This window comes from Aromatoleum petrolei, assembly GCF_017894385.1.
Lineage (GTDB): Bacteria > Pseudomonadota > Gammaproteobacteria > Burkholderiales > Rhodocyclaceae > Aromatoleum > Aromatoleum petrolei.
The window spans coordinates 3,852,501-3,910,171 of sequence record NZ_CP059560.1 but is presented as its reverse complement, the minus strand read 5'-3'; the positions used below and the strand labels follow the sequence as shown (position 1 = coordinate 3,910,171).

Sequence of the window (57,671 nt, the reverse complement as noted above, 5' to 3'; positions counted from 1 at the left end):
CATCGTCAACATGGGCGCCGCCGGCACTCCGCTGACGACCGGCGACAAGGCCCTGCTCTGTATCGATGTGTGGGAACACGCCTATTACATCGACTACCGCAACCGTCGCCCGGACTTCGTCGCGACTTTCCTGAACAGCCTCGCCAACTGGGACTTCGCCGCGAAGAACTTCGCCGCCTGACCCGGATCGGCTTGACCGGCCTGCACAGGGCCGGCTGCATGGCCTCCTCCCGTTCAACGGGCGGAGGCCATGTCGTTTGTGACTATACATTTCAGTTTTTCTTCGTTCAGGTAATCAGCGCAAGTCGGTAGATTTTCTCCATCGAATTCAATTCACCGGAGAAAGCCACCATGAAATCCACTCTCTTGCGCCGCAGCCTGATTGCCTTCGCCCTGAGCGCGGGGATCGCAGGCGCCGCATACGGGCAAACAACCCTGCTCAACGTCTCGTACGACCCGACCCGCGAGCTGTACCAGGCGTTCAACCCCGAATTCGCGAAGTACTGGAAGGCGAAAACCGGCCAGGACGTGACGATCAAGCAGTCGCATGGCGGCGCCGGCAAGCAGGCGCGCGCGGTGATAGACGGGCTGGAGGCGGACGTGGTGACCCTGGCGCTGGCCTACGACATCGATGCGATCGCGGCGAAGACGGGCAAGATCCCGGCGGACTGGCAGAAGCGGCTCGCGCACAACAGTTCGCCCTACACCTCGACCATCGTTTTTCTGGTGCGCAAGGGCAACCCGAAGGGCATCAAGGATTGGGGCGATCTCGTAAAACCGGGCGTCGAGGTGATCACCCCGAACCCGAAGACGTCCGGTGGTGCGCGCTGGAACTACCTTGCGGCATGGGGTTACGCGCTTCAGCAGCCGGGCGGCGACGAGTCGAAAGCGAAGGCGTTCGTCACCGACTTGTTCAGGCACGTGCCCGTACTCGATTCGGGCGCACGCGGCGCGACGAATACCTTCGTGCAGCGCGGGATCGGCGATGTACTGTTGGCGTGGGAGAACGAAGCCTTCCTGTCGGTGAACGAACTGGGGCCGGACAAGTTCGAAATCATCGTGCCGTCGGTGACGATCGTCGCCGAACCGCCGGTTACCGTTGTCGATGGCGTCGCCAACAAGCGCGGCACCACCGAGATCGCGAAGGCCTACCTCGAGTACCTGTACTCACCGGCGGGACAGAGGATCGCGGCGCAGCACTATTATCGCCCGGCGAAGCCGGAGCTGGCCGACCCGAAGGACGTGGCGCGCTTCCCGAAGGTGAAGACCTTCACGATCGACGGGCTGTTCGGCGGCTGGGCTAAGACGCAGAAGGCGCACTTCGACGACGGCGGCGTGTTCGACCAGATATTCACCCGTTGAGCCGCGCGTCACGATACCCGGAGAGCCGCGCATGCGACACACGACGCTGATCGTGCCGGGCTTCCACGGCAGCGGACCGGACCACTGGCAGACGTGGCTGGAACGGCGCCTGCCGGACGCGCGGCGCGTGCGCGGCGTTGATTGGGAGGCGCCGGTGCTGGCGCGCTGGGCGGCGGCGGTGCGGCGCGAGATCGACGAGTCGGCGCACTCGGTGTGGCTCGTCGCGCACAGCTTCGGCTGCCTGGCGAGCGTGGTCGCCGCGGCCGACCGGCCCGAACGGGTGGCCGCGGCGCTGCTCGTCGCGCCGGCCGATCCGGCCCGTTTCGGTCCGCTCGGACTGCTGGAGGAGGCGCCGGCGCAAGGCTTAGCTACGGCCCCCTGCTGCACACGGACTGCCGTCCGGCCAGGCATGACTGACGCCCCGACACGCCCCCTTCCCCCTTCGCAGGAATTCGAATAACCAGCCCGCTTTTTATTATTTAACGGGCCCAAGCGGTGCGCATAGACTTGAATCATGAAATGCATAGGGAGCATCACGAAATGAGCGCCAGCCGGGCCTTCCGGGTGCTGCCGGGCTTCCGCTTGACGCTCGGCTACACCCTCGCCTACCTCTCGCTGATCGTGCTGCTGCCGCTCGCGGCGGTGTTCCTCAAGACGGCCAGCCTGAGCGCCGCGGAATTCTGGGCAGTCATCAGCGCGCCGCGCGTCGTCGCAAGCTACAAGCTGTCCTTCGGCGTATCGCTCGCCGCCGCCGCCATCAACGCCGTATTCGGCCTGCTGCTGGCGTGGTCGCTGGTGCGCTACAGCTTTCCCGGCAAGCGCTTCGTCGACGCCTTGGTGGACCTGCCCTTCGCGCTGCCCACCGCGGTCGCCGGCATCGCGCTGACCGCCCTGTATGCCAAGAACGGCTGGATCGGGCAGTACCTCGATCCGCTGGGCATCCAGGTGGCGTTCAAGCCGCTGGGCGTGCTGGTTGCGCTGGTCTTCATCGGCCTGCCCTTCGTCGTGCGCACCGTGCAGCCCGTCCTCGAGGACCTCGACACCGAACTGGAGGAAGCGGCCGCCAGCCTCGGCGCCGGGCGCTGGCAGATCTTCCGTCACGTGATCCTGCCGGTGCTGCTGCCAGCGCTGCTGACGGGCTTTGCGCTGGCCTTCGCCCGTGCGGTGGGCGAATACGGATCGGTCATCTTCATTGCCGGCAATATCCCGATGGTGTCAGAGATCACGCCGCTGATGATCATCACCAAACTCGAACAATACGACTACACGGGCGCGACCGCGATCGCGGTCGTGATGCTGGCGGTGTCGTTCGCGCTGCTGCTCCTGATCAACAGCCTGCAGGCGTGGACGACCCGGAGAACCGGGAGGGACCGCTGATGGCCGGCGCAGCGACACTCGACTGGGCCGGCGCCGCGCACACCGACGCTGCCGACCGTTTCGAATCCCGGGAGGCCACGCGCGAGGAGCCTTGGATCAAATGGACGATCCTCGGCATCTCGCTCGCCTTCTTCGCGGTGTTCCTGCTGCTTCCGCTCGTAGCGGTCTTTGTCGAGGCATCGCGCAAGGGATGGGAAACCTATTGGGGTGCGCTGATACACGAGGATGCGCTGTGGGCGATCAAGCTCACGCTCACCGCGGCGGTGATCTCGGTGCCGCTCAACCTGGTGTTCGGCGTCGCGGCCGCGTGGGCGATCGCGAAATTCGAGTTCCGTGGCAAGCATCTCCTCATCACACTCATCGACCTACCCTTCTCGGTGTCGCCCGTGATCGCCGGCCTGATCTACGTGCTGATTTTCGGTGCACAGGGCTGGCTCGGCCCCTGGCTTGCCGATCATGACATCAAGGTCATCTTCGCGGTACCCGGCATCGTGCTCGCGACGGTGTTCGTGACCTTTCCCTTCGTCGCACGCGAACTCATTCCGCTGATGCAGGCACAGGGCCGCGAGGAGGAGGACGCCGCGATCGTGCTCGGCGCCAACGGCTGGCAGACCTTCTGGCACGTGACGCTGCCGAACATCAAGTGGGGACTGCTGTATGGCGTGATCCTGTGCAATGCCCGCGCGATGGGCGAGTTCGGCGCGGTGTCGGTCGTCTCCGGCCACATCCGCGGCCAGACCAACACGCTGCCGCTGCACGTCGAGATTCTCTACAACGAATACCAGTTCGCCGCCGCGTTTGCGGTGGCGTCGCTGCTGGCCCTGCTCGCGCTCGTGACCCTGGTGATCAAGACCTGGGTCGAGCACCGCGCCGGCGGCGGGAAGCAATCACGAGAAGCCCATCAGGACGCCGCATCATGAGCATTCAGGTCAGAAACATCCGCAAGACGTTCGGCGACTTCGTCGCGCTCGACGACGTCTCGCTCGACTTCCCGACCGGCGAACTGGTCGCCCTGCTGGGGCCGTCCGGCTGTGGCAAGACGACGCTCCTGCGCATCATCGCCGGCCTTGAGCAGGCAGAATCCGGACAGGTACTCCTGGACGGAGGGGACGCCTCGGGCACCCATGTGCGCGACCGCCAGGTCGGCTTCGTGTTCCAGCATTACGCGCTGTTCCGCCACATGAGCGTGTTCGACAACGTCGCCTTCGGCATGCGCATGAAGCCACGCGGGCAACGTCCGTCGGAAGTGCAGATCCGCGACAAGGTGCATGAACTCCTCGACCTCGTGCAGCTCGACTGGCTCGCCGACCGCTTCCCGGCGCAACTGTCGGGCGGCCAGCGCCAGCGCATCGCGCTCGCCCGTGCCCTCGCGGTGGAACCGCGCGTGTTGCTGCTCGACGAACCCTTCGGCGCGCTCGATGCCAAGGTACGCAAGGAACTGCGCCGCTGGCTGCGCAAGCTGCACGACGAGCTGCATATCACCTCGATCTTCGTCACCCACGATCAGGAGGAGGCCCTCGAGGTTGCCGATCGCATCGTGCTGATGGACCGCGGCCATGTGGAGCAGATCGGCACACCCGAAGAGGTCTACCGCCAGCCCGCGACGCCCTTCGTGTATGGGTTTCTCGGCTCGGTGAACTTCTTCCACGGCCGCGTCGAGGACAACGCGCTGCGCGTCGGCGACGACGTCCTGCCGAGCGCACAGCAGGGCTTCGACGCCGGCGCCGAAGTCATCGCCTTCGCCCGCCCGCACGAACTCGACCTCGTGCCCGAGGCGCATGGCGACGCCGGGGTCGCGGCACGCATCACCCGCATCCTCGCCTTCGGCGTCACCGCCCGCATCGAGCTCGACGGGCTGAACGGTGCCAGCGGTCAGCATTTTGAAGTCGAACTGACGCAGCAGCGCGTCGCCGAACAGAATCTCGCCGAAGGCCAGGCCGTGCGCCTGCTACCCTCGCACCTCAAGGTCTTCGAGCGCAACGGCATTACTGGAGCAACTGCATGAATTTCCAGCAGCTACGCATCATCCGCGAGACGGTGCGCCGCAACTTCAATCTCACGGAGGTCGCCAACGCGCTGTTCACGTCGCAGTCCGGCGTTTCCAAGCACATCAAGGACCTCGAGGACGAGCTGGGCGTCGAACTCTTCGTGCGCAAGGGCAAGCGCCTGCTGGGTCTCACTGACCCGGGCCGCGAACTGGTCGTGATGGTCGAGCGCATGCTGCTCGACGCCGGCAACATCAAGCGGCTCGCCGAGCAGTACAGCAATCGCGACGAGGGCCGCCTGACGGTCGTGACGACGCACACGCAGGCGCGCTACGCGCTGCCCAAGGTCGTGACCGGATTCAAGAGGGTTTATCCCAGGGTGCTCCTCAAGCTGCATCAGGGCAGCCCCGAGGAGATCGTGTCGATGGTGCTGGACGGTCAGGCGGACATCGGCATCGCGACCGAGGCGATTGCGGACGTGGCCGAACTGGCGTCCTTCCCTTACTACTCCTGGCATCATTCGGTGATCGTGCCCGCCGGGCATCCACTCGACAGCGCAATGCCGCTGACGCTGGAGGCGATCGCCGAATACCCGCTGATCACCTACCACGAAGGCTTCACCGGACGCTCCATCATCGACCGCGCATTTGCCGCCGCAGGACTTTCCCCCGAGTTCGCGATGTCGGCGATGGACGCTGATGTCATCAAGACCTACGTCGAACTGGGGCTGGGCGTCGGCATCGTCGCGTCGATGGCCTTCCAACCCGGGCGCGAAGGCGAACTCCGCCAGCTAGACAGCAGCCACCTGTTTCCCGCCAACACGACGCGCATCGCAGTACGGCGCGGACACTACCTGCGCGGTTTCGCCTACCGCTTCATCGAGATGTGCTCACCGACGCTCACCGAGATGACGGTTCGCAACAGCATCACCCCCGCAGGCAACGGTCGCGCCGATGAATGAGGCAGCGCACCGCGCACCGGCGCCTGCTATTCTCCGATTTCCGGACCAAGGAGCCTCCATATGTCGAACTGGTATACCGATAACGCCGAATCCATCGGCAAGACGCCGCTGATCAAACTGAATCGCATCACCGACGGCGCACCCGCGACCGTGCTGGGCAAGATCGAGGGGCGCAACCCCGCCTATTCCGTGAAATGCCGCATCGGCGCGGCAATGATCTGGGACGCCGAGAAGCGCGGCCTGCTCGGCCCGGGGAAGGAAATCGTCGAGCCCACCAGCGGCAACACCGGCATCGCGCTGGCCTTCGTCGCCGCTGCGCGCGGCATCCCCATCACGTTGACGATGCCCGATACGATGAGCGTCGAGCGGCGCAAGCTGCTGGTTGCCTATGGCGCCAAGCTCGTCCTGACCGAAGGCGCCAAGGGGATGAACGGTGCGATCGCGAAGGCTGAGGAGATCGCGGCGTCCGACCCGAATCGATACGTGCTGCTGCAGCAGTTCAAGAACCCGGCTAACCCTGCGATCCACGAAGCAACGACCGGCCCCGAGATCTGGGACGACACCGACGGCAAGATCGACATCCTCGTGTCGGGGGTCGGCACCGGCGGCACCATCACCGGCGTCTCGCGTTATATCAAGCAGACCAAGGGCAAGGCGATCGTGTCGGTTGCCGTCGAACCCGCCGCGAGCCCGGTGCTCACGCAGACGCGCGCAGGCGAGCCGCTGAAGCCTTCGCCGCACAAGATCCAGGGCCTCGGCGCGGGCTTCGTGCCCGACGTGCTGGATCTCTCGCTGATCGACGCGGTCGAGACGGTAACGAACGAGGACGCGATCCTCTACGCCCGCCGCCTCGCGCGCGAGGAAGGCATCCTTTCGGGGATCTCGTGTGGCGCAGCGGCAGCCGTCGCGGCACGGCTCGCGCAGCGGCCGGAGAACGCGGGCAAGACCATCGTCGCCATCCTGCCGGATTCGGGCGAGCGCTACCTCAGCTCCATCCTGTTCGAAGGCATGTTCGACGCGACCGGCGCGGCACTTTGAGCGGCGCCCTCGCGGACACGACCGCAGGGGCGACAGCCCCCGCGGCTCTGCCAACCGAGACCCTGCCCATCCTGTATCGCGACGACTTCCTCGTCGCGGTACACAAGCCCTCCGGGCTGCTGGTCCATCGCTCCGTGCTCGATTTCCATGAAGAACGTTTCGCGGTTCAGATCCTGCGCGACCAGATCGGCCGCCGCGTGCACCCCGTGCATCGCCTCGACAAAGGAACCTCGGGCGTACTCCTGTTCGCGCTCGATCGCGAAACCGCCGCTCTGGCGTCCGGTGCCTTCGAGCGTCAGGAAGTGCGCAAGACCTATCTCGCCGTCGTGCGTGGTCATCCGGTCGGCGAGGGCCTCATCGACCACCCCCTGACGCGGCGCTTCGATGATGCTGAGCGCCGCCCCGACAGTGAGGACGCCCCGGCGCAAGGCGCCGTGACGCGCTTTCATCGCCTTGCGACCACCGAACTGCCCTATCAGGTCGACCGTTACCCGACCAGTCGTTACGCGCTGGTCGAACTCAGCCCCGAAACCGGCCGCCGCCACCAGATCCGCCGCCACCTGAAACACATCTCCCACCCCATCATCGGCGACGCGACCTTCGGGAAGGGGCGGCACAACCGGCTGTTCGCCCAACTCTTCGGCGTCTCGCGGCTACTGCTCGCCTGCACGCGCATGCAACTCACGCACCCGCGCAGCGGGACAGCGCTCGATCTATCGGCCCCGCTCGCGCACGATTTCGCCCACGTAGTCGATGCGCTCGGCTGGGACGACGCCGTGAAAAGCTCCATGCGGGCGACGGACGCGACCAGCAACACTCGCAGATAAGCGGAGTCTTCTTGCCGTCACGGATTCGGTGCACAATGAATCTTCACGACAATGAACACGACATCGGCTCCAACCATGAATCCCCTGCTCCAGGTCCGCGCACAGGGCCAGCAAGTCTGGCTCGACAACCTCTCCCGCACCCTGCTCAACGAAGGCCAGCTCGCGCAGATGATCGCCGATGATGGCGTCGACGGCGTCACGACCAACCCCGCGATCTTCCACAAGGCCATCGCCGGGGGGCGGTATTACGAGGACGACCTCGCTGCGCTCAAGCAGCAGCCCCTCGGTGCCGAAGCGCGCTATGAAGGCTTGGTGATCCCGGACGTGCAGCGTGCCTGCGATATGCTGCGGCCAAGCTGGGAGCGCAGCGGCGGCAACGCCGGCTACGTGAGCCTGGAAGTGTCGCCAGCCCTAGCCCACGACGCGGCCGGGACGCTTGCCGCCGGCCTGCGTCTGAACCAAGCCGTCGCGCGCGACAACCTGCTGATCAAGGTGCCTGCAACCGCTGCAGGGCTGGACGCGATCGAACTGCTGATCGGTCGCGGCGTGAGCGTCAACGTCACGCTGATGTTCTCGCTCGCCCACGTCGATACGGTCGCGGACGCGTATGTCCAGGGCCTGCAGCGCCTGCGCCAGGCCGGCGGGGACGTGAGCAAGGTGATGTCGGTCGCGAGCCTGTTCCTGTCCCGCGTCGACACCCTCATCGACAAGCAGCTCGACGAACTCGGCGGCGACGCGCTCGCCCTGCGCGGCAAGACGGCGGTGGCGATGGCAAAGCTCGCCTACCAGCGCTATCAGGAACGCTTCCACGGCGCGGCCTTCGCCGAACTGCGCGCGGCGGGCGCACGTCCGCAGTACATGTTGTGGGCGAGCACTGGCACGAAGAACCCCGCCTACAGCGACCTGCTCTACGTCGAGCCGCTGATCGGGCCGGAAACCGTGAATACGCTGCCCGACGCCACGCTCGGGGCGCTGCGCGACCACGGCAAGGTGGCTGCGACCCTTGCGCAGGATGTCGGCACCGCGCGCTCGGCCTTCGACGCACTGAACGACTTGGGCATAGACATGACCGCAGCGGGCGAAGGCCTGCAGCGCGAAGGGCTGGCGCAATTCGAAGACGCGTTCGCGCAACTGCTACAGCTCACCGCCTGACGCCGCACAGCCGGCACACAACACAAAGCCCGACGGAGTTCATCCCCCGTCGGGCTTTTCGTCTTCAGCGTCGTCCGGCGCTCAGGCGGTAGCGACCTGCTTCGCCATCATCGACATGCGGGTGAGCCAGCGCTGGTCCCCGGCGCTGCCGAGCAGCTCCTTCATGTCCAGGATCAGCACGATCTGGCCGTTCGACAGGGTCGTCACCCCGGCGACGCCCTTCGGGCGGAAGTCGTCGAGCGACTTGATCACTGCGTCCTCGCGCCCCGCAAAGCTGTCGATGCCGAGGATGAAGGACATCTCCGCCGTCTGCATCAGCACGCCGTAGCACGGCGCACGCTCCAGCGGCCAGCCGAGCAGCCCCGCCAACGGCATGATCGGCAGCACTTCGCCGCGCACGACCATGGTGGCGCGTCCGCCGACTTCCTGAACCTCCTTCGCCTCGATCGGCAGGATCTCGCGCACCATCGACAGCGGCACCGCAAAGGGCTGCTCGCCCAGACGCACCAGCAGCACGGGCAGAATCGCCAGGGTCAACGGGAGACTGATCACGAAGGTCGTGCCCTTGCCGAGCTGCGACTGGATCTCGATGCTGCCGTTGAGCTTCTGGATGTTGGTGCGCACGACGTCCATGCCGACGCCGCGCCCCGACACGTCCGACACCTGTGCGGCCATCGAGAAGCCGGGAAGGAAAACCAGGTTGAAGCTCTGCCGCTCGTCCATCGCATTGGACTCTTCGTCGGTGATGAGCCCCTTCTCCACCGCCTTCGCGCGCAGCCGCTCCGCGTTCATGCCGCGCCCGTCGTCGGCCACGAGGATCACGATGTGATCGCCTTCCTGGCGCGCCTCGAGGCGGACGATGGATTTCTCCGGCTTGCCGTTCGCGATCCGCTCCGCCGCATCCTCGACACCGTGGTCGACCGCATTGCGGATCAGGTGGATGATCGGGTCGGCGAGATCCTCGATCATCGTCTTGTCGATCTCCGTCTCCTCGCCCGCGAGCACGAGTTCGACGTCCTTTCCCATGTTGCGCGCGAGATCGCGCGCGATGCGCGGGTACTTCTGGAACAGGCGCCCGATCGGCTGCATGCGCGTCTTCATGACCGCGTTTTGCAGGTCGGATACGAGAAGATCGAGCTGGCTGACTGCAATGTCGAGCGAGTGCAGCGTCTCGGTATCGTTGCGACCCGAGAGGATGTCACTGCGCAAGGCGTTAAGCCGGTTCTTCGTCAGGCCGATCTCGCCCGACAGGTTGAGCACCTGGTCGAGGCGCGTCGTATCGACCCGGATCGAGTTGTCGCGCTGCTTCTCGCCCTCGCGGCGACCGGTGCTGACCGGCGAACCGGGCTTGTCACTCGCGCGGCGCCCCACCGCCGCCTTGATGATCTCCTCGGGGGGGCGCGCCGGCGCGGAAGGGACGACAGGCGCCGGCGCCGCTTCGCGTACTGGCTGTATCACGCGCGCCACACCGGTGACGACGCCATGCAGCAGCTCCCAGTCGGGTGCGCCGGCCGCAGCCGTCTGGCTGACCGCTGCAGCCGGCGCCGGCTTGGCCGACGCGGCAGGGGCAGCGCCGAGTTCGCCCGCGATCGCCTGCCTGAGGCGCGCGATCAGATCCGGTTCGGCTGCAGAAGGCTGCATACCCTGCTCGAGGCTCGCAAACATGTCGCGCACCGTGGCCGTCGCGGCGAGGATCACATCCATGATCTCCGGCGTCACGGCGAGTTCACCGTTGCGGAGGTTGTCGAACAGATTTTCAGTCAGATGGCACAGCGTGACCAGTTCCGTCGCGTTGAGGAAGCCCGCGCCACCCTTGATCGTGTGGAAGCCACGGAAGATCTCGTTGAGCAGGCCGCGGTCGTCGGGCGAGCGCTCCAGATCCACGAGCTTGTTGTCGACACCGGAGAGCAGGTCTCCCGCCTCGATCAGGAAATCCTGAAGAAGGTCTTCCATTCCGGCGAAGTCACTCATCGCATTCTCGCTATCTTTGTTGCGGGCCGGCGGCCCCTTGCATTCACCGGCCCAGTCATCCGGATTGGCCGGCCCGGCATCGCCGGGACGGCCAATCAGAAGCCCAGGCTGTCCAACAGGTCGTCCACCTGTTCCTGCGTCGTGACCACGTCGTCGCGCCCTTCCGCGCTGACGACCGGGCCGTTCATCAGCCCGCTGTGCTTGTCGCCGCGCTTGCCCGCCGGAGTCACCTCGAGCAGCACCTGCAGCAGTTCGGTCTCCAGCTTCTGCGCCAGCTCGACGACTTTCTTGATCACTTGGCCGGTCAGGTCCTGGAAATCCTGCGCCATCATGATTTCCATCAGCTGCGCGTTGGTCGCGCGGCTGCCGTCAACCACTTCGCCGAGGAAGCTGCGCGTTTCGGCCGACAGCGCCTTGAACTCATCGACCGACAGCTGGTTCGCGAACAGCCTGTCCCAACGCGAGTGCAGGTCGCTTGCGCCCGACTGGATGCGATTCTGGATTGGTTGGGCGATGTCGGTCGCATTGAGCACACGGCTCGCCGCCTGCTCGGTCATCTGCGCGATGTAGGTCAGCCGCTGGCGCGCATCGGGGATCGCCTGCACCGCATCCTGCAGACCGTCGTCGGTGCCCAGTTCGCGCAGGGTGTCGTGAACTTGTCTCGTCATCTGTCCGATTCGCGTGAACACCGCGTCGCAACTGTGCTCAGGTTGAGCGGCCGGGGCGACTGATGCGGCGGGCTCTGTGGCCACGAAGCCGGCCTCGAAATCCGCGGCGACGGAATCGAACAAAGCCTGCAGTTCGGCGTCATCACCGCCGGAATCGCCCGACGCAGCAGGGGCGGGCGCGGGCGCAGGCCGCGCCGCCGGCGCTGGCTGCGCCTGGGTGTTCGCGATGCTGTCGAACAAGGCCTGGAGTTCGTCCGAATCCCCGACCTCGTCCTGTTTCAGCTTCTTCGCCATTATCGGCCTCCCTGATCGTTTCTTTTCCCGCCGGTCAGGCGGTGGCCTTTTTGCCCATTTTTTCGAAGATTTTTTCCAGCTTTTCGGACATCGTCGCCGCGGTGAAGGGCTTGACGATGTAGCCGCTGGCCCCGGCCTGCGCCGCAGCGATGATGTTTTCCTTCTTCGCTTCGGCCGTGACCATCAGCACCGGCAGGTGCCGCAGATGGGGTGTCTGGCGGATGGTCTGCAGCAGCGTCAGCCCGTCCATGTTGGGCATGTTCCAGTCGGTGACGACGAAGTCGAACGGCGCGCTGTTGAGCTTCTGCAACGCGACCGCACCGTCCTCCGCCTCGTCGACGTTGGTGAAACCCAGCTCCTTGAGCAGGTTGCGCACGATGCGGCGCATGGTCGAGAAATCATCGACGACGAGGAATTTCATCTTGGGGTCGGACATTCTTGTATCTCCGTAATCTTGCGCACGACCCGGGTCAGCCTTGATGCCCCCGGGTCAGCAGCGGACGCAGAGTATCTGCGAGCGCATCGGCGTCGAATTTTGCCACGTAGGCGTCCACACCAACCCGCTTTCCCATCGCCCGGTTCGCTTCCGACGACAGCGACGAGTGCATCACCACGGGGATGCCGTCGAAGCGGCTGTCGGCCTTGATGTTGCGCGTCAACACGTACCCGTCCATCTCAGGCATTTCGGCATCGACGAGGATCAGATCGAGCTCGTCGCTTACCCGGTGGCCGATCTGCTGCGCGTGGCTGGCCATGCCCTGCAGGCGAGTCCACGCTTCGAGTCCGTTCACCGCGTGTTTGTGCCGGACCCCCAGCTTGTCGAGCACTTCGGCGATCTTGCGGCGCGCGACACCCGAGTCGTCGACGTAGAAGACCTCGTAGTCCTCACCGTCCGGGATCGGCGAGATGTTGCCGACCACCGCATCGCCGAAGGTCGTCGCCAGAACGGTTTCGACGTCGACGATGGACACCAGCTTGCCGTCAGGCAATTCGGTGATCGCGGTAATGTAGTTGTGCACGTTGCTCGAGACATTGTCCGGAGCGCGCACCTTGTCCCAGTCGACGCGGATGATGCGGTCGACACCCGCGACGAGGAATCCGAGGGTGCGCTTACTGTACTCGGTGACCATCATCGAACCGCCGAGCGGCTCGCCCGGCCGCGCGAGGCCCAGGATCTTGGCCAGCGACAACACGGGGATCACGTTGCCGCGCAGCGAAATCAGCCCCTCCACACCCGCCGGCATATTGGGTGCGCGCGTGATGAAGGGCGTTGCCGACACCTCGCGCACCTTGAACACGTTGATTCCGAAGGTTTCCGTGGTTCCGAGCGAGAACAGCAGAATCTCCATGCGGTTCGAGCCGGCAAGGCTCGTACGGCCATCGACGACGTTCAGTACGCCGTTTTCTTCGGTCTGGTAGCTGGACATGGCGAAAGATTCCTCAGGAAGCGCGGCCTTGCTGCTCGGCACAATTGAGCAGGCGGCGCAGCGTCTCGGCAAGACGCTGAGGTTCGAACTTCGGGACGTATTCATCGACGCCGACCGACCTACCGAGCTGCTGGTTCGACATGCCGGACAGCGAAGAATGCATGATCACCGGAATTCCCGCGAAACGCGGGTCGGACTTGATCGACTTGGTCAGGATGTAGCCGTCCATCTCCGGCATCTCCACGTCGGTAAGCACCAGGCTCACCACGTCGCTGACCTTGCGCCCGGTAGATTCGGCAAAGCGTGCCGCCTTCTGCAGCTCTTCCCACGCCATGCGGCCGTTGATCGCCCCCACATAGGGCACACCCAGGACATCGAGCGTGCGTTCGATCTGACGGCGCGCGACCGAGGAGTCGTCGGCGAAGTACACCGTATGCGTGCTTCCTTCAATCGGCTCGATGCCCTTGAAAAGGTACTGGTCATCCTGATTGGTCGTTTCCGCCAGGACTTTCTCGACGTCCAGCATCATTACCAGCTTGTTGTCCTTGAGCTCGGTGACCGCCGTGACGAGCCCGCCCATGTTGGCCGTGAGCATGTCCGGCGGCACGCGCATCTGCGCCCAGTCGAGGCGCAGGATGGTGTCGACCGCCTCGACCAGGAAACCCTGCGTATGGCCGTTGTATTCGGTGACGATCATGATGTCGCGCCGGGCATCGGCGCCGACGCCGACGTAGCGACCGAGATCGACGACGGGCACGAGCACGCCGCGCAGGCTGACCATGCCCTCGACCGAGGACGGCATCTCCGGTGCAGCGGTGATGGTCGGCGTACGCATCACTTCGCGCACCTTGAACACGTTGATGCCGAAGGTTTCGCGACGTCCCGTGCGCTGATCGACGCCGAGCGTAAACAGCAGTATCTCCAGCTTGTTCGTGCCGGCCAGGCGCGTGCGTGCCTCGATATTCTTGAACAGTTCGGACATTTCACTCTCCGCGTTACGCGGCAATATGATCGGAGCGGCATCCCTGCGCCGTGATTACAATCAAGATAACGTCAGTGACCTGAAATACTTGAGGCGGGGCAACAGAGATTTTCTGCTGCTTTCCCGCCAGCCGCCCATTCTCGCACTCTGGTCGCCGTCCCGGTGGCTCGTGTCGGCCCGGCCTCAACGCAGAGTCCCGCCTAAGCATCCCGCACACCGCCGAGCATCGTCTGCCGCAATGCATGGTGCGCGATTTCGTCGAGCGAAACGACCTCGCTCGCAGCTCCGATCATCGCTGCCTCGCGTGGCATCCCATATACGACGCAGGAGCCGGCATCCTGAGCGATGGTCCACGCCCCCGCGCGCCGCATCTCGAGCAGCCCCTGCGCACCGTCCTTGCCCATGCCCGTGAGAAGGATCCCCACAGCCGCCGCCCCCACCTGCACAGCCGCCGAGGCGAACAGCGCATCGACCGAAGGTCGGTGCCGATTCACCGGATCGGCACGCGACAGTTCGCACTGCAGTCCCCCCGTCGGTCCGCGCCGAACAAGGAGGTGCGAATGTCCCGGTGCGATGTAGGCCGTGCCCGGCAGCACCGCCTCGCCATGCTCGGCCTCCTTGACTCTCACCGCGCACAACCCGTCCAGGCGTCGCGCGAAGGCGCCGGTGAACATTTCGGGCATGTGTTGCACGATCAGGATCGGCGGCGAATTCTGCGGTAAGCCGAGCAGGACCTGCTTGATCGCCTCGGTACCGCCGGTCGATGCCCCGATGAAAATGATACGGCCGGAGGGCACGTGGCCCCCGGACAGGGGCCTAGTTGCCGTCGGCATCGGTGCGCTGATAGACGGTCCGCCCGGTCGAACGGAACAGGTCGGACGCATGCATGAAGCTCTCGGAATGGCCGGCGAACAGCGCGCCGTCCTTGCGCAGCAAGGGCACGAAACGCTTGAGGATGCCGTACTGCGTCGTCTTGTCGAAGTAGATCATGACGTTGCGGCAGAAGATCGCATCCAGCGGCCCCTGCACCGGCCACACCGGATCGAGGAGGTTGATGCGCCTGAAACTCAGCAGACGCTTCAGCTCCGGGCGCACGCGGTGCTCGCCGGCCGCCAGCCCCGCGCCCTGCTCGAAATAGCGCCGCAGCATGTCTGGCGCCATGCGCGCCACGCGTTCGTCGCGATACACGCCGCGCTCGGCATGCGCGAGGACGCTGGTATCGATGTCGCTGGCGAGAATGTGCACCGGAGGATTGAGCGAATTGAAGGCCTCGCATGCCGTGATCGCGAGCGAGTACGGCTCCTCGCCGGTGGACGCCGCATTGCACCAGATGCGAATCGTTCTGCGCTCGGCAATGCGCCGCATGCGCTCGGCGAGGATGTCGAAATGGTGCGACTCGCGGAAGAATGAGGTGAGATTGGTCGTCAGCGAGTTGACGAAGGTCTCCCATTCGGTGCGATCGCGCTCGAGGCGGCCAATGTACTGCGCAAAGCTGCGATCGCCGCACGCGCGCAAGCGGCGCGCGAGCCTGCTGTACACCATGTCCAGCTTCGCCGGGGACAGGACGATGCCCGCATGGTCGTAGATCAGTTTGCGGATGCGTTCGAAGTCGGCCTGCGTCAGCTCGAACTCGCGCTCGCCGCCAACCGACAACGCCGACGCGGCGGCCGCGGCCGCCAGCGCGGCCAGCCCCGGCGCGGACATCGAAGCGGAGGTCGACGCAACACTCGGGCGGATCGGACCGGCCGCCGCCGGGCGACCCGCAATGACCGGTGTTGCCGGCTTGCGGCCGAAGGGAGAGTCACCAGCAGGCATCTTCAGATCACCTCGAGGCCCGCTTCGGGGCGGCAGCGCATTGCATGAACGATCGCATCAGGGCGACTTGACGGGCGGCAAGGGAAGCGGCAACGCACTGCGCCCCCTCGGCGGCGTCGCGGGCGCCTGGCTCCTGCTCTCAATATTCTCGCGCAACTCGGCGCCGTCGAGCGGCGCGGCCGAACCGATGTCGAGCGCACCGGCCTGGTTGCGCACGGCCTCCTCGGTCTTCTTGTTCATCACGATGATGCTGATGCGACGGTTCATCGGATGGAACAAGTCGTCCTTGCGCAGCGGCACCATGTCTGCGAGCCCCACGACGCGGATCACCTTGCCCGCCTCGAGACCTCCTGCGACCAGTTCGCGGCGCGAGGCATTGGCGCGGTTGCTCGACAGCTCCCAGTTTGAGAAGCCGCGCTCGCCGCCGGCGTAGCGCGCCGCATCGGTGTGCCCCGAGAGGCTCAGGCGGTTGGAAACATCGTTGAGCGCACGCCCGATCGCCCGCAGCAGCTCACGCGTGTAAGGCAGCAGCTCGTCGCTCGCGGTGTTGAACATGGGGCGGTTCTGCGCATCGACGATCTGGATGCGCAGACCTTCCGACGTGATGTCGAGCAGGATCTGGTTGCGGAAGGGGCGCAGCTTGGGGTCGGCCTCGACGAGCGCCTCGATGCGCCCCTTCAGGTCTTCGAGACGTGCGCGTTCACGCGTCGCTTCCACCCCTTCGTCGTCGCCCTCGACGCGATACACCTCCCGCCCCTTGGCCGCATCGAGGTTGATCGAGCGCCGCCCTTCGACTTCGCCGCGCTTGCGCTGCCCGAGCGAGCGCGTCAGGTCCTCGCCGCCGCCCCGGATGACGCTGGAGCTGTCGCCCGCACCGCTGCCGCCCTGCAGCGAAACCTTGAGCGGATTCATGAAGTGGTCGGCAATGCCCTCGAGGTCGCCCTGGGCGGTTGAGCCGAGCAGCCACATCAGCAGGAAGAAGGCCATCATCGCCGTGACGAAGTCGGCGTATGCGATCTTCCACGCGCCGCCATGCGAGGCGGCGGCGACCTTGTTGATGCGCTTGACGACGATGGGCTGCTGGGTATCGTCGCTCATCCGCACCTCATGCCGCAGCGGGGGTCAGCGTCGAGCATGCGCACGGTCAATGGGGTCATCGGCGGCCTCACCCCTTGCGGCTCTTGATGTCCTGCTCGAGCTCGGCGAAAGTCGGACGCTCGCTCGAATACAGTGCCTTGCGGCCAAACTCGACGGCGACCTGGGGAGCGTAGCCGTTCATGCTCGCGAGCAGCACCAGCTTGATGCATTCGAACATCTTGCCGCTCTCTTCCACGCGCTGTTCGAGCTGGCTCGCGATCGGCTGCACGAATCCGTACGAGAGCAGGATGCCGAGGAAGGTGCCGACCAGCGCGCCGCCGATCATCTTGCCGAGCACGGCCGGCGGCTGGCCGACCGAACCCATCACGTTCACCACGCCCATCACCGCGACGACGATGCCGAAGGCCGGCAGCGCGTCCCCGAGCTTGGCCATGACGTGCGGCGCGATATGCGTTTCCTGGTGGTGCGTGTCGATTTCCTTGTCCATCAGGCCTTCGATCTCGAAGGCGTTGAGGTTGCCGCCGACCATCATGCGCAGGTAGTCGGTGAGGAACTCGACCGCATGGTGGTGGGCCATGATGGTGGGGTACTTCGTGAAGATCGGGCTCGACTCGGGATTATCGACGTCGTTCTCGATCGACATCAGGCCTTCCTTGCGCACTTTCGCCAGCACTTCGTACAGCAGACCGAGCAGGTCGAGGTACATGGCCTTGGTGTAGGGCGAGCCCTTGAACACGTCCGGAAGGGCCTTCAATGTCGCCCTGAAGGCCTTCGGACCATTGCTGCCCACGAAGCCGCCGATCATCAGGCCGACGATGGCGAGATATTCCATCGGCACCCACAACGCCATGAGGCTGCCATGGACGGAGTACGTGCCGACGGATGCTGCGAGGATGAGCAGATAACCAATGATGAGGAACACCGGGAAGCCCCCGTCGATTCGACGCGCGCGGCAACACCGCCGCACGCCGGAAGATTTATTGCGATTTTAACGTCACTCGGCGCGCAAACTTGAACCCGGAAATGAAAAGGCCGCCGGCATGTGCGGCGGCCCCTTGCGCGGACGGACGCCGCCGTTCAGTCGGCGGTGGCGAGCGCCTTGGTCTTGGCGACACGCCGCGGGGCCGCGGCACGCTTGGTACCGGTCGCCCGTGCAGCCTCGGCGGCGCGCTTGGTCTTGCCGGCGCGCGAGGGCATGTTGCACAGCCCGCACACGAATTCGTGCGTCGGGTCGTAGGCGTGGGCGACGAAATGGCCGCCGCAGCTGGTGCACGAGGCCATCTGCAGGAGGTCCGCATCGAAGAAGCGCACCAGCGTCCAGGCGCGAGTGAGGCTCAGCGCCGGCTCGATCACTTCGGCCTCGATGTGGTCGAGGTACAGGTGATAGGCCTTCAGGATCGCGTCCAGCCCCTTGAGGCCGGTATTCGCCTGGAAGAAATTGAAGAAGTTCATGAACAGCGAGGCATGCACGTTGGGCTGCCAGGTCATGAACCAGTCGGTGGAAAACGGCAGCATGCCCTTCGGGGGCGACATGCCGCGGATTTCCTTGTAGATCTTGAGGAGACGCTCGCGACTGAGCTTGGTCTCGGCTTCCAGCATCTGCATGCGGGCACCGAGTCGGACCATTTCGGCCGCGCGCTGGATGTCCTCAGCCTCTTCGATGATGCTCTTGTTCTTCATCGTATTCTCCTTGCCGCCCCACCCGGGGGCGCTCCGCCGCGAATCCTGCAGTGGCGGGCGGTATCCCCTCCGCCCGTGCGCCCTGCACCTCCCGCGGCGCCGTGTCGGCGCCTATCCCGCCAACCGCTTCACCGGCTTGCCAGCGGCGAGGATCGCCGCATGCAGGCTGGAACTCGTTTCATCTCGCCCCTTGCCCGAAAGCAGTCCGGCAAGCATGGCATCGTCGAAACGGAACAGCAGCATCTGACTGCTGGCCATCTTGACCAGCTTGGCGCTCGAGAGTCCCTCGACGAGATCGGCGACGTCCTTGTCGATCCCCAGGCGGAACATCGCGGTTTCCCGGTCGCTGCGCAGCATCTGCTGGGCCAGCATCAGGTACGCGAGGTTCAGCTCCTTGATTTCCGCCTGAAAATCAGGACGTTTCATTTCCGCTCCCTTTCAGGGACAAGCGCGATAAAGTTAAAGTGAATTGTGAGCAATTGCAAGAAAATACCCCTGATGGCATGTTGCAGATAAGCCACAGGTAATAACCGCAACTCGCTCAAGACGCTGTATTCAAATAACTTTTCATCAAGAAAGCGGCAGACCGGCAGCGCCGAATGTCATTCGGGCGCAGCGAGGCCACCGCCCGATTCTCCGGTCTTCTGGACCGTCGCGACGCGGTTGCGCCCCTTCTGCTTGGCGAGGTAGGCGCCCAGATCCGCCTGTTTCATCAGCGCATCGACGTCCGGCATCCAGTGTTCGCGCATCGCGACGCCGATGCTGGCGCTGATCGCCACATGTGCATCGCCGGCCTGCAGCGACAGCTTGTCGAGCGCGCTGCGCAGGCGTTCGGCGCAGATCAGGGCGTGCGGCAGATCCGTTTCCGGGCAGATGGCGAGGAACTCGTCGCCGCCCGTGCGACAGACGACGTCCTGGCCGCGTAGCGCGCCCCTCAGGGCGTCGGCGGCACTGCGCAGGACTTCGTCGCCGACGTCGTGACCGAAGGTGTCGTTGATCTGTTTGAAGTTGTCCAGATCGATGATCATGCAGGACAAGGGGCGCCCCCAGCGCTGCGCGGCGGACCATTCCTGCTGGATGCGGTCGATGGCGTAGCGGCGGTTGGGGAAGCCGGTCAGCGCATCGGTGAGCGCGGCCTCGTGCAGGCGACGATTGGTGACCGCCAGCTGCGATGCGAAATGGCGGATCTCCTCGTGCTCGCGCTCGACTTCCTGCTGCAGCCGCACGACGCGCTGACCGGCCCTGAGACGCGCGGCAAGCACGCGCGGACGCAGGGGCTTGGCGATGAAGTCATCCGCACCGGCCTCGAAGGCGGCGACAAGGTGTTCGTCATCGTCGCTATGGGTGAGCAGGATCATGTAGATCGCCTGGCCGATGCGCGTCTGGCGCAGCGAGCGGACGAGGTCCGGGCCGTTGAGTTCGGGCAGCTTCCAGTCGAGGATCATGATCTGCGGCTGCAGTTCGAGGGCGAGCTCCATGCCCGCGCGCCCGTCACCCGCCTCATGCACTTCGTAATGCGCCTGTTCGAGAACGGCACGCAAGCTGGCGCGCGTGCGCGGTTCATCATCGACGATCAGCGAACGCTGGACGTGCGGAACCGGTTCGCCCGACACCGTGTCGGCGGGCCCGGGCGTCACGGGCAGCTGGACCGGATTCCGGCTGCGTGCCTGCGACAGGCCGGGCGTCCTTGCCGCCGCCGCGACCACAGGACCGGCCTCGGCCAGGTCGGCGAAACGCGGGGCGCCAGGCTGCTCGAGCTGAAGCATGCTTCCCCATTCCACCCACAGCGCGGCGATGCGCTCGCAATCGGCGACCATGCATTCGCGCTCGATGCCCAGGCAGGCAGCCTGCGCGAAAAGTCCGGCAGCCAGCCTGGTCCGCGCGGTGGCGTCGGAGACGCAGATTTCGGCAACGCTGCGCGCCGCGACGAGCACCTGAAGCATTCGGCGCGCCCGCGATCCCTCGGCGAGCTGGGGCTCGTCGGGCTCGTGGGACTGGGCGACGGCGTCGATGAAGATCCGTGGCAAGCCCCAGTCTTCGAGCATCGCCCCGGTCAGCTCGCGGTGGTCCATGGCGAGCTGCGCCTGCTCCAGATCGAGCAACGGAGCCGCTCCCGGCTGGCCTGCGCGTTCGAGCACGCCCGCATAGTCGGCCGGATAAAGTGTCGCGAGCGCGAGCTCACCGACGCTGCCCAGCAGGCCGACGGCGAAGAGCTCGTCGGCAGGCGCGGCACGGGTGCGTTCGCCAAAAACCTGCGCCGCGAGCGCGCGAGCCAGCGAGACGCTCCAGAAACGATTGTAATCGAACGCCTGGCAGGCGCCGCGCCGGTAATGCGACAGCAGCGAGAAGCCCAACACCATGGTCCGCACCGCTGGGAGGCCAAGGACCATCAGTGCCTCATGCACGGAGGCGACCGGACGGCGACTGAAAGCGACGAGACCGTTGGCGGCCTTGATGAGCCGCCCGACGAAGGCCGGGTCGGCACCGATCACCCGCGCGAGCTCGGCCGTCGACACGTCCTGCTGGCGCGTCAGGCGGATCACCGCAAGGGCGATTCCCTTCGGTGAGGGGAGATCGCCGGAAGCGCGGATCTGTTCGAAGCGGGTCGAATCCAACGGGGGAGACATCGGCGGCGTCAGGAGGGAGGCAGGAGGGTTGCCGCGGCGCAGACTCGCTGCGGACGGCGTTCGGGTCCGGCGAGACTGTACCGTGCCGGGCCGTCTGCTGTCACGAGGGGACGATCGACTCCGCGTTGCCGGGCGGTCTCGGGGGCTGAATAAGGGCTAGAATTTGTCCGAATCAACAGGTCGGCGAACACGATGAAATATTGCTCAGACTGCGGCGCGAACGTGACGCTGCGCGTCCCGCCCGGCGACACCCTGCCGCGCCATGTATGCGTGAGCTGCGGGACGATCCACTACCAGAATCCGAAGATCGTCGTCGGCGCGATTCCCGAGTGGGGCGAGCGTATCCTGCTGTGCCGCCGGGCGATCGAACCGCGCCACGGCTTCTGGACCTTGCCCGCGGGATTCATGGAGAATGCCGAGAGCACCGCCGAGGCGGCGGCGCGCGAGACGCTCGAGGAGGCGTGTGCACGCATCGAGGTGGGCGAGCTGTTCACGCTGATCAGCGTGCCGCACATCAACCAGGTGCATATCGTGTATCGCGCGCGCCTGCTGGACCTCGACTTCGGGCCGGGCGAGGAGTCGCTCGAGGTGGCGCTGTTCGAGGAGCAGGACATCCCCTGGGACGACATTGCCTTCCGCACGATCGCACTGACGCTGCGCCATTATTTCGAGGACCGGCGCCGCGGCAGTTTCGGCACCCACAACGCGAGCATTGCGCTGCCGCCGGCGGCGACGATTCCCTGAGGCGGCGACGATGCGCGCAGTCCGCGGCGAGATCCTGCATTTCACCGGCGATCCGGCCGGCGGGGGGGCGGAGTCGCTGCAGCATTTCGCGGACGGCTTGCTGATCGTGCGCGACGGCCTCGTCGCGGAGGCCGGACCGGCGGATGCGCTGCTCGCGAAGCTGCCCGCGGATGCCCGTATCGAGGAGCTGCGCGGACGGCTGATCCTGCCGGGCTTCGTCGACACGCACATCCATTTCGCGCAGACGGACATCATCGCGAGCCCGGGCGGGCAGCTGCTGACCTGGCTCGAGCGCTACACCTGGCCTGCGGAACGGGCCTTCGCCGACCCGTCCCATGCGGGATCGGTGGCGGAATTCTTCTGCGATGAGTTGCTGCGGAACGGCACGACGAGTGCCGCGGTGTTCCCGACGGTGCACCGCGCCTCCGTCGATGCGCTTTTCGAGGCGGCGCTGCGACGGCGCATGCGCATCATCTCCGGCAAGGTGCTGATGGATCGCAACTGCCCGGACTTCCTGTGCGAGCGCTGTGAAGACGGTGAACTCGAATCGATCGCACTGATCGAGCGCTGGCACGGGCGCGGGCGGCTGCTGTACGCGGTGACGCCGCGCTTCGCAGCAACCTCGACGCCGCAGCAGATGCGGCTCGCGGGTCGGCTGATGGGCGATCACCCGGGGATCCATCTGCAGTCGCATCTCGCGGAGAACCTCGCGGAGGTGGCGTGGATCCGCGAGCTCTATCCCGAAGCGCGCAGTTATCTGGACGTCTATGATCGATTCGGGCAGCTCGGGCCGCGCAGCGTGTTCGCCCATTGCGTGTGGCTGGACGATGCGGACCGCGCGCGCATGGCGGCGACCGGGGCGGCGATGAGTTTCTGTCCGACCTCGAACCTGTTCCTGGGATCGGGTCTGTTCGACCTCGCGAAGGCCGATGCTGCGGGGGTACGGGTCGGGATCGGCACCGACGTGGGTGCGGGGACGAGCTTTTCGATGCTGCAGACGCTGGGCGAGGCGTACAAGGTGCTGCAGTTGAACGGGCAGTCGCTGTCGCCGGAACGGGCCTTCTATCTCGCGACGCTCGGTGGCGCGCGCAGCCTGTACCTCGACGACCGGATCGGCAGTTTCGCGCCGGGGCGCGAGGCGGATTTCGTCGTGCTGGACCCGGCCGCAACGCCGCTGCTCGCCCGGCGTTCTGCGGCATGCGAGACGCTCGCGGAACGGCTGTTCGTGCTGATGATGCTGGGCGACGACCGCGCCGTGGCGGAAACCTGGGTGATGGGCGAGCCGGCCTGGCGCCGGACATGACGTGAAGCGTGCGCTCCGGGCGGGCATGGCGGGATACGCCGCCGGCTACTCCCGCCCTACGATCCGGGGGAGCAGCCGGCGGCCGGGGCATCTTAGGATGCCAGTTCCGCGCGCCCCTTGAACAGATCGAGCGCCTCCGGGTTCGCCAACGCCTCGATGTTCTTCACTGCCCGATGGTGCACGACGTTGCGCACCGCGAGCTCGACGAGCTTGCCGCTCTTGGTGCGCGGGATGTCGTTGACCTGGACGATCCTCGCGGGCACGTGGCGCGGCGTGGCGTTGTCGCGGATCGCCTGCTTGATGCGGGCGATGAGCGCTTCGTCGAGCGCGATACCTTCGCGCAGGCGCACGAAGAGGACGACGCGCACATCGGTCGGATCCTGCGGCGGCCAGTCCTGGCCGATCACGATGGATTCGAGGATCTCGGGCAGCCTCTCGACCTGGCGGTAGATCTCGGCGGTGCCGATGCGCACGCCGCCGGGGTTGAGCGTGGCATCCGAGCGGCCATGGATCACGAGGCCGCCATGCACCGTGATCTCGCAGAAATCACCATGGCACCACACGTTGTCGAAGCGCTCGAAGTAGGCGGCGCGGTACTTGGCGCCGTCGGGGTCGTTCCAGAAGCCGATCGGCATGCACGGGAAGGGTTTCGTGCACACCAGCTCACCCTTCTCGCCCGCGACCGGACGGCCCTCGTCGTCCCACACCTCGACGGCCATGCCGAGGCCGCGGCACTGGATCTCGCCGCGCCACACGGGCATCGTCGGGTTGCCGAGGACGAAGCAGGAGACGATGTCGGTACCGCCCGAGATCGACGCAAGCTGCACGTCGGCCTTGATCGATTCGTAGACGAAATCGAAGCCCTGCGGCGCGAGCGGGCTGCCGGTGGACAGCACGGCACGCAACGCGGAGAGGTCATGGGATTCCGCCGGCCGCAGCGCGCTCTTGCCGAGGGTCTCGATGTATTTCGCGGACGTGCCGAAGTGGGTGATGCGCTCCTGCTCGGCGTAGTCCCACAGCACGCGTCCGTCGTCCACGAAGGGGTTGCCGTCGTAGAGCATCAGCGTGGCGCCGGCGGCGAGGCCCGACACCAGCCAGTTCCACATCATCCAGCCGCAGGTGGTGAAGTAGAAAAGCCGATCGCCTTCGCGCACGTCGGCATGCAGCTTGTGTTCCTTGAGGTGCTGCAGCAGCGTGCAGCCCGCGCCGTGCACGATGCACTTGGGCACACCGGTGGTGCCGGACGAGTACATCACGTAGAGCGGGTGGTTGAACGGCAGGCGCTCGTATTGCGGTTCGGTTGCCGCCGCGTGCGGCGCGAGGAAGTCGGCGTAGGTCACGGCTCCCGGGACGGCCGAGAGCGCAGGTGTCTCCTCACCTGCGAGGTAGGGCACGACGACCACCCGATGCGCGGACGGCAGCTGGCGCACGATGTCGCCGAGCTTGCCGAGGACGTCGATGGGCTTGCCGTTGTACCAGTAGCCGTCACAGGCGATCAGCACCTTGGGCTCGGTCTGGCCGAAGCGGTCGAGCACGCCCTGCACGCCGAAGTCGGGCGAAGCGGACGTGAAGGTGGCGCCGAGGCTCGCCGTCGCCAGCATCGCGACCAGCGTTTCGGGCAGGTTGGGCATGTAGGCCGCGACGCGGTCATGCGGGCGCACGCCGGCTTCGCGCAGCGCGGCGGCGAAGCGCGCGACTTCGGCGCGTAGCTCCGCACGGGTCATGCTGCGCTTGACCTTGTCTTCGCCCCAGAACACCAGCGCCTTTTCGTTGCTGCTATCGCGCAGCAGGTTCTCGGCGAAGTTCAAACGTGCATCCGGAAACCACTGCGCCCCCGGCATGCGCGAGCCCTCGATGAGCTCACGCGCGCCGCGCTCGCCGATCACGCCGCCGAAGTCCCAGACCTCGCGCCAGAAATCGGTCGAATGGCGCACCGACCAGTCGTGCAGCGCGTCGTAGTCGGCAAGCTGCAGGCCCGCGGCGCGGCGGATGCGCTCGGTGAAGGCGGCCATGCCGGTCGCGGCGATCTGGTCGGGACGCGGGGTCCACAGGGGGCGATCGTCGAATTCCTTGTTCATCATTTCTTGTGTGTCTCCTCGATCAGAACGGCCCGGTCGCAAAGGCGACCGAGTGCGGCGGCACGCCCTGCTCCACCGCAGCGCGCTGTTGCGCGGCAATCGCCCGCCGATAGCCTTCGCGTGCCTGCAGGCGTTGCCAGTAGGCGAGCACCGCGGGCTTGAAGCGCTCCCTGAGCCCGATGTCGTCGGCGAGCATCAGCGCGTAGCCGACGGAGATATCGGCGGCCGTGAAGCGCCCGGCGCAGATGAACTCCTGCTGCGCGAGCAGGGGTTCGAGCGTGCGCAGGCGCGACAGGAACCAGCGTGCGTAGTCCTCGGCGACCTGGGGCTGGCGGCGTTCCTCCGGTTCGAAGCGGGCGTAGCGCAGGACCAGCGTCTGCGGGAAGGTCAGCGTCGCTTCGCCGAAATGCAGAAAGTTGAGGTAGGCGCCGAAATCGGGCTCGCTGGTTTCGACATTGAGCGCAGCCGGCGAATGCCGGGCTGCGAGATAGTGGCAGATCGCCGCCGACTCGGTCATGCGTGTCGCGCCGTCGTGAAACGCGGGGATCGTGCCGAGGGGATTGACCTCCAGGTACTCCGGTGCGTCGAGGCGCGGCGGGAACGGCAGCACCTTCAGCGCGTAGGGCAGGCCGAGTTCCTCGAGCATCCACAGCGGCCGGAAGGAGCGCGCGCTGACGCAGTGGTACAGGGTGATCATGTGCCCTTCGTTCACGCCGTCTGCGCTTCGGCCAGCCCCAGTTCGCGCTTCATCTGCTCGCGAATCTGGAACTTCTGGATCTTGCCGGTCACGGTCATCGGGAAGCTGTCGACGAAGCGGATGTAGCGCGGCACCTTGTAGTGCGCGATCTGGCCCTGGCAGAAGTCGCGCACCTCGGTTTCGGTGAGCGTCTGGCCTTCGCGCACGATGACCCAGGCGCACAGTTCCTCGCCGTATTTCTGGTCCGGCACGCCGACGACCTGCACGTCGAGGATCTTCGGATGGCGGTAGAGGAATTCCTCGATCTCGCGCGGATACAGGTTTTCGCCGCCGCGGATCACCATGTCCTTGATGCGGCCGACGATGTTGCAGAAACCCTCGTCGTCGATCGTCGCGAGGTCGCCGGTATGCATCCAGCCGCCGGCGTCGATCGCTTCGCGCGTCTTGGCTTCGTCTTCCCAGTAGCCGAGCATCACCGAATAGCCGCGCGTGCACAGTTCGCCCGGCGTGCCGCGCGGGACGATGCGGCCTTCGTTGTCGACGATCTTCACTTCGAGATGCGGCTGGACGCGCCCAACGGTGGAGACGCGGCGGTCGAGCGGGTCGTCGGTGCCGCTCTGGAAGCTCACCGGCGAGGTCTCGGTCATGCCGTAGGCGATGGTGACTTCGCGCATGTTCATCTTGTCGATGACGCGCTTCATCACTTCGATCGGGCACGGGCTGCCGGCCATGATGCCGGTGCGCAGGCGCGACAGGTCGAATTCGGCGAAACGCGGATGGTCGAGCATCGCGATGAACATCGTCGGCACGCCGTAGTTCGCGGTGCAGCGCTCCTCGGCGAGGGTCTCGAGCACGGCGAGCGGTTCGAAGGCTTCGGCCGGGTAGATCATCGTCGCGCCGTGCGTCAGGCAGCCGAGGTTGCCCATCACCATGCCGAAGCAGTGGTAGAGCGGTACCGGTATGCACAGGCGGTCGCCTTCGACGAGGCGGATCGCTTCGCCGACGAAGAAGCCGTTGTTGAGGATGTTGTGGTGCGACAGCGTCGCGCCCTTGGGCTGACCGGTGGTGCCGGAGGTGAACTGGATGTTGATCGGGTCGTCGAACTGCAGTTCGTCGCCGAGGGCTTCGAGCGCGTCGAGCTCGTCGCCGGTGGGCGCGTGCAGCAGGTCGTCGAAGTTGAGCATGCCGTGCGTCCGGTCGGTGCCCATGCGGATGATGATCTCGAGCGTCGGCAGCTTCGCGGCCCGGAGTTTGCCAGCCTCGGACTGCGCGAGCTCGGGCGCGAGGTCGCCGAGCATTTCGAGGTAGTTGCTGCTCTTGAAGGCCGGCGACATCACCAGCGCGCGGCAGCCGACCTTGTTGAGCGCGTATTCGAGTTCGGCGCGGCGGTAAGCCGGGTTGATGTTTACGAGCACGAGGCCGGCCTTCGCGGTGGCGAACTGGGTCAGCGCCCATTCGACGTTGTTCTGCGACCAGATGCCGATACGCTCGCCGCGCTTGAGGCCCAGACGCATGAAGCTGCACGCCAAGGCGTCGACGCGCTGCTTCAGTGCGGCGTAGGTGAGGCGCACGTTCTGGTGACGCACGACGAGCGCCTCGCGGGCGGCGTGACGGGCGCAGGCCTCATCGAAGAAGCGGCCGATGGTCTGGCCGATCAGGCGCTTCTCGGAGGCGCCGTGGACGTAGCTCAACTGGGTCATGTGTCTCTCTCCAATGTCCCCGTTTCGGATGTTTTGTGTGGTGGTGCTGAGGGAGGGTGTCTCCGGCCCATCTGCCGGTCGCGGCGTCGGAAACGCCGCGTGGCGGGATACGCTGCGCGCATCCCGCCAATCCTCACTGCTTCTCGGATTCGAACTCGACGAGTTCCGCCCCATCGCCGACCTGGTCGCCGACCACGAAGCGGAAAGCCTTGAGCAGGCCCGCCGCCGGGGCAGTAATGGTGTGTTCCATCTTCATCGCCTCCAGGATCAGCAGCGGCGCACCCTTCTCGACCTTGCTGCCGGCCTCCGCGAGCAGCGCAATGACCTTGCCGGGCATCGGCGCGAGCAACCCGCCTTCGGCACCGCCGCCCTCGCCGGTGTAGTGCAGGGGGTCGACGTTGGCGAACTGCCAGCTGCGGCCGTGCAGGAAGACGTGCCGCATGCGGCCCGCCGTGATCATGGTCGCGTCCATGCGCGTACCGTCGAACTCGACGCGCATGTGGCCGCGCTCGTCGAGGCGGCCGCGCGCTTCGGTGCAGCACCCGTCGACGCCGAGCGTGTAGCGGTTACCGCCGCGGTAGGCGACCTGCACGCTTTTCTGCATCTCGCCGAAACGGAAGATCAACTCGCGCTTCGCGGTGGCATTCAGGCGCCAGCCATCGCGCGCATGCCATGGCGAACCGGGGTCGGTGCCGCTCTCCGCCTCGTCTTCGGCGCACGCGGCTTCACGCCGCAACTCGCCAAGGGCCGCGACAAACCAGGCTTCGGCGGGCGGCTCCTCGCCTTCGGGGAAGAGATAGGTCTTCTCGCGCTCGATGAGGCCGGTGTCGAGATCGGCGTTCGCGAAGGCGGGGCAGTTCGTCAGGCGCGACAGGAACTCGATGTTGTTCGCGAGGCCGACGACCCGGTAGTCCGCCAGCGCCTGCAGCATGCGGGCAAGCGCCTGATCGCGGTTCTCGTCCCACACGATCAACTTGGCGATCATCGGATCGTAGAAGGGGCTGATCTCGTCGCCCTCCTCCACTCCGGTGTCGACGCGCACGTGCATGTTCTCGGCCGGGGGCGCCAGGTGCAGCAGCTTGCCAGTCGACGGCAGGAAGCCCTTCGCCGGATCTTCGGCGTAGATGCGCGCTTCCAGCGCGTGCCCGCGGATCTGCAGTTGCTCCTGCGCGAGCGGCAGCGGTTCGCCGGAGGCGACGCGCAACTGCCATTCGACGAGGTCCAGCCCGGTGATCATCTCGGTGACCGGGTGCTCGACCTGCAGGCGCGTGTTCATTTCCATGAAGTAGAAGGAGCCGTCCTGGTTCGCGATGAATTCCACCGTGCCGGCGCCGACATAGCCGACGGCCTTCGCCGCCTCGACCGCGGCCTTGCCCATCGCGGCACGGCGCTCGGGCGTCATGCCGGGCGCGGGTGCCTCTTCCAGCACCTTCTGGTGACGGCGCTGCACGGAGCAGTCGCGCTCGAAGAGGTAGACGCAGTTGCCGTGCGTGTCGCCGAAGACCTGGATCTCGATGTGGCGCGGGCGGGTGATGTACTTCTCGACCAGCACGTGCTCGTCGCCGAAGCTTGATGCGGCCTCGCGCTTGCAGGAGGCGAGCGCGGCGATGAAATCGTCGGACTTCTCCACGAGACGCATGCCCTTGCCGCCACCACCGGCCGCGGCCTTGATCAGTACCGGGTAGCCGATCTGGTCGGCCTGCTCGTGCAGGTAGGCGGGCTCCTGGTTGTCGCCGTGGTAACCGGGGGTAAGCGGCACGCGGGCCGCTTCCATCAGCTTCTTCGCCTCGGACTTCGAGCCCATCGCGCGGATCGCCGACACCGGCGGCCCGATGAAGACGATGCCTTCGCGCTCGCAAGCGTCGCAGAAGTCCTCGTTCTCCGAGAGGAAGCCGTAGCCGGGGTGGATCGCCTGCGCGCCGGTCTGCTTCGCGGCGGCGATGATGCGGTCGATGACCAGGTAGCTTTCCTTGACGGCGGCCGGACCGATCAGCACGGCCTCGTCGGCAAGGCGCACGTGGCGGGCATTGGCGTCGGCCTCCGAATAGACCGCGACGGTCTTGATGCCCATGCGGCGTGCGGTCTTGATCACTCGGCAGGCAATTTCACCGCGGTTCGCGATCAGGATTTTTTCGAACATTGTTATCTCCCCCTTACATCCGGAACAGGCCGAACTTCGTCTGCGGGATCGGCGCGTTGAGCGTCGCCGACAGCGACAGACCGAGCACGCGGCGGCTCTGCGCCGGGTCGATGACGCCGTCGTCCCACATGCGCGCGGTCGCGTAGTAAGGGTGGCCCTGCACTTCGTACTGCTCGCGGATCGGCGCCTTGAACGCCTCCTCGTCTTCCTTGCTCCAGGTGCCGCCCTTGGCTTCGATGCCGTCACGGCGCACGGTGGAGAGCACGCTCGCGGCCTGCTCACCGCCCATCACCGAGACACGCGCGTTCGGCCACATCCACAGGAAGCGGGGTGAGTAGGCGCGGCCGCACATGCCGTAGTTGCCGGCGCCGAAGGAGCCGCCCATGATCATCGTGAGCTTTGGCACCTGGGCGGTGGCGACCGCGGTCACCATCTTCGCGCCGTCCTTGGCGATACCACCGTTCTCGTACTTGCGGCCGACCATGAAGCCGGTGATGTTCTGCAGGAAGAGCAGCGGGATGCCGCGCTGGGCGCACAGTTCGACGAAGTGCGCGCCCTTCTGCGCCGATTCGCCGAACAGGATGCCGTTGTTCGCGACGATGCCGACCGGGTAGCCGTAGAGCTGGGCGAAGCCGGTGACCAGCGTGGTGCCGTAGCGCGACTTGAATTCGTCGAAACGCGAGCCGTCCACCACGCGGGCGATGACTTCGCGCACGTCGTAGGGTTTGCGCGGATCGGCGGGGATGATGCCGTAGATCTCCTCGGGGTCGTACAGCGGCTCCTCGCCCGCGCCGACCTTGAGCGACACCGGCTTCTGGCGATTCAGGTTCGACACGATGCGACGCGCGATGTAGAGGGCGTGCGCGTCGTTCTCAGCGAGGTGGTCCGCGACACCCGAGATGCGGGTATGCACGTCGCCGCCGCCGAGATCCTCGGCGCTGACCACTTCACCGGTCGCGGCCTTCACCAGCGGCGGGCCGCCGAGGAAGATCGTGCCCTGGTTCTTGACGATCACCGCCTCGTCGCTCATCGCCGGCACGTAGGCGCCGCCGGCGGTGCAGGAGCCCATCACGACCGCGATCTGCGGGATGCCCTGCGCGCTCATGTTGGCCTGATTGAAGAAGATGCGGCCGAAGTGATCGCGGTCGGGGAAGACCTCGTCCTGCGTCGGCAGGTTGGCGCCGCCCGAGTCGACCAGATAGACGCAGGGCAGGTTGTTCATCTGCGCGATCTCCTGCGCGCGCAGGTGCTTCTTCACCGTCATCGGGAAGTAGCTGCCGCCCTTCACCGTCGCGTCGTTGGCGACGATCATGCACTCGACGCCCTTCACGCGGCCGATGCCGGCGATGACGCCCGCCGACGGCGCGTCGTTGTCGTACATGCCGTACGCGGCCATCTGGCCGATTTCGAGGAAGGGCGTGCCGGGGTCGAGCAGGTGATTCACGCGATCACGCGGCAGCAGCTTGCCGCGCGCGGTGTGCTTCTGCCGGGCGGATTCGCCGCCGCCAAGGGCCACTTCCGCGGCCTTGTCGCGCAGGTCGCCGACGAGCTTGCGCATCGCCTCGGCGTTGCCCGCGAAGTCCGGGCTGCGCGTGTTGATGGAAGACTTGATGACACTCATCACAGGGTCTCCGCGAAGAGTTCGCGACCGATCAGCATGCGGCGGATCTCGCTCGTGCCGGCGCCGATCTCGTAAAGCTTCGCGTCGCGCCACAGGCGGCCGGTCGCGTATTCGTTGGTGTAGCCGACGCCGCCGAGGGTCTGGATCGCCTCGCCCGCCATCCAGGTCGCCTTCTCGGCCGAGTACAGGATCGCGCCGGCCGCGTCCTTGCGCAGTGTGCGCGCGTGGTCGGCACGGTCGCAGGCCTGGCCGACGGCATACACATAGGCGCGCGTCGCGCTCCAGATGGAATACATGTCGGCGACCTTGCCCTGCATCAGCTGGAACTCGCCGATGGACTGGCCGAACTGCTTGCGCTCGTGCAGGTAGGGCACGACGATGTCCATGCACGCTGCCATGATCCCCAGCGGGCCGCCGCACAGCACGGTGCGTTCGTAGTCGAGGCCGCTCATCAGCACCTTCACGCCGCCGCCGACCTGGCCCAGCACGTTCTCCTCCGGCACTTCGACGTCGTCGAAGAACAGCGGGAAGGTGTTCGAGCCGCGCATGCCGAGCTTGTCGAGGTGGGTGCCGTGCGAGAAGCCCTTCATGCCCTTCTCGATGATGAAGGCGGTGATGCCCTTCGGGCCGGCATTGGTGTCGGTCTTGGCATAGACGACCAGCGTGTCGGCGTCGCCGCCATTGGTGATCCACATCTTGGCGCCGTTGAGCACGTAGCGGTCGCCCTTCTTGTCGGCACGCAGCTTCATCGACACGACGTCGGAGCCGGCGTTCGGCTCGCTCATCGCCAGCGCGCCGACGTGATCGCCCGAGATCAGCTTGGGCAGGTACTTGTCCTTCTGCGCGGCGCTGCCGTTGCGGCGGATCTGGTTCACGCACAGGTTCGAGTGCGCGCCGTAGGAGAGGCCCACCGACGCGGACGCGCGCGAGATCTCTTCCATCGCGATGATGTGCGCGAGGTAGCCCATGCCGGTGCCGCCGTATTCCTCCTCGACGGTCATCCCCAGCAGGCCCATGTCGCCGAACTTCTTCCACAGGTCGGCGGGGAATTCGTTTTCGCGATCGATCTCGGCGGCACGCGGAGCGATCTCGGCCTCGGCAAACTGGCGCACCGCGTCGCGCAGTGCATCGATGGTTTCGCCGTGATTGAAGTTCAGGCTGGGAATGTTCATGTGGGTCTCCTCGCTTCCTGGATCGCGTTGGTATTCGGGACATGTACCGATGAAGCTTAGACGCGCATCGGCAAAACGTCGTGGCCGCATAAGAGTAGGCCTGCGCGCGACGCTTCGGGCGCCAAGGTGGTTGCAAATCCTGCCAATGGTTTTATGATTTGACGATGACCACCGTGATCCCCTCGGTCGGCGATCCGACGCGCGGCCCGGCTGCGACGCCTATCGCGTTCATCCGCACGATCGTCGCGGCGTATCGTCGATATGGAATCAATCCTGCCAACGCGCTGCACGAGGCGCAGATCCCGCCAGCGATGCTGGACGACCTCGATGCACGCGTCACCGCGGGCCAGATGGAGATCATGTCTGCGGTCGCGATGCAGGAGCTCGACGACGAGGCGCTGGGCTGGTTTTCGCGCCGACTGCCGTGGGGCAGCTACGGCATGCTGTGCCGCGCATCGATCACCTCGCCCGACCTCGGCGTCGCGCTGAAGCGCTGGTGCCGCCACCACCGCCTGCTCACCGACGACATCCTGCTGCACCTCAGCGAGCTAAACGGAGATAGCGACATCGCGCACATTCGCCTCGAAGTGCGCCGCTACCTCGGTGACATGCATGAGTTCTGCATCATCACGCTGCTGCGCTATCTGCTCGGCTACGCGTGCTGGGCGATCGACTCGCGCATCCCGCTGCTCGCGGCGCGCTTCCCCTTCCCCGCGCCGCCGCACAAGGGCGTCTATCCGCTGCTCTTTCAGGGCCCGGTGCAGTTCGATGCGGAGCAGGCCGAGATCAGCTTCGACGCACAGTACCTGCACCTGCCGCTGCGGCGCGACGAAGCCGCCTTGCAACAGATGCTGCGCCGCGCCCTGCCGCTCACGGTGCTGCAATACCGCCGCGACCGCCTGCTGGTGCAGCGCGTGCGTCACCTGCTGCGCGAGCGGCTTGACGAGGGCGCGACCGCCGAGACGCTGGCCGAGCGCCTGCACCTGTCGCCGCGCACGCTGCACCGCCAGCTCGACGAGGAGGGGGCGTCACTGCAGGAACTGAAGGTCGAGGCGCGAAGGGAACGCGCGATCGAGCTGCTGATCCGCACGAACCGCACGATCAAGCAGATCGCGCTGTCGGCGGGCTTCCGCAACGAGAAGAGCTTTTCCCGGGCATTCCGTCAGTGGACGGGGGCATCGCCGAGCGCCTACCGCGAGCGGCGTGACTCCCCGCCAAGGAGCATCGTGCAAGCGGATGACGCTGCGCGCCCCTCACCCCGTAGCTCGTCGCGGTGACGGCATGGATCGCCTTGACCGCAAGGCAAATGGCATAATGAAGAAGCCCTTTGCGGCCAATCCTGCTCATTCATTCCGGCTGATCGAGTCCGACCACACAGATGCTCAAGACAATCCGCGCCGCGACCTGCATGCTCCTCCTGTTGCTGACAGCGGGGTGCGGCCTGGATGCCGGCCCGGTGGTGCGCCCCGAACCGGAGGAGTGGCTCAAGGTCGGATCGTTCGAAATGGGGCGCTGGAAGGTCCACTACGCTCGCGGCGACAGCTTCCAATTCCGCGGCGATTATTACTGGCACACCATTCTGCGGTTCAAGGGCAGCAAGGTCGATTTCTGCACCCCGAAGGGATGGGGCGGCAGCGCGCTCTGCTCGGACCGCGAATGGGTCGGTGAATTCAGCCTGTCGACGCCACACGTCGTATCCGATAACCCGCCCGCACTGCTCGTCCCGTATGGCGGCACGAGCGGAAATGGCGATGCGGAAACATGGCTGTTCGTCGAAAGAAACGGGCAACTGGAAAAGACGAGACTCTCCGTCAGGAACGATGGCCTGTGGGACCTCGCGAACAACCGTCTCGACCGGGGCGGAGCGTGGGACCTCAGAAACTATCCCGTCATCGCCATCAACAACAGCAACTGGTTCGATACCGCCAGCCTGCGCCAGATCGAACTGGCCGAACCGCAAGGCATCGCGTACTTGAGCTTCGCCTCGCGCTCGCCAGACGGCCGCTGGGTGGCGCGCGCCGGCTACACGGACAGCCTCTCGACCGGTCTGCAGGCGCTGCTGCTCGTCGTGACGGACCTGGACTCCCCTTCCGATTCGGCAACCTACGCCGTCGAAGGCATGAACGATGATCAGATGACGGCACGGGACGAGCTGGTTGCACGATTCCAGCAGTACTTCACCTGGTCCCCCGAACAGGCCGGCCAACTCGTCGCCACCAATCGCAGAAAAGCCCGGCTCCGGCCGCTCGACGCCGTACTCACCCGGACCTCGACGCGGACCACGGCTCCGCAGCATGAATCGCCGGACACGGTCCATTTCATCCCGAAGGCCACCGCGTCGCAGATTCCCCTGGTCTGCAGTGCAATATTGAACGTCACCGGCGCGGAAGGCCGGATGCGGTACACGTTGCACGACGAGGCGACGCTCGAGATTGCGGACTGGGGCGACCTCGTGCTGAAAGCGTCCGACATCGGGATCGAAATCCGGACCGGCAAGGAGAACTGGCGCATCGCCCATGACGTCGCCGCGCAGCTGCAGCGAAGCATCCTGCGCGGGCAGGCGCCCTTCGGGGCGGGTTCATCCCCAATGAAGGAACAGTGCGCGAATCCGGGGCATCCGGCCTGACCCCGCACCGCCACCCAGTGCGCCGGGAATGCCCGCGACACTGTCGCTAAGGAACATGCAGAATTGCCGCGCGCCCTCGCTCAATTCATGATGCATATCCTATTTACATCAACGGACCGCAGCAGCGATTTCCCCGACACACGATCCCCGGCAGTGCGGGACCCGCGAACAGTCTCCCTATGGTTCTCGCGCAGCGGCGCCTTCTCCCCCGCATGCCGGACAAGCAAGTCATTCCGCGATGAATTCAGCACTTCTCCGCATCGTCGCACTGATTTGCCTTCTTCCGCTGAGCGCGCCGACACCGGCAGAGACCACTCCGTCTTCGGACGTGCAAGACGCCTTCATGAAGACGCGCATCGTCGTGCGCGATATCGACGGGGCCGGCGGCGTTCCGGAGCCGAACATCAGATGGCGCATCACCGCCGGCGCGACCGAACTCGACGTCGTGGCCAATCGCGTTGCGCTGGCCGAGGGCGAAACCGACTCGAACGGCGAAGCCCGGCTCTCCGAGGAAACGCGTGCCGCGCTGTATGACGCATGGCGTCATGCATCGGCCGAAAGAGCTCTGGTTCGTCCGCCATAGTACGGGCTTCGTGCTCACCTCCAGGCAGATTGACGGCCAGACGCGGATCGCACTCGTCCACCCGCCGTCACCCGCGGAGATGCAGTGGGAGGCGCGGCGTGCCGAAGAACAAGCCAACCGGGCGAAGCCCTTGCCGGCGGACACCTACACCCAGCCAGGTTTCGACGCGAGGCGATATACCGCCGACCTCGCGGACTGGCAGAAGCGTTTCCGGGGCGACGTCGAGGCCCACCGGAAACAATCGAAGAGCGACCCCGAGTACGGCCTTGCGATGCTCCGGCAACGCGAGCTGAGCGCCTTCGACCAGGTCTATGCTCGGTCCATCCACCCCGGCATCAAGAGGCTCGATCTGCGGCGCCTGCTCGTCGAAGCCGGTTATTCGCGCGACCGCCGCGTAACGGCGCCCGGCGCGGTCATCCCCCAACTGCTGCTGTCGAAGGAAATCCGACCGGTGGGTTTCGGCGGCACCTTTGCCGACGGCGACCGCCAGGTCGAACTCTGGTACATGGTGTTCGACGACCTGGGCGACTGGAACCTACAGGATTTCAAGGAGAGCCCGGACTTCAAGGCCTTCCCCTCCGAGCAATTGCCGCCCTTCCAGGTCACCCGCCGCAATGCATGGCCCGCCCTCGTGTTCGCGCGCGACGAACAAGGAAAACTTCTGCTGTACGGTCTTTCGATGGAACTGGACCTCATCCTCAGCAGCATCTTCAACGCCCAGATTTTCTAGGGCGAACGACGCGGCGACGGACGCAGGCGGCACCGTGCCCCTCATCCGCCCGGCCGTGCCATTGCAGCCCCTCCGGGCGTCGTACCCCCAGCCGGTGCGGACGCTGGCGACTCAACGGCGCACTCAAACGCTGAAGTGTCCCACCGCGAGTTCCAGCGAACCGGCCAGCTGCGCGAGTCGCTGCGCCGCCTCCGCCGTCTGGCGTGTCGCTTCGGAGTTCTCCTCGGACATCTCGGTGATGCGCGCGACATTGATCGCGACCTCGTTGCTCGCAGCGCTCTGCTCCTTCAGCGCGAGTGAGATCTCGCTCACCGCATGGACCACACCGGCGGCGCTGCTCTTGATCCCGGTAATCGACTGGCCAGCCTGATTGGCAAGGGTCACCCCCTGACCGACCTGCCGGACCCCCGTCCCCATGCTCGCGACGGCACTGCGGGTTCCGTTCTGGATGCTCGCGATCATGTCCGCGATCTCGCGCGTGGATTCGCCGGTGCGCTCGGACAACTTGCGCACCTCGTCGGCAACCACCGCGAAGCCCCTACCCTGCTCGCCCGCGCGCGCCGCCTCGATCGCCGCATTCAGCGCAAGCAGGTTGGTCTGGTCCGAAATATCGCGGATGACGCTGACGATTGCCGAAATCTCCGCGGATTTCTTCTCGAGTGCCTCGATCACCTGCGAGGACTGGCTGACCGTCTGCGCGATGTTGGACATCTCGGCGACGGCGCCGTGGATCACCTCGCCCCCCTCGTCGGACAGATTCCCGGCATGACGGGAGATCGTTTCGGCTTCGGATGCGCTCGCCGCGACCTGGTCGATGCTGACCGTCATCTGCTCGATTGCCGCAGCGACTGCGGCGGCAGCGGAACTCTGCTCGGACGAGCTCGCCGCGACCTGACAGGATGCCGCCGAGAGCACGCCCGCCGCACCATTGAGGTCGGCAGAACTTTCGCGGATCGCCGCGACGGTTTTCGACAACGCCGCCTGCATGCTCGCCAGAGCCCCCAGCAACTGGCCGATTTCATCGCGACCGGCGGCCGGCACGGCGCCACCGAGGTTTCCCCCGGCGATCCGCTCGGCCACCGCCACCGCCGCACGCAACGGTTGCGTGATCGATCGGATGATCCATGCCGCAACGGCAAGGGCCGCCAGCAAGCCGACCACGATGACGCTGACCGTCGCCTGCCGCACCTCATCGTATTCGAGCGAGGCCTGGCCGAACTGCATGCCCGTTGCGGCGGCCTTCAGCTCCATCAGCTTGCGCAGGCTGCGGACGGCGTCGTTGTACTTTTCCCCCGCACCGGTCGCCTTCATGATCGCCGAAGCCTGGTCGCGATCGCCGCCGCGGATGGTCTCGATCACCTGATTGCGCACTGCGACGTAGGCGTTCCAGCCATCGTCGATACGCATCACCGTTGCCTTTTCCTCCGGGGTCAGCGGCAAGGCGAGGATCGCGCTGCGCGCTGCGCCGATGGTCGCGTCGAGCTCGGGAATGTGTCGCAACTGCTCCTCGACCATGTCGCGGTTCCCGGCATTCACCGCCGCGGCCAGCACGTGCACGCGGATGCGGTGCATGCTGTCGAGGGCGCTGCCGAGTTCGATGAGCGGCAGGGTTTGGTTTTCATACACGGCCTTCAACCTGTCATTGGACCCCGACATGCCGTGCAGGCCGGTAATGCCGATCACCACGAGCAGGCTCGCAAGCACGCACACGAGGAAGATGAGGCGCGTGCGAATGGCTGGACTCCGAAACATCGTTGCTGTCCCCGTTTGTTGTTGTGTGGCAGTGCAATTACTTCCGGAATCGCGGAAGGATTCGGCTCAGGTCTCCTCGCGGTCGGTATGGAGCAGGGAGGCGAACTCCTCGGCCGGCAGCGGCGGGCTGAAGTGGTAGCCCTGCATCTCGTCGCAACCCTGGCGACGCAGCCACTCGAACTGGTCGGCCTCCTCGACGCCTTCCGCGATCACGGACAAACCCAGACTGTGGGCAAGCGACACCACCGCCGCGGTGATTGCGGCATCGGTGCGGTCGGTGGTGATGTCGCGCACGAAGGAACGGTCGATCTTCAAGGCATCGATCGGGAATCCCTTCAGACGGTTGAGACTGGAGTATCCAGTACCGAAGTCGTCGAGTGACAGGCGCACGCCCACGGCCTTGAGCTCGTGCATCGTGGCGATCGCCGCATTGGGGTCCTCCATGAGCATGCTCTCGGTGAGCTCGAGTTCGAGCAGCGCCGGATCAAGCCCGCAGGCCTGCACCGTGCGCGCCACCAGCGCCGCCAGCCCCTCCTGCCGGAACTGGCACGCCGACAGGTTGACCGACATGCGCAGCGGCGCCGCACCACCGTCGAGCCACGCCCTGGCCTGCTCGCACGCATTCCGCAACACCCATTCGCCCATGGGCACGATGATTCCGGTTTCCTCGGCCAGCGGAATGAACCGGGCCGGCGACACCAGCCCCATCTGGGGGTGATGCCAACGTATCAAAGCCTCGGCACCGACGATCCGCAAAGTCCGGACATCGACCTGCGGCTGGAAGTGCAGCACGAACTCGCGGTTCTCCAGCGCCCGGCGCAGCTTTCCCGTCAGCGCAATGCGTTCGGCGGCGTGCGCGTTCATCTCCGCGGCATAGAACTGGAAATTATTGCGCCCCTGGGCTTTCGCCCGGTACAGGGCCGTGTCCGCGTTCATCAGCAGCGTCTGGACGCTGGCGCCGTCGCGCGGGCAGATGCTCGCCCCGATGCTGCACGACACGTACAGCTCGTTGTCGTCCAGCGGGTAGGCCCCCGTCATCGCCTCCTGGATGCGATGAATCGCTGCCGCGACCTGCTCCTCGCCGTCCACCTCCTGCAACACCACGACAAACTCGTCGCCACCGAGGCGCGCAACCGTGTCCTCGTCGCGCACGCACGAGGCCAGGCGCTCGGCAACCGCCTTCAGCAGGCGGTCGCCCGAATTGTGGCCGAGACTGTCATTGACGTACTTGAAGTGATCCAGATCGAGGAACAGGATTGCAGCGTTGCGACGGTAGCGCTGCGCGCGCCCGATCACCTGCTGCAGGCGGTCGGTAAGCAGCGCCCGGTTGGGCAAACCCGTCAGGCTGTCGTGGCCGGCCTGGTATTCAAGTTGCGCTTGGTAACGCTTGCGGTCCGCCATGGTCCGCAGCGAGACGATGCCATACGCCAGGTTTTCCGCGAGCTTGCCGAGCAGTTCGACTTCCTCGCTGTCGAACGCATCCGTCTCGTCGGCATAGATCGCCAGCACCCCCAGCACCTGCCCGTCCTTGCACAACGGCAGGCCGACGCAGGCGTGATAGTCCCGTGCCAGCGCTTCATGGCTGCGCACGAAGGTCTCGTCGTCGCCGATGTTGTTCACCACCACCGGTCGCCCGGTGCGCACCGCCCTGCCGATCGGGCCGTTCTCGCGCACCGCGCTGTTCCAGGTGATGTCGAGCGTCTCGAGATAGCCCTGCTCGTAGCCCGCGTGCATGACGGGGCGCACGCTCATGCGCTCGTCGCGTTCGGCGAAGCCCGCCCACGCCAGGCGATAGCCGCCGGTCCGCGTGATCGTGTTGCAGATGTGGCGCAGCAACTCGTTCTCCTCCCCGATCCGCACCAACGCTTCATGGCAATGCGTCAGCAGCCTGAGCGTGCGATTTAGCTTGTGCAGCATGCGCTCGGTCTGCTTGCGCTCGGTGAGGTTCTCCTTCACCGCGACCAGATGGGTGATGCGGTCGTGCGCGTCACGGATCGGCGATGCCACCATGTGCGCCCAGTACAGCTCGCCGTTTTTCTGCCGATTCAGGAGTTCGCCGCGCCACACCTTGCCGTCGCACAGGGAGGCCCACAGGTCCTTGTAGATCCGGGCCGGGGTATTGCCGGAACTGAACATGCGCGGCGATTTCCCCAGCACCTCGTGCGCCTCGTAGCCGGTCACGCGGGTCACGCTCGGGTTCACGTATTCGATGCGACCGTTACGGTCGGTAATGACCACCAGCGACGGACTCTGCTCGACGGCGCGCGACAGCACCCGCAGATGTTCGACTGAGCGGCGACGCTCGGTGACGTCACGAATCACGCTGACGATGATCCGCCCGCGGTCGGCCGTGTCGGACAACAGGACAGCCTGCATGTCCACCCAGCGCTGCGTACCACCAAAGCCGACGATCTCGAACTCGAGCGCGACCGGAGTGTTGGCGGAGATCTGACCGGACAAGCGGCGCAGCGCGCGGAAGTGCTTCCTCGGCACCACCTCCCGCACCTTGCGCCCGACGATGTCGTTCGACTGCTCGGCTTCGATCATCGCGAGCCCGGAGCGATTGATGCTCAGCACCCTTCCGTGCTCGTCGATCATCGCGACGCAGTCCGGCACCGTATCGACGACCGCCTGCAGCAGGCTTTCCCGATTCTCCAGCTGCCGGCGGTCGTGGTCGATGCGCTGCATGCAGTGTGCGGTCTGCTCGGCGAGCACATTCAGGTCCGCCGCGAGCTGGCCGATCTCGCCATGGCCCGCGATCGCCAGTCGCGGGGAGAAATCGCCGCAGGCAAAGCGCCGGCTTACTGCCGACAGCTTGCGCAACGGGACGAGGATGTGACGTCGCACGGCAAGCAACGCAAGCCCCAGAAAAAGGGCATCGAGCACTACCAGCCCATGCATGTAGAACCTGGCGTCTCGCTCTTCCTCGTTCGCATGGTGCGTCAGTCCGGCGACCACCGCTTCGAGATTGCTCAGGAGGATCGCGGCGTCGTTGACCAGATGCTCGACATCGATCCGCGAAAGATCCCGCTTGCCGTCCGGACGCAGCAGGACGGTTATGTCGGCGCTGTAGTCCGCCCACGTATCACGGACGATACGCAGTGCGCCGATGATCGCAGGAGGCGACACCCGGACGGCATAACCGAAGGCATCCCTCCCCTGCTCGAGCGCCGTGAGCCCCGTCTCGAACTCGCGCACTGCCAAATCCGCCTGCTCTCGGCTCGCGAATCCCTCATGCGCGAGGACGCCCTGGAGCGCGATACGCTGGCTGAGCATGCGCATGCGCCCGGCCACGTTGATCGTGTCGGCGACGTGGTGGAGTCTTTGCAGCAGGCTGTCGATGATCGTCGCGTTGGCCACGATCAGGGACAGGAACAGCACGGACGCCAACGCGAACTTGATTCCCAGCCCCGGGGATTGGAATTGTGCAGAGGTCGTCATGTCGTGCATGTTTCCGGTCTCTTCCGTCTCGATCAGGCGTTGCCGCGACACCCAGTGTCGCGCCCACGTACGACGTCTGCCCCGGCGCAAGGCCGAGCGGCACGACCACGGAAAACCGGTCTATCGGACGAGCCCGGGCCGCGTTTCACGTCGGTCTGCCCACACGGCAAGACCGCGCCCGAAACGGGATTCAGAAATCCTGTGAATTACCCCCTTTGCGGTCAGGCTCCATGCAAAGCACGGGCTCCCGAACGTGCAAAACGGGTTGTCTCCAGTTTTCTTGTATTTTTTCGACCGCCGTTTCGCCCAACGCACATTCGTCTCGCCGGGATAGGCGGCGCATCGAGGTCGCGCGCTGAACCACCATGAACAGGCGATCCGGAGAACCGGATCAACCGAACGGCACTCACGCAGGCAGTCGTGCGCACACTATGGGTGCTCGGCCGTGACGGGTCCATACCTCTTTCAGCCGATCGGACGTATCCCGAAGTACCTACAACCGGCTCTTCCGTTTGCCCGCCACTACGTCTTTCAGACTATTGACAGAGCAAATACCGAATGGAAGCCCCTGCGGATCAAGCGCCACACGGATGGCCCGCGCCGCTCAGTCGTGCACGGCCGCGGCATACCCTCCGCCCGGAAGCGTCTGCCGTTCGCCGACCCGATGCAGGCGCGCGTGCGTGCGCCGCAGGCCGAACCAGGTCGCGCCGGCGACGAGCGGAAGCGCCAACCCGACCGCCTGGTCCACCGGCACTCCGACACCCCAGCCCTTTAACGCCTTCAGCGCATACGCGGCGAGCCCGACCCCGTAGTACGAGATCGCGACCACCGACAAACCCTCGACCGCCTGCTGCAACCTCAACTGCAGGCGTGCGCTGCGACTCAGGCTTTCGAGCACGCCCTGATTCTGCCGCTCCTGCGCGAGATTGACACGCGTGCGCAGCATGTCATTGGCGCGACTCACCTTGTGGGCGAGCGCCTCCTGCCGCACGGATACCGACACGCAGGTATCCATCGCCGGCGCGAGACGCCGCTCCATGAACTCGCCTATCGTCGGCACGCCTTCGACGCGCTGCTCACGCAGCTCGCCGATACGCGCCTGCACGATGCGGTAGTAGGCCTGCGCAGCGCTGAAGCGATAGACGGTCTCGTGCGCCATCGCCCGCATGCGCGCATCCAGTCGCGAGATCTCGTGCAGCAGCTGCTCGGCATCGCCGTCGATCTCGAGTTCGCACATGCGCGTCCCGACGCGACCAAGGTCCTCATCGATGGCGTCGAGGCTGGCGGTGCCCTCGCGTGCGAGCGGCAGCGCAAGCAAGGCCATCATCAGGTAGGTCTCGATCTCGCAGATCCGCTGCACGAGCCGGCCCATCTGCGCCTCGCGCAAACCCGTGTCGCGCACCAGATAGCGCGAGAAGCCGTCCGGCCCGACCTGGAAGTCGGTCCAGATCTCGCCGCCCGAGAGTACACGGCTGCCGACGAGGGGCGGCATCGAGAACAGCGTGTGCAGCCGTTCGTCGGCGAGGTCGAGCGGCTCGCCGCTCTCCGCGAGGATGTGCGAGGCGACGATGACGGAGGCGCCGAGCGATTCGAGCCAGTCCATCGGCACGTGACGCATCGCCGTCTGCACGAAGTCCCCCCCGCCGCGCCCGGAATCGACGAAGGTGAAGGTGGCGAATTCGGTGTGCCGCTCCCACTTGACGCGGAAGTGGCCGAAATCGTGGAAGAAGTGCTGCGCGCCGGACTTGGGGCCCGATACCCCGAAGCGCGCGCACAACGCATGCAATGTGCGCTCGTGCCAATCGCCACCTTGGCCACCTCCGTCCTCCTCACAATGGAGCGCGAGGTGGGACACCCGCGCCGGCGCGGCGATGACCATGAAAGGGCGGGAGTGGATCTCGCTCGCGAGCGCGAGCCGCTGCGGGTGATTCAGACTGCGGGGAAGATTCATCGCGGAATATCGCGACGGGCGCGCGGAGCTTCGTCCGGTGCAGGACCGCCCGGCTCCACGCGCCCGCCGAACGCTCAGTTGTAGCCGAGCACGATCACGGCGGCGAGATCGCGGCGCTCCGCCTCGACCTGAGTGGCGTAATCCTCGCTGCGCGGGTCGACACGGCGCTTGAGCCGGTTGGCGAGTTCGCTGCCGACCTTTGGGCCGACCTGGCCGGCGATGAAAGCGAAGTCCTTGATGCTTGCCTGTTGCTGGGGAATCATTGCTGCAATCTCCGATTCGAGCGTCTTGAAAAGAAGGAAATCAATCGGCCTACCCGGAGCGATGCTCCTCATTCCCTGTCCACGTACTGGCGTTGTTTGTCGTTATAGGGGTGCCGACTGGCCGAGGCGAATTCTTGTTCAAGCGCCGGACATGCTCAAACGAAATAAACTACGAAGATCATGACTCGGAGGAAGTACCCATGCGCCGGCGCATCCCCAGCATCGAGGCGCTCGTTGCATTCGACGCCGCCGCGCGCCACCTGAGTTTCACGCGCGCAGCCGACGCGCTGTCGCTCACGCAGAGCGCGGTCTGCAAGCAGATCGCGTCGCTGGAGGATTATCTCGGCGTGCCGCTGTTCAACCGTATCAAGAAGCGCATCTCGCTGACCGAGGCCGGAGCGATCTACGCAAAGCGCATTGCCGAAGACCTCGATCGCCTCGAGCGCCATACGGTTTCACTGATGTCGCACCGCGGCGAGCGCAACGTGCTGGAACTCGCAGTGATCCCGACCTTCGGTTCGCGCTGGCTGATTCCGCGGCTCGCCCACTTTCACGCGGCCAATCCGGAAATCACGGTGAACCTGACCACGCGTTCCGACCCCTTCGTTTTCACGGAGACGGCATTCGATGCGGCGGTCCATTTCGGCTCGCCCGCCTGGCCGGGCGCAATCTCACACCCGCTCTTCGGCGAGGAGTTGGTGCCGGTGTGCAGCCCGGCGCTGCTGCGCGACCATCCCTGCACGGAACCGCGCGAGCTCGCGCGCCTGCCGCTGCTGCATCAGGTGAATCGTCACGCCGCGTGGCAGCGCTGGTTCGAAGCGGCAGGCGTGAAGGACGTCGACGCGATGGGCGGCCCGCGCTTCGACCTGTTCTCGATGCTCGTGGAGGCGGCCAGCGCGGGACTGGGCGTGGCGCTCGTGCCGCGCTTTCTCGCACTCAGCGAATTGGAATCGGGGAAGCTCGTCATCCCATTCCATCTGCCGCTGCCGTCCGAGACGGGCTACCACCTCGTCTACCCCGACCCGCCGAGCACGAACCCGGCGCTGCGCCGTTTTACCGACTGGCTGCTGGCCGAAGCGGCCGCCTACCGGCGCGCGCAGACGCCCGCATCGGAACGCGCGGCGTAAGGACGGCGGAAGGAAACCCTTGCCTCCGGAGCGGTACGGATGGCCGAGCGCCGCGGAGGGCCGGCCTCACGTCGACGCCGCCCCGATTTGCCTCAGGCCACCTGCAACTCGCGAACCACTGCTCGCGGCGCAGCGGCGACCGGCACCGAGCCGAACAGGTTCTTCGGGTCGGCCAGGTCGGGAATCAGCGAGATCTCCTCCTTGACACCCAGCTCCATCGCCAGATCGCCCATGAAGCGCAGCGCCGAGAAGTCCTCCAGCGCGAAGCCCACCGAGTCGAACACCGTCACTTCGTCCGCCAACAGGCGCCCCGGCACCTTGCCCGAAAGCACGTTCCACAACTCAATCACCTCGAAGTCCGCCGGCATCTGCTGCATGTCACCCTCGACGCGCGACTGCGGCTCGAATTCGCAGAACACGCGACCCATGCGCAGCACGTCGGCATGCAGCTCGGTCTTGCCCGGGCAGTCGCCGCCGACACCGTTGATGTGCATGCCCGGCTCGATCATGTCGGCGGTCAGGATCGTCGCATTGGTCTTGTCGGCCGTCACGGTGGTGACGATGTCGCAGCCCTTCACGGCGTCCCGCGTGCTGCTAAAGCGCTTCGCAGAGAGGCCCATGCGGTCGAGATTGCGCATCAGCTTGTCGGTCGCCGCGGAATCCACGTCGTAAAGATGGAACTCGGTGATGCCCAGCAGGTGGTGAAAGGCCAACGCCTGGAACTCGCTCTGCGCGCCGTTACCGATGAGCGCCATGCGCTTGCTGTCGGGACGCGCCAGCACGCGTGCGGCCATCGCCGAGGTCGCGGCGGTGCGCAGTGCGGTGGTCAGGGTCAGCTCGCTGACGAGCGTCGGCGCGCCGGTGTCGACGTCGGCCAGCACGCCAAAGGCCATCACCGTGCTCAGGCCGAAGCGATGATTCTTCGGATGACCATTCACGTACTTGAAGGAGTACAGGGAGTCGTCCGAGATCGGCATCAGTTCGATCACACCGTCGTCCGAATGGTTGGCGACACGGGCGGTCTTCTCGAACTCGTTCCAGCGCAGGAAGTCGGCCCGGATGTACTCGGCCATACCCGCGAGACAGTTCGCGAGACCTTTGGCAGCGACGAGCTCTGCGGCGCGCTCGGCACTGAGGAAGCGGGTGGGGATGCGGTTACTCGTTCTCATGGTCTCGTCCTCACTGGTGTATGGCGTGATGCCTTGTGATTCACTGAGGACATGATCGACCAGTTCCGCGTCAATAAAAATGACACCAACTGTGCTATTTTGATAAAAAAGTGGTCATTTCGATAACCATTACTGACAGTTCGACAAAATGGACAGCCTGGACCAGCAACTGATCAGCCTCCTGCGCAACGACGCGCGGATGAGCGTCGCGAACCTCGCACACAAGTTGAAGGTGTCGCGCGGCACCGTCACGAACCGCATCACCAAGCTCGAAAACGACGGGATCATCGTCGGCTACACGGTGAAGCTACGGCCCGACTCGCAGCCGAACGAGATCCGCGCGTGGATGAGCATCGTCGTCGCCGGCAACGAGACGCGCTCCGTGATCGCCAGCCTGCTCGGCGAGCCGGGCGTCGCATCGCTGCACGACACCAACGGCCGCTGGGACCTGCTCGCGGAGCTGCGCGCGGAGAACCTCACGGAGCTGTCGAACGTGCTCGAACGCATCCGGTTGATCCGCAGCATCCAGCACACGGAAACCAGCATCCACCTCGCGAGCTACCGCGGCGAAAGCTCCTGAGCGATGGGCGCAGCCTTCAGGGCGCACTGCTGACGCGCCAGTCGAAGTCCGTCAGCCCTGCACCGGCCGGCTGGAGGGCGACTTCCAGAGTCACGCCTCCGCCGTTCTTCCACAGCATTCCCCGATCCGCCCCGGCTGCAAGCCTCGACAGCTTCCGCCCCTCGCCCGGCGTTTTCCTCTCGGCGACCGGGTGTCTCCGTCCAATCTCCATCTGTCTATACATTTCTAATTAGCCCCAAGCTGACACTGGCGACCGACGCACGGACACGAGGAGGAAGTAATCTCACCCGCGCCCCGAAGCGATCTCGCCACCCCTGCGATCCTGCGCCAGGCGCCCAACATTCTGAGCGTTAGCGGCAGAATCGCAGAGCGGCGATGGCACCGGAATCCGGATGGGCAGTTCCGCAAAAATTTCTTCTTGACGCCTCGTCGTAGCGATTCTATTGTATATACAACATCGCAAACACAGAGGCTCACCGATGCCCCCGGCTCACCCCCGTCTGCTCTGGCGCGATCTGACGATCTTCGACGGCAGACATCAACTCCCCGCACCGATGGCGGTACTGGTCGATCGTGGCCGCATCGCGAGGCTGTGCGCGAGCGATGCGCTGACTGCCGCCGACCTCGACGGCGCAACGGAAATGGGCCGCGGCGGCGTCATGACCCCCGGCCTCATCGACTGCCATACCCACCTCGTGTTCGCCGGCAACCGCGCCGACGAGTTCGCCCGCCGCCTCGCAGGCGCGAGCTATGCCGAGATCGCCCAGTCCGGCGGCGGCATCCTCAGCACCGTGCGCGCGACGCGTGCAGCCAGCGAGGACGAACTCCTCGCCACGGCCCTGCCGCGGCTCGGCGCCCTGATGGCCGACGGCGTCACCACGGTGGAGATCAAGTCCGGCTACGGCCTCACGGTGGCCGACGAGCTGAAGATGCTGCGCGTCGCGCGGCGCCTGGGAGAGACCTTGCCCGTGCGCGTCGCGACGACGCTGCTCGGTGCCCACGCCCTCCCCCCCGAATACCAGGACGACAAGGATGGCTACATCCGCCTCGTTTGCGAGGAGATGATCCCCGCCGCCGCATCCGAAGGACTCGCCGACGCGGTCGACGTGTTCTGCGAGGGCATCGCGTTCAGCCCCGCGCAATGCGAACGCGTGTTCGAGGCCGCCGCGCGCCACGGCCTGCACGTGAAGGCGCACGCCGAGCAGCTCTCGAACCTTGGCGGCGGGGCGCTCGCGGCGCGCCACGGTGCGCTGTCGGCCGACCACGTCGAGTACCTCGACGAAGTCGGTGTGCGCGCCCTGGCCGAAGCCGGCACGGTCGCGACGCTCCTGCCGGGCGCCTTTCTGACGCTGCGCGAAACGCAGTTGCCGCCGGTCGACGCCCTGCGCCGCCACGGCGTGCCCATCGCCGTCGCAACCGACGCCAACCCCGGCAGTTCCCCGATGTTCATGCCCACCTTGATGCTCAACCTCGCCTGCACGCTGTTCCGCCTGACCCCGTGCGAGGCTCTCGCGGGCATGACCGCCAACGCCGCCCGCGCGCTCGGGCTGACCGACGGCGGGCGCATCGCCGAGGGGCTGCGCGCGGATCTGTGCGTGTGGGACGTCTCAAGCCCCAACGAGCTCGCCTACGCGGTGCAGCCGGGACGCCTGCGCCAGCGCGTCTTCGACGGGAGGCTCACCGATGAGCGCTGACCGCATCGACACGGCCCCCTGGACCGGGCGCACCGATCCGGAGGCCGACACCCTGCGCTGGCATCAGGCGATCCGCCCGCTCGGGGCCGCTGCGCCCGGCGTGGCCGTCCTCGGCTTCGCGTGCGACGAGGGCGTGCGCCGCAATCACGGCCGCTCCGGCGCAGCGGCGGCTCCCACGGCGATCCGCAAGGCACTCGCGAACCTCGCCTGGCACCGCGAAGGCCCGGCCTACGACGCGGGCGACGTCTGCTGCGAGGACGGCGATCTCGATGCCGCACAGACACGACTCGCCGAGAACGTCTCCGCCCTGCTCGCCACCGGTCATCTTCCGATCGTCCTCGGCGGCGGTCACGAGGTCGCGTGGGGCAGCTGGCAGGGCCTCGCCCGCCATCTCGCCACACTGGAGAGCGCCCCGCGCATCGGCATCGTCAACTTCGACGCCCATTTCGATCTGCGCGACCCGGCTCATGCGCATTCGTCCGGCACCCCCTTCGCGCAGATCGCCGAGGATTGTGCGGCGCGCGGCTGGCCCTTCCGCTACGCCTGCCTCGGCGTGAGCCGCGCCTCGAACACGCGCGCGCTGTTCCGCCGCGCCACCGAACTCGACGTGCTGATCCGCGAGGACCGCGAGATCACGCCGATGAGCCTCGCGCAGATCGGCCGCGAACTCGATGCCTTCATCGGCGTGTGCGACCACGTCTATCTCACCATCGACCTCGACGTGCTGCCCGCCTGCGAGGCCCCTGGCGTCAGCGCCCCGGCCGCGCGGGGGGTGTCGCTCGCGCTGTTGGAACCGCTCGTCGAGCACGTGCGCGACGGCGACAAACTCCGGCTCGCCGACCTCGCCGAGCTCAACCCTGCATTCGACATCGACCAGCGCACGGCGCGTGTCGCCGCGCGACTGATCCACACCTTGACCCTGAACGGCTGAATCCAAGGCCGTCAAATCCAGACACATCGAAGGAGAACACGATGACCACCCCCATCCCCTGCCACGCCTCCCGCCACGACCCCGGCCGTCACATCGCGGCGCCGACCGGCACCGCGGTCAGCTGCAAGAGTTGGCTCACCGAAGCCCCGCTACGCATGCTGATGAACAACCTCGATCCGAACGTCGCCGAAAACCCCGCCGACCTCGTCGTCTACGGCGGAATCGGCCGCGCCGCGCGCGACTGGGCCTGCTTCGACAAGATCGTCGAAGTCCTGCGCCGGCTGGAGGACAACCAGACCCTGCTGATCCAGTCCGGCAAGCCCGTCGGCGTGTTCGAAACCCACCGTGACGCCCCGCGCGTGCTGCTCGCGAACTCCAACCTCGTCCCCGCCTGGGCGAACTGGGAGCACTTCAACGAGCTCGACCGCAAGGGCCTGATGATGTACGGCCAGATGACCGCCGGCTCCTGGATCTACATCGGCTCGCAGGGCATCGTACAGGGCACATATGAGACCTTCGTCGAAGCCGGACGTCAGCACTACGGCGGCGACCTCGCGGGCCGCTGGGTGCTCACCGCCGGCCTCGGCGGCATGGGCGGCGCGCAACCGCTCGCCGCGACGCTCGCCGGCGCTTGCTCGCTGAACATCGAATGCCAGCAGTCGCGCATCGACTTCCGCCTGCGCACCCGCTACGTCGACGAACAGGCCACGAACCTCGACGACGCACTGGCCCGCATCGCGCGCTACACCCAGCGCGGCGTCGCCAAGTCGATCGCCCTGTGCGGCAACGCGGCCGACATCCTGCCCGAACTCGTGCGCCGCGAGGTACGCCCGGACATGGTCACCGACCAGACCAGCGCCCACGATCCGCTGCACGGCTACCTGCCCTCCGGCTGGACCTGGGACGAATACGTCGCACGCGGCCAACGCGAGCCCGAGGCCGTCGTCGCCGCCGCGAAGCGTTCGATGGCGCAGCACGTGCGCGCGATGCTCGCCTTCAATGAGCGCGGCATCCCGACCTTCGACTACGGCAACAACATCCGCCAGATGGCCTTCGAGGAAGGCGTGACCAACGCCTTCGATTTCCCGGGCTTCGTGCCCGCCTACATCCGCCCGCTGTTCTGCGAGGGCATCGGCCCCTTCCGCTGGGTCGCGCTCTCCGGCGATCCCGAGGATATCTACAAGACCGACGCCAAGGTCAAGGAACTGATCCCGGACAACCCGCACCTGCATCACTGGCTCGACATGGCGCGCGAGCGCATCAGCTTCCAGGGCCTGCCCGCGCGCATCTGCTGGGTCGGCCTGAAGGACCGCGCCCGCCTCGGCCAGGCCTTCAACGAGATGGTCGCCAAGGGCGAGCTGAAGGCCCCGATCGTGATCGGCCGCGACCACCTCGACTCGGGTTCGGTCGCGAGCCCCAACCGCGAGACCGAGAGCATGCTCGACGGCTCGGATGCAGTCTCCGACTGGCCGCTGCTGAATGCGCTGCTCAACACCGCCGGCGGCGCGACCTGGGTCTCGCTGCACCACGGCGGCGGCGTCGGCATGGGCTACTCTCAACATGCGGGTGTCGTGATCGTCGCCGACGGCACGCCCGAAGCCCACGCCCGCCTCGGCCGCGTGCTGCGCAATGACCCGGGCACCGGCGTGATGCGTCACGCCGATGCCGGCTACGATATTGCCCGCGACTGCGCGCGCGACAACGGGCTGGACCTGCCCATGCTCGACGCCGTGAAAGGAGCCTGAGGTGACCGAAATGACTTTCGACCCGAGCATTGAACTCACGCTCGTCCCCGGCGAGCTGACGCTGGCCCAGTTGCGCCAAGCCTACGAGCACCCGATCCGCGTCACCCTGCCCGACAGCGCCTCCGACGCCATCGAACGCAGCGTTGCCTGCGTGCGCCGCGTGATCGACGAGGACCGCGTCGCCTACGGCATCAACACCGGCTTCGGCCTGCTCGCGCAGACCCGCATCGCGCACGAGGACCTCGAGATCCTGCAGCGCTCGCTGGTGCTGTCGCACGCCTGCGGCGTCGGCGAAGCCCTCGACGACGCAACCGTGCGCCTGATCATGCTGCTCAAGGTGAATAGCCTCGCCCGCGGCTTCTCCGGCATCCGCCGCCGGGTCATCGACGCGCTGATCGCCCTGCTCAATGTGGGCGTCTATCCCGAGATCCCGGCTAAGGGCTCGGTCGGCGCCTCGGGTGACCTCGCCCCGCTCGCCCACCTGTCGCTCACGCTGCTCGGCGAAGGCCGTGCGCGCCATCAGGGCAAATGGCTGCACGCCGTCGAGGCGCTCGCCGTGGCCGGACTCGAGCCGCTGACGCTGGCCGCCAAGGAAGGCCTCGCGCTCCTCAACGGCACGCAAGTCTCCACCGCTTACGCGCTGCGCGGCCTCTTCGACGCCGAAGATCTGTTCGCTGCCTCCACCGTCTGCGGCAGCCTCACCGTCGAAGCCGCGCTCGGCTCGCGCGTGCCGTTCGACGCCCGCATCCACGCCGCGCGCGGCCAGCGCGGCCAGATCGACGCGGCCGCGGCCTACCGCCACCTGCTGGAGGACACCAGCGAGATCGCGCAGTCGCACGTCGCCTGCGGCAAGGTGCAGGACCCCTACTCGCTGCGCTGCCAACCGCAGGTCATGGGCGCCTGCCTCACGCAAGTCCGCCAGGCCGCCGAGGTGCTGGCGGTTGAAGCCAACGCGGTGTCCGACAACCCACTGGTGTTCGCCGACGAAGACGACATCCTCTCCGGCGGCAACTTCCATGCCGAACCCGTGGCGATGGCCGCCGACAACCTCGCGCTCGCCATCGCCGAAATCGGCGCACTCGCCGAGCGGCGGATCTCGCTGATGATGGACAAGAACATGTCCCAGTTGCCCGCCTTCCTCGTCGCCAACGGCGGCGTGAACTCAGGCTTCATGATCGCGCAGGTCACCGCCGCCGCCCTCGCCAGCGACAACAAGGCGCTCGCCCATCCGGCCAGCGTCGACAGCCTGCCGACCTCGGCCAACCAGGAAGACCACGTCTCGATGGCCCCCAATGCCGGCCGCCGCCTGTGGGCGATGGCCGACAACGTGCGCGGCATCCTCGCCGTCGAATGGCTCGCCGCCTGCCAGGGCCTCGACTTCCGCGACGGTCACAAGAGTTCGCCGAAGCTGGAAGAGGCGCGTGCCGCGCTACGTGCAAAGGTGCCGTTCTATGAGGTCGACCGCTACTTCGCGCCCGACATTGCTGCTGCGACGAACCTGCTCCAGACACGCGTGCTGTCCGGCCTGATGCCCCGCGGCCTGCTACCCTCGCTCACGTAGCCCCATCGCCAACGACCCGCCGGGCTCCTCGCGCAACCGGGGCCCGGACCGTCACCCACATTGCATGCCACCCGAGGTCGCCGGCTGTATGATGGCGAATATCACATTCGCTGCAAAAGGAACGGCCGTGGCCAGCCCTGTCCCCCGCTACCGCCAGATCGAGGAATTTCTGCTCGAAAAGATTCGCAGCGGCACCTATCCGGTCAATCACCAGATCCCGCCGGAAGAACAGCTCGCTCGCGATTTCCACGTCAGCCGCATGACCGCCAACAAGGCGATCCGCGATCTCGTCCAGGGCGGATACCTCGTGCGTCAGCCAGGGCTCGGCACCTTCGTCACCGACCGCAAGGCCGAGTCCTCCCTCCACGAAGTGCTCAATATCGCAGCCGAGGTCCGCGGCCGCGGCAATACATACGGCAACACCGTACTGTCCCGCGAGGCCATCGAGGCCGACGATGAAGTTGCCCTTCGTCTCGGCGTTCGCCTCGGCACCCGAGTCTTCCACACCATGATCGTTCATCGCGAAAACGACGTGCCGATCCAGCTCGAGGAACGTTTCGTCAATCCCAAGTGGGTACCCGACTACCTCAAGACCGATTTTTCGCGCCACACCCCGAACGAAGTCCTCGTCGCAGCCTGCCCGATCTCCGATGTTGAACACGTCGTCGAGGCCATCCTCGCGGACCCGCAGACCGCGGCCGCGCTCGACATCACCACCATCACCCCGTGCCTGTTGATGATTCGGCGCACTTGGTCCGACGAACACCTCATCAGCTACGCACGCCTGACTCACCCCGGAGACCGCTACAAACTGCGCTCCACGCTGCGCACCCGCCTTTGACGCCACACCTGGCGAATCGCAACGGTGCCCGTACACCTGAGACACGGCGGAACACACCCGTTCCGCCTCGAACGTGTCCTACTCGTTGGGCATCGCCATCACCATCCACGCCACGCCGAATCGGTCGGTAAGCATGCCGAAGCGCGGAGACCAGAAAGTCCTCTCGAGTGCCATCTGAACTTGTCCGCCGTCAGCGAGCGCAGCGAAGACACGCTCCGCTTCAGCCTCGTCCGGGAGGCTCGCGGTCAGCGCAAAGCCGCGAAAGCCCGGTCCGCCCGTGCAGGGGCCATCCGATACCATCACCTCGGTCTCGCCGACGCGTAGATTCGCGTGCATCACCTTGTCCTCGAATCCCGGCGGCAAAGCACCAGGGGGCGGCGGATCCGGGCTATCACGAAAACGCATCAACATCGTCACCTCAGCCCCGAGCACCTCCCGATAGAACGCTATCGCCTCGTCACAACGACCATCGAAAAACAGGTACGGTTGAACCAGCATCACATTCCTCCTCTCACACACCAACGAACCGACGACGCCCTCCTGCTCCGTATCGCGCACGCGAGACGCTGGGCACGCGCCGCCCCGTCTGTCAGGCGACACCGTTATCCCCCTTGCTCAATACGCACGTCCTACCTGACGCCAATTAGCTTTATATGTGCCAGCATCGAGCCCTGCCAGCACGAAACTGTGACAGTGTTCGACCCCCTCGCGCCATCTACGGGCCGCCAATTCTGGCGCTCCATGTCACGAGGGAAAGACAGTGCGTATCGGAAGGCGCCGAACGTGCCGCAAGCAAGCGAACGGCGTGTGTGGACGTAAAAAAGCCGCTCGACCGGATGAGGTTGAGCGGCTTTTTTGGAATAGTTAGTCTGTCGATGACCTACTTTCGCACTCAAGGAGAGCACTATCATCGGCGCGGTCCTGTTTCACTGTCCTGTTCGGGATGGGAAGGAGTGGTTCCGGGACGCTATGGTCGTCAGACTGTAAGGGGTCACAAAGGGGAGAAGTAGGGAGTGTGTGGGGTGTGTGATTGTATGGCGTGTTGAGTTCGCTGTGATCCAGGGTTATAGGATCAAGCCTCACGGGCAATTAGTATCGGTTAGCTTAACGCATTACTGCGCTTCCACACCCGACCTATCAACGTTGTGGTCTTCAACGACCCTTCAGGGGGCTCGAGGCCCCGGGGAAGTCTCATCTTGAGGCGAGTTTCCCGCTTAGATGCTTTCAGCGGTTATCTCTTCCGTACTTAGCTACCCGGCGATGCGACTGGCGTCACAACCGGTACACCAGGGGTACGTCCACTCCGGTCCTCTCGTACTAGGAGCAGGTCCTCTCAAACTTCCAGCGCCCACGGCAGATAGGGACCAAACTGTCTCACGACGTTTTAAACCCAGCTCACGTACCACTTTAAATGGCGAACAGCCATACCCTTGGGACCGGCTACAGCCCCAGGATGTGATGAGCCGACATCGAGGTGCCAAACTCCGCCGTCGATGTGAACTCTTGGGCGGAATCAGCCTGTTATCCCCAGAGTACCTTTTATCCGTTGAGCGATGGCCCTTCCATACAGAACCACCGGATCACTATGACCTGCTTTCGCACCTGCTCGACTTGTCGGTCTCGCAGTCAAGCCGCCTTTTGCCATTGCACTATCAGTACGATGTCCGACCGTACCTAGGCGACCTTCGTACTCCTCCGTTACCTTTTGGGAGGAGACCGCCCCAGTCAAACTGCCTGCCATGCACGGTCCCCGACCCGGATTCACGGGCCCAGGTTAGAACCTCAACGACACCAGGGTGGTATTTCAAGGTTGGCTCCACGGCAACTGGCGTCACCGCTTCAAAGCCTCCCACCTATCCTACACAAGTCCCGTCAAAGTCCAATGCAAAGCTACAGTAAAGGTTCATGGGGTCTTTCCGTCTAGCCGCGGGGAGATTGCATCTTCACAAACATTTCAACTTCGCTGAGTCTCAGGAGGAGACAGTGTGGCCATCGTTACGCCATTCGTGCAGGTCGGAACTTACCCGACAAGGAATTTCGCTACCTTAGGACCGTTATAGTTACGGCCGCCGTTTACCGGGGCTTCGATCAAGAGCTTGCACCCCATCACTTAACCTTCCGGCACCGGGCAGGCGTCACACCCTATACGTCCACTTTCGTGTTTGCAGAGTGCTGTGTTTTTAATAAACAGTCGCAGCCACCGATTCTCTGCGGCCCCTTCGCCCTTCGGATGTACTCCTACAAGCTAATGGGGCATACCTTCTCCCGAAGTTACGGTATCAATTTGCCGAGTTCCTTCTCCTGAGTTCTCTCAAGCGCCTTAGAATTTTCTTCCTGCCCACCTGTGTCGGTTTGCGGTACGGTCGATTTTAGACTGAAGCTTAGAGGCTTTTCCTGGAAGCATGGTATCAATCACTTCGGTCTCGAAGAGACCTCGTCATCACGCCTTGGCTCAGCCCCGCGGATTTGCCTACGGGGCACGCCTACACGCTTAAACCGGGACGTCCAACACCCGGCTGACCTAACCTTCTCCGTCCCCCCATCGCATCTAAAACCGGTACGGGAATATTGACCCGTTTCCCATCGACTACGCATTTCTGCCTCGCCTTAGGGGCCGACTCACCCTGCGTCGATGAACGTTGCGCAGGAAACCTTGGGCTTTCGGCGAGGGTGCTTTTCACACCCTTTATCGCTACTCATGTCAGCATTCGCACTTCCGATACCTCCAGCATCCCTCTCGAGACACCTTCGCAGGCTTACGGAACGCTCCCCTACCATCTCTTTCGAGATCCGCAGCTTCGGTTCATGGCTTGAGCCCCGTTACATCTTCCGCGCAGGACGACTCGACTAGTGAGCTATTACGCTTTCTTTAAAGGGTGGCTGCTTCTAAGCCAACCTCCTAGCTGTCTATGCCTTCCCACTTCGTTTCCCACTTAGCCATGTATTTGGGACCTTAGCTGGCGGTCTGGGTTGTTTCCCTCTTGTCCCAGGACGTTAGCACCCCAGGACTGTCTGCCGTATATCACTTTGCGGTATTCGGAGTTTGCTATCGCGGGGTAGATCGCAGTGACCCCCCCAACGATTACAGTGCTCTACCCCCGCAAGTGTCCGTACGACGCACTACCTAAATAGTTTTCGGGGAGAACCAGCTATTTCCGGATTTGTTTAGCCTTTCACCCCTATCCACAGCTCATCCCCTAATTTTTCAACATTAGTGGGTTCGGACCTCCAGTACCTGTTACGGCACCTTCATCCTGGCCATGGATAGATCATCCGGTTTCGGGTCTACGCCCAGCAACTATGTCGCCCTTATCAGACTCGGTTTCCCTACGCCTCCCCTATTCGGTTAAGCTCGCTACTGAACGTAAGTCGCTGACCCATTATACAAAAGGTACGCAGTCACCCCACAAGGAGGCTCCCACTGTTTGTATGCATGCGGTTTCAGGATCTATTTCACTCCCCTCCCGGGGTTCTTTTCGCCTTTCCCTCACGGTACTGGTTCACTATCGGTCGATCACGAGTATTTAGCCTTGGAGGATGGTCCCCCCATCTTCAGACAGGATTTCTCGTGTCCCGCCCTACTTGTCGCACGCTCAGACCCGCCACCTACTTTTCGCATACGGGACTATCACCCTGTGTTGTCGGACTTTCCAGACCGTTCTGCTAAGTAAATGGTTTAGTCGTGCAGGCTGCTCCCCGTTCGCTCGCCACTACTTGGGGAATCTCGGTTGATTTCTGTTCCTGCGGCTACTTAGATGTTTCAGTTCGCCGCGTTCGCCTCCTCTGGCCTATGTATTCAGCCAGGGATACTCCAAAAGGAGTGGGTTTCCCCATTCGGACATCGGGGGATCAAAGCTCCATTGCCAGCTCCCCCCCGCTTTTCGCAGGCTTGCACGTCCTTCATCGCCTGTGATCGCCAAGGCATCCACCACATGCACTTAGTCGCTTGATCCTATAA

Annotated in this window: 48 protein-coding genes and 2 rRNA genes (1 of these 50 only partly in view); 23 read left to right on the top strand and 27 right to left on the bottom strand. The window is 65.4% G+C overall.

Features of this window, described 5'->3' with window-relative positions; genetic code table 11:
- The 10 genes from ToN1_RS17765 to tal form a co-directional block, all read left to right on the top strand.
- Positions 1 to 181, top strand: the final stretch of a protein-coding gene (locus ToN1_RS17765) for a superoxide dismutase (protein WP_169206282.1). It extends 407 nt beyond the left edge of the window; 181 of the gene's 588 nt are visible here — the last part of the coding sequence; its start codon lies off the left edge, out of view; its stop codon occupies positions 179 to 181.
- A gap of 170 nt (positions 182 to 351) precedes the next feature.
- Entirely contained in the window at positions 352 to 1,362 is a 1,011-nt protein-coding gene (locus ToN1_RS17760; RefSeq protein ID WP_169206281.1) for a sulfate ABC transporter substrate-binding protein, read from the top strand.
- A gap of 31 nt (positions 1,363 to 1,393) precedes the next feature.
- The gene (locus ToN1_RS17755) at positions 1,394 to 1,822 is read left to right on the top strand and encodes an RBBP9/YdeN family alpha/beta hydrolase (RefSeq protein WP_244860819.1); all 429 of its coding nucleotides are present in this window, start codon (positions 1,394 to 1,396) and stop codon (positions 1,820 to 1,822) included.
- 80 nt (positions 1,823 to 1,902) lie between these two features.
- Positions 1,903 to 2,739 (top strand): sulfate ABC transporter permease subunit CysT, encoded by an 837-nt coding sequence (gene cysT / locus ToN1_RS17750; RefSeq protein ID WP_169206280.1) that lies wholly within the window; start codon positions 1,903 to 1,905, stop codon positions 2,737 to 2,739.
- On the top strand, positions 2,739 to 3,659 hold the full coding sequence (gene cysW, locus ToN1_RS17745; protein WP_169206279.1) for a sulfate ABC transporter permease subunit CysW: 921 nt from the start codon (positions 2,739 to 2,741) through the stop codon (positions 3,657 to 3,659). Before cysT ends, cysW begins: the two co-directional genes overlap by 1 nt.
- Positions 3,656 to 4,744 carry a sulfate/molybdate ABC transporter ATP-binding protein gene (locus ToN1_RS17740; RefSeq protein WP_169206278.1) on the top strand — a complete coding sequence of 363 codons (1,089 nt, stop codon included), beginning with the start codon at positions 3,656 to 3,658 and terminating at the stop codon, positions 4,742 to 4,744. The genes cysW and ToN1_RS17740 overlap by 4 nt, the downstream gene beginning before the upstream one ends.
- Positions 4,741 to 5,685, top strand: a complete 945-nt coding sequence (locus ToN1_RS17735; protein WP_169206277.1) for a CysB family HTH-type transcriptional regulator — start codon at positions 4,741 to 4,743, stop codon at positions 5,683 to 5,685. Before ToN1_RS17740 ends, ToN1_RS17735 begins: the two co-directional genes overlap by 4 nt.
- A 60-nt stretch (positions 5,686 to 5,745) precedes the next feature.
- Complete coding sequence (cysK, locus tag ToN1_RS17730) at positions 5,746 to 6,723, top strand: cysteine synthase A (protein ID WP_169206276.1); 978 nt, start codon at positions 5,746 to 5,748, stop codon at positions 6,721 to 6,723.
- The gene (locus ToN1_RS24835; RefSeq protein WP_425305821.1) at positions 6,720 to 7,550 is read left to right on the top strand and encodes a pseudouridine synthase; all 831 of its coding nucleotides are present in this window, start codon (positions 6,720 to 6,722) and stop codon (positions 7,548 to 7,550) included. Before cysK ends, ToN1_RS24835 begins: the two co-directional genes overlap by 4 nt.
- A 75-nt stretch (positions 7,551 to 7,625) precedes the next feature.
- Complete coding sequence (gene tal, locus ToN1_RS24830; RefSeq protein WP_244860818.1) at positions 7,626 to 8,702, top strand: transaldolase; 1,077 nt, start codon at positions 7,626 to 7,628, stop codon at positions 8,700 to 8,702.
- Between the two features lie 81 nt (positions 8,703 to 8,783).
- Here tal and ToN1_RS17720 read toward each other — a convergent pair whose 3' ends face one another.
- The 12 genes from ToN1_RS17720 to ToN1_RS17665 form a co-directional block, all read right to left on the bottom strand.
- Positions 8,784 to 10,673, bottom strand: a complete 1,890-nt coding sequence (locus ToN1_RS17720) for a chemotaxis protein CheA (protein WP_210147853.1) — start codon at positions 10,671 to 10,673, stop codon at positions 8,784 to 8,786.
- 95 nt (positions 10,674 to 10,768) lie between these two features.
- The gene (gene cheZ, locus ToN1_RS17715) at positions 10,769 to 11,635 is read right to left on the bottom strand and encodes a protein phosphatase CheZ (protein WP_169206275.1); all 867 of its coding nucleotides are present in this window, start codon (positions 11,633 to 11,635) and stop codon (positions 10,769 to 10,771) included.
- Between the two features lie 34 nt (positions 11,636 to 11,669).
- On the bottom strand, positions 11,670 to 12,071 hold the full coding sequence (cheY, locus tag ToN1_RS17710) for a chemotaxis response regulator CheY (RefSeq protein ID WP_018991156.1): 402 nt from the start codon (positions 12,069 to 12,071) through the stop codon (positions 11,670 to 11,672).
- 34 nt (positions 12,072 to 12,105) lie between these two features.
- On the bottom strand, positions 12,106 to 13,062 hold the full coding sequence (locus tag ToN1_RS17705; RefSeq protein WP_169206274.1) for a chemotaxis protein: 957 nt from the start codon (positions 13,060 to 13,062) through the stop codon (positions 12,106 to 12,108).
- 13 nt (positions 13,063 to 13,075) lie between these two features.
- Complete coding sequence (locus ToN1_RS17700; protein ID WP_169206273.1) at positions 13,076 to 14,044, bottom strand: chemotaxis protein; 969 nt, start codon at positions 14,042 to 14,044, stop codon at positions 13,076 to 13,078.
- A gap of 200 nt (positions 14,045 to 14,244) precedes the next feature.
- The gene (locus ToN1_RS17695) at positions 14,245 to 14,841 is read right to left on the bottom strand and encodes a chemotaxis protein CheB (RefSeq protein WP_169206272.1); all 597 of its coding nucleotides are present in this window, start codon (positions 14,839 to 14,841) and stop codon (positions 14,245 to 14,247) included.
- A gap of 19 nt (positions 14,842 to 14,860) precedes the next feature.
- Positions 14,861 to 15,859: a CheR family methyltransferase gene (locus ToN1_RS17690; RefSeq protein ID WP_244860817.1), complete on the bottom strand. Its 999-nt coding sequence runs from the start codon at positions 15,857 to 15,859 to the stop codon at positions 14,861 to 14,863.
- A gap of 57 nt (positions 15,860 to 15,916) precedes the next feature.
- Positions 15,917 to 16,957, bottom strand: coding sequence for a flagellar motor protein MotB (motB, locus tag ToN1_RS17685; protein ID WP_169206271.1), 1,041 nt, complete (start codon positions 16,955 to 16,957; stop codon positions 15,917 to 15,919).
- A gap of 67 nt (positions 16,958 to 17,024) precedes the next feature.
- On the bottom strand, positions 17,025 to 17,879 hold the full coding sequence (gene motA / locus ToN1_RS17680; RefSeq protein WP_169206270.1) for a flagellar motor stator protein MotA: 855 nt from the start codon (positions 17,877 to 17,879) through the stop codon (positions 17,025 to 17,027).
- Positions 17,880 to 18,034: 155 nt separating this feature from the next.
- Positions 18,035 to 18,637 carry a flagellar transcriptional regulator FlhC gene (gene flhC, locus ToN1_RS17675; protein ID WP_169206269.1) on the bottom strand — a complete coding sequence of 201 codons (603 nt, stop codon included), beginning with the start codon at positions 18,635 to 18,637 and terminating at the stop codon, positions 18,035 to 18,037.
- Between the two features lie 111 nt (positions 18,638 to 18,748).
- A complete protein-coding gene (flhD, locus tag ToN1_RS17670; RefSeq protein WP_169206268.1) occupies positions 18,749 to 19,063 on the bottom strand; it encodes a flagellar transcriptional regulator FlhD in 315 nt (104 codons plus the stop codon).
- Between the two features lie 176 nt (positions 19,064 to 19,239).
- Positions 19,240 to 21,264 carry a GGDEF domain-containing response regulator gene (locus tag ToN1_RS17665; protein ID WP_169206267.1) on the bottom strand — a complete coding sequence of 675 codons (2,025 nt, stop codon included), beginning with the start codon at positions 21,262 to 21,264 and terminating at the stop codon, positions 19,240 to 19,242.
- A gap of 192 nt (positions 21,265 to 21,456) precedes the next feature.
- On the opposite strand from ToN1_RS17665, the gene ToN1_RS17660 reads away from it, so the two are divergent.
- Complete coding sequence (locus ToN1_RS17660; RefSeq protein ID WP_169206266.1) at positions 21,457 to 22,008, top strand: NUDIX hydrolase; 552 nt, start codon at positions 21,457 to 21,459, stop codon at positions 22,006 to 22,008.
- 10 nt (positions 22,009 to 22,018) lie between these two features.
- Positions 22,019 to 23,311 (top strand): guanine deaminase, encoded by a 1,293-nt coding sequence (guaD, locus tag ToN1_RS17655; RefSeq protein ID WP_169206265.1) that lies wholly within the window; start codon positions 22,019 to 22,021, stop codon positions 23,309 to 23,311.
- Positions 23,312 to 23,403: 92 nt separating this feature from the next.
- Here guaD and ToN1_RS17650 read toward each other — a convergent pair whose 3' ends face one another.
- The 6 genes from ToN1_RS17650 to ToN1_RS17625 form a co-directional block, all read right to left on the bottom strand.
- On the bottom strand, positions 23,404 to 25,392 hold the full coding sequence (locus tag ToN1_RS17650) for an acetoacetate--CoA ligase (RefSeq protein ID WP_210147851.1): 1,989 nt from the start codon (positions 25,390 to 25,392) through the stop codon (positions 23,404 to 23,406).
- 19 nt (positions 25,393 to 25,411) lie between these two features.
- Complete coding sequence (locus ToN1_RS17645) at positions 25,412 to 26,086, bottom strand: glutathione S-transferase family protein (RefSeq protein WP_169206264.1); 675 nt, start codon at positions 26,084 to 26,086, stop codon at positions 25,412 to 25,414.
- 11 nt (positions 26,087 to 26,097) lie between these two features.
- Entirely contained in the window at positions 26,098 to 27,786 is a 1,689-nt protein-coding gene (locus ToN1_RS17640) for an AMP-binding protein (RefSeq protein WP_169206263.1), read from the bottom strand.
- Between the two features lie 133 nt (positions 27,787 to 27,919).
- Positions 27,920 to 29,926, bottom strand: a complete 2,007-nt coding sequence (locus tag ToN1_RS17635) for an acetyl/propionyl/methylcrotonyl-CoA carboxylase subunit alpha (protein WP_169206262.1) — start codon at positions 29,924 to 29,926, stop codon at positions 27,920 to 27,922.
- 13 nt (positions 29,927 to 29,939) lie between these two features.
- A complete protein-coding gene (locus ToN1_RS17630; protein ID WP_169206261.1) occupies positions 29,940 to 31,547 on the bottom strand; it encodes a carboxyl transferase domain-containing protein in 1,608 nt (535 codons plus the stop codon).
- Positions 31,547 to 32,719, bottom strand: a complete 1,173-nt coding sequence (locus ToN1_RS17625; protein WP_169206260.1) for an isovaleryl-CoA dehydrogenase — start codon at positions 32,717 to 32,719, stop codon at positions 31,547 to 31,549. Before ToN1_RS17625 ends, ToN1_RS17630 begins: the two co-directional genes overlap by 1 nt.
- Positions 32,720 to 32,883: 164 nt before the next feature.
- On the opposite strand from ToN1_RS17625, the gene ToN1_RS17620 reads away from it, so the two are divergent.
- The 4 genes from ToN1_RS17620 (at position 32,884) to ToN1_RS17605 (ending at position 36,658) form a co-directional block, all read left to right on the top strand.
- A complete protein-coding gene (locus ToN1_RS17620; protein ID WP_169206259.1) occupies positions 32,884 to 33,996 on the top strand; it encodes an AraC family transcriptional regulator in 1,113 nt (370 codons plus the stop codon).
- A 101-nt stretch (positions 33,997 to 34,097) separates the two neighbouring features.
- Positions 34,098 to 35,345 (top strand): hypothetical protein, encoded by a 1,248-nt coding sequence (locus tag ToN1_RS17615; protein WP_169206258.1) that lies wholly within the window; start codon positions 34,098 to 34,100, stop codon positions 35,343 to 35,345.
- Between the two features lie 343 nt (positions 35,346 to 35,688).
- Positions 35,689 to 35,928: a hypothetical protein gene (locus ToN1_RS17610; RefSeq protein ID WP_169206257.1), complete on the top strand. Its 240-nt coding sequence runs from the start codon at positions 35,689 to 35,691 to the stop codon at positions 35,926 to 35,928.
- The gene (locus ToN1_RS17605; protein ID WP_169206256.1) at positions 35,891 to 36,658 is read left to right on the top strand and encodes a hypothetical protein; all 768 of its coding nucleotides are present in this window, start codon (positions 35,891 to 35,893) and stop codon (positions 36,656 to 36,658) included. Before ToN1_RS17610 ends, ToN1_RS17605 begins: the two co-directional genes overlap by 38 nt.
- A 123-nt stretch (positions 36,659 to 36,781) precedes the next feature.
- Here the strand turns inward: ToN1_RS17605 and ToN1_RS17600 are convergent, their stop codons facing one another.
- From ToN1_RS17600 to ToN1_RS17585, 4 genes are all read right to left on the bottom strand, one after another.
- The gene (locus tag ToN1_RS17600) at positions 36,782 to 38,410 is read right to left on the bottom strand and encodes a methyl-accepting chemotaxis protein (RefSeq protein WP_169206255.1); all 1,629 of its coding nucleotides are present in this window, start codon (positions 38,408 to 38,410) and stop codon (positions 36,782 to 36,784) included.
- A 66-nt stretch (positions 38,411 to 38,476) separates the two neighbouring features.
- Positions 38,477 to 41,851, bottom strand: a complete 3,375-nt coding sequence (locus ToN1_RS17595; RefSeq protein WP_169206254.1) for an EAL domain-containing protein — start codon at positions 41,849 to 41,851, stop codon at positions 38,477 to 38,479.
- A gap of 604 nt (positions 41,852 to 42,455) precedes the next feature.
- Positions 42,456 to 43,802, bottom strand: coding sequence for a DUF3422 family protein (locus ToN1_RS17590; RefSeq protein WP_169206253.1), 1,347 nt, complete (start codon positions 43,800 to 43,802; stop codon positions 42,456 to 42,458).
- A gap of 74 nt (positions 43,803 to 43,876) precedes the next feature.
- Positions 43,877 to 44,065: a hypothetical protein gene (locus ToN1_RS17585; protein WP_169206252.1), complete on the bottom strand. Its 189-nt coding sequence runs from the start codon at positions 44,063 to 44,065 to the stop codon at positions 43,877 to 43,879.
- A 200-nt stretch (positions 44,066 to 44,265) separates the two neighbouring features.
- Between ToN1_RS17585 and gcvA the strand changes: the two genes are divergently transcribed.
- Positions 44,266 to 45,192, top strand: a complete 927-nt coding sequence (gcvA, locus tag ToN1_RS17580) for a transcriptional regulator GcvA (protein WP_169206251.1) — start codon at positions 44,266 to 44,268, stop codon at positions 45,190 to 45,192.
- 92 nt (positions 45,193 to 45,284) lie between these two features.
- Here gcvA and ToN1_RS17575 read toward each other — a convergent pair whose 3' ends face one another.
- A complete protein-coding gene (locus ToN1_RS17575; protein ID WP_169206250.1) occupies positions 45,285 to 46,361 on the bottom strand; it encodes an ornithine cyclodeaminase in 1,077 nt (358 codons plus the stop codon).
- A 148-nt stretch (positions 46,362 to 46,509) separates the two neighbouring features.
- Between ToN1_RS17575 and ToN1_RS17570 the strand changes: the two genes are divergently transcribed.
- A complete protein-coding gene (locus ToN1_RS17570) occupies positions 46,510 to 46,941 on the top strand; it encodes an Lrp/AsnC family transcriptional regulator (protein WP_169206249.1) in 432 nt (143 codons plus the stop codon).
- Between the two features lie 16 nt (positions 46,942 to 46,957).
- Here the strand turns inward: ToN1_RS17570 and ToN1_RS25045 are convergent, their stop codons facing one another.
- Complete coding sequence (locus tag ToN1_RS25045; RefSeq protein WP_210147850.1) at positions 46,958 to 47,059, bottom strand: HutD family protein; 102 nt, start codon at positions 47,057 to 47,059, stop codon at positions 46,958 to 46,960.
- 361 nt (positions 47,060 to 47,420) lie between these two features.
- Between ToN1_RS25045 and hutI the strand changes: the two genes are divergently transcribed.
- From hutI to hutC, 5 genes are all read left to right on the top strand, one after another.
- The gene (gene hutI / locus ToN1_RS17560) at positions 47,421 to 48,635 is read left to right on the top strand and encodes an imidazolonepropionase (protein ID WP_169206247.1); all 1,215 of its coding nucleotides are present in this window, start codon (positions 47,421 to 47,423) and stop codon (positions 48,633 to 48,635) included.
- Positions 48,625 to 49,566: a formimidoylglutamase gene (gene hutG, locus ToN1_RS17555; protein WP_169206246.1), complete on the top strand. Its 942-nt coding sequence runs from the start codon at positions 48,625 to 48,627 to the stop codon at positions 49,564 to 49,566. The genes hutI and hutG overlap by 11 nt, the downstream gene beginning before the upstream one ends.
- Positions 49,567 to 49,607: 41 nt before the next feature.
- Positions 49,608 to 51,311: a urocanate hydratase gene (hutU, locus tag ToN1_RS17550; protein WP_169206245.1), complete on the top strand. Its 1,704-nt coding sequence runs from the start codon at positions 49,608 to 49,610 to the stop codon at positions 51,309 to 51,311.
- Between the two features lie 10 nt (positions 51,312 to 51,321).
- Positions 51,322 to 52,872 carry a histidine ammonia-lyase gene (gene hutH / locus ToN1_RS17545; RefSeq protein ID WP_210148147.1) on the top strand — a complete coding sequence of 517 codons (1,551 nt, stop codon included), beginning with the start codon at positions 51,322 to 51,324 and terminating at the stop codon, positions 52,870 to 52,872.
- 127 nt (positions 52,873 to 52,999) lie between these two features.
- Positions 53,000 to 53,713 carry a histidine utilization transcriptional repressor HutC gene (hutC, locus tag ToN1_RS17540; RefSeq protein ID WP_169206244.1) on the top strand — a complete coding sequence of 238 codons (714 nt, stop codon included), beginning with the start codon at positions 53,000 to 53,002 and terminating at the stop codon, positions 53,711 to 53,713.
- A gap of 78 nt (positions 53,714 to 53,791) precedes the next feature.
- Here the strand turns inward: hutC and ToN1_RS17535 are convergent, their stop codons facing one another.
- The 3 genes from ToN1_RS17535 to ToN1_RS17525 form a co-directional block, all read right to left on the bottom strand.
- Positions 53,792 to 54,211 (bottom strand): VOC family protein, encoded by a 420-nt coding sequence (locus ToN1_RS17535; RefSeq protein WP_169206243.1) that lies wholly within the window; start codon positions 54,209 to 54,211, stop codon positions 53,792 to 53,794.
- Positions 54,212 to 54,580: 369 nt separating this feature from the next.
- Positions 54,581 to 54,694: ribosomal RNA gene (rrf, locus tag ToN1_RS17530) — 5S ribosomal RNA — on the bottom strand.
- An 87-nt stretch (positions 54,695 to 54,781) separates the two neighbouring features.
- A 23S ribosomal RNA gene (locus ToN1_RS17525) occupies positions 54,782 to 57,665 on the bottom strand.
- Positions 57,666 to 57,671 lie beyond the last annotated feature (6 nt).

What these genes read in the sequence shown, in the direction of transcription:
- ToN1_RS17705 (WP_169206274.1), bottom strand. Translation starts at nt 13,062, where the DNA reads ATGTCCAGCTACCAGACCGAAGAAAACGGCGTACTGAACGTCGTCGAT.
- cysK (WP_169206276.1), top strand. Translation starts at nt 5,746, where the DNA reads ATGTCGAACTGGTATACCGATAACGCCGAATCCATCGGCAAGACGCCG.
- tal (WP_244860818.1), top strand. Translation starts at nt 7,626, where the DNA reads ATGAATCCCCTGCTCCAGGTCCGCGCACAGGGCCAGCAAGTCTGGCTC.
- flhD (WP_169206268.1), bottom strand. Translation starts at nt 19,063, where the DNA reads ATGAAACGTCCTGATTTTCAGGCGGAAATCAAGGAGCTGAACCTCGCG.
- ToN1_RS17650 (WP_210147851.1), bottom strand. Translation starts at nt 25,392, where the DNA reads ATGATGAACAAGGAATTCGACGATCGCCCCCTGTGGACCCCGCGTCCC.
- ToN1_RS17740 (WP_169206278.1), top strand. Translation starts at nt 3,656, where the DNA reads ATGAGCATTCAGGTCAGAAACATCCGCAAGACGTTCGGCGACTTCGTC.
- flhC (WP_169206269.1), bottom strand. Translation starts at nt 18,637, where the DNA reads ATGAAGAACAAGAGCATCATCGAAGAGGCTGAGGACATCCAGCGCGCG.
- ToN1_RS17645 (WP_169206264.1), bottom strand. Translation starts at nt 26,086, where the DNA reads ATGATCACCCTGTACCACTGCGTCAGCGCGCGCTCCTTCCGGCCGCTG.
- motB (WP_169206271.1), bottom strand. Translation starts at nt 16,957, where the DNA reads ATGAGCGACGATACCCAGCAGCCCATCGTCGTCAAGCGCATCAACAAG.
- hutG (WP_169206246.1), top strand. Translation starts at nt 48,625, where the DNA reads ATGAGCGCTGACCGCATCGACACGGCCCCCTGGACCGGGCGCACCGAT.
- hutI (WP_169206247.1), top strand. Translation starts at nt 47,421, where the DNA reads ATGCCCCCGGCTCACCCCCGTCTGCTCTGGCGCGATCTGACGATCTTC.
- ToN1_RS25045 (WP_210147850.1), bottom strand. Translation starts at nt 47,059, where the DNA reads ATGCTGTGGAAGAACGGCGGAGGCGTGACTCTGGAAGTCGCCCTCCAG.
- cheZ (WP_169206275.1), bottom strand. Translation starts at nt 11,635, where the DNA reads ATGGCGAAGAAGCTGAAACAGGACGAGGTCGGGGATTCGGACGAACTC.
- ToN1_RS17605 (WP_169206256.1), top strand. Translation starts at nt 35,891, where the DNA reads ATGCATCGGCCGAAAGAGCTCTGGTTCGTCCGCCATAGTACGGGCTTC.
- cysT (WP_169206280.1), top strand. Translation starts at nt 1,903, where the DNA reads ATGAGCGCCAGCCGGGCCTTCCGGGTGCTGCCGGGCTTCCGCTTGACG.
- cheY (WP_018991156.1), bottom strand. Translation starts at nt 12,071, where the DNA reads ATGTCCGACCCCAAGATGAAATTCCTCGTCGTCGATGATTTCTCGACC.
- gcvA (WP_169206251.1), top strand. Translation starts at nt 44,266, where the DNA reads ATGCGCCGGCGCATCCCCAGCATCGAGGCGCTCGTTGCATTCGACGCC.
- ToN1_RS17760 (WP_169206281.1), top strand. Translation starts at nt 352, where the DNA reads ATGAAATCCACTCTCTTGCGCCGCAGCCTGATTGCCTTCGCCCTGAGC.
- ToN1_RS17665 (WP_169206267.1), bottom strand. Translation starts at nt 21,264, where the DNA reads ATGTCTCCCCCGTTGGATTCGACCCGCTTCGAACAGATCCGCGCTTCC.
- ToN1_RS17720 (WP_210147853.1), bottom strand. Translation starts at nt 10,673, where the DNA reads ATGAGTGACTTCGCCGGAATGGAAGACCTTCTTCAGGATTTCCTGATC.
- ToN1_RS17640 (WP_169206263.1), bottom strand. Translation starts at nt 27,786, where the DNA reads ATGACCCAGTTGAGCTACGTCCACGGCGCCTCCGAGAAGCGCCTGATC.
- hutU (WP_169206245.1), top strand. Translation starts at nt 49,608, where the DNA reads ATGACCACCCCCATCCCCTGCCACGCCTCCCGCCACGACCCCGGCCGT.
- ToN1_RS17755 (WP_244860819.1), top strand. Translation starts at nt 1,394, where the DNA reads ATGCGACACACGACGCTGATCGTGCCGGGCTTCCACGGCAGCGGACCG.
- ToN1_RS17595 (WP_169206254.1), bottom strand. Translation starts at nt 41,851, where the DNA reads ATGACGACCTCTGCACAATTCCAATCCCCGGGGCTGGGAATCAAGTTC.
- ToN1_RS17615 (WP_169206258.1), top strand. Translation starts at nt 34,098, where the DNA reads ATGCTCAAGACAATCCGCGCCGCGACCTGCATGCTCCTCCTGTTGCTG.
- ToN1_RS17600 (WP_169206255.1), bottom strand. Translation starts at nt 38,410, where the DNA reads ATGTTTCGGAGTCCAGCCATTCGCACGCGCCTCATCTTCCTCGTGTGC.
- ToN1_RS17700 (WP_169206273.1), bottom strand. Translation starts at nt 14,044, where the DNA reads ATGTCCGAACTGTTCAAGAATATCGAGGCACGCACGCGCCTGGCCGGC.
- hutH (WP_210148147.1), top strand. Translation starts at nt 51,322, where the DNA reads ATGACTTTCGACCCGAGCATTGAACTCACGCTCGTCCCCGGCGAGCTG.
- ToN1_RS17660 (WP_169206266.1), top strand. Translation starts at nt 21,457, where the DNA reads ATGAAATATTGCTCAGACTGCGGCGCGAACGTGACGCTGCGCGTCCCG.
- ToN1_RS17610 (WP_169206257.1), top strand. Translation starts at nt 35,689, where the DNA reads ATGAAGACGCGCATCGTCGTGCGCGATATCGACGGGGCCGGCGGCGTT.
- ToN1_RS17585 (WP_169206252.1), bottom strand. Translation starts at nt 44,065, where the DNA reads ATGATTCCCCAGCAACAGGCAAGCATCAAGGACTTCGCTTTCATCGCC.
- ToN1_RS17690 (WP_244860817.1), bottom strand. Translation starts at nt 15,859, where the DNA reads ATGCCTGCTGGTGACTCTCCCTTCGGCCGCAAGCCGGCAACACCGGTC.
- ToN1_RS17590 (WP_169206253.1), bottom strand. Translation starts at nt 43,802, where the DNA reads ATGAATCTTCCCCGCAGTCTGAATCACCCGCAGCGGCTCGCGCTCGCG.
- guaD (WP_169206265.1), top strand. Translation starts at nt 22,019, where the DNA reads ATGCGCGCAGTCCGCGGCGAGATCCTGCATTTCACCGGCGATCCGGCC.
- ToN1_RS17635 (WP_169206262.1), bottom strand. Translation starts at nt 29,926, where the DNA reads ATGTTCGAAAAAATCCTGATCGCGAACCGCGGTGAAATTGCCTGCCGA.
- ToN1_RS17630 (WP_169206261.1), bottom strand. Translation starts at nt 31,547, where the DNA reads ATGAGTGTCATCAAGTCTTCCATCAACACGCGCAGCCCGGACTTCGCG.
- ToN1_RS17620 (WP_169206259.1), top strand. Translation starts at nt 32,884, where the DNA reads ATGACCACCGTGATCCCCTCGGTCGGCGATCCGACGCGCGGCCCGGCT.
- ToN1_RS17625 (WP_169206260.1), bottom strand. Translation starts at nt 32,719, where the DNA reads ATGAACATTCCCAGCCTGAACTTCAATCACGGCGAAACCATCGATGCA.
- ToN1_RS17535 (WP_169206243.1), bottom strand. Translation starts at nt 54,211, where the DNA reads ATGCTGGTTCAACCGTACCTGTTTTTCGATGGTCGTTGTGACGAGGCG.
- ToN1_RS17575 (WP_169206250.1), bottom strand. Translation starts at nt 46,361, where the DNA reads ATGAGAACGAGTAACCGCATCCCCACCCGCTTCCTCAGTGCCGAGCGC.
- cysW (WP_169206279.1), top strand. Translation starts at nt 2,739, where the DNA reads ATGGCCGGCGCAGCGACACTCGACTGGGCCGGCGCCGCGCACACCGAC.
- ToN1_RS17735 (WP_169206277.1), top strand. Translation starts at nt 4,741, where the DNA reads ATGAATTTCCAGCAGCTACGCATCATCCGCGAGACGGTGCGCCGCAAC.
- ToN1_RS17570 (WP_169206249.1), top strand. Translation starts at nt 46,510, where the DNA reads ATGGACAGCCTGGACCAGCAACTGATCAGCCTCCTGCGCAACGACGCG.